The organism is Micromonospora desertarenae (assembly GCF_056150265.1).
The window spans coordinates 149,479-202,790 of the sequence record NZ_JAXCFQ010000013.1 but is presented as its reverse complement, the minus strand read 5'-3'; the positions used below and the strand labels follow the sequence as shown (position 1 = coordinate 202,790).

Annotated in this window: 44 protein-coding genes; 24 read left to right on the top strand and 20 right to left on the bottom strand. The window is 74.3% G+C overall.

Going from position 1 to position 53,312, the window contains the following annotated elements:
* Positions 1-242: 242 nt before the first annotated feature.
* Positions 243-3,977 carry a S8 family serine peptidase gene (locus SM577_RS24990; RefSeq protein ID WP_474588110.1) on the bottom strand — a complete coding sequence of 1,245 codons (3,735 nt, stop codon included), beginning with the start codon at positions 3,975-3,977 and terminating at the stop codon, positions 243-245.
* A 120-nt stretch (positions 3,978-4,097) separates the two neighbouring features.
* Here SM577_RS24990 and SM577_RS24985 point away from each other — a divergent pair, with 120 nt between their 5' ends.
* From SM577_RS24985 to SM577_RS24930, 12 genes are all read left to right on the top strand, one after another.
* Positions 4,098-5,066: a TrmB family transcriptional regulator gene (locus SM577_RS24985; protein ID WP_302920148.1), complete on the top strand. Its 969-nt coding sequence runs from the start codon at positions 4,098-4,100 to the stop codon at positions 5,064-5,066.
* Positions 5,067-5,190: 124 nt separating this feature from the next.
* On the top strand, positions 5,191-8,142 hold the full coding sequence (locus tag SM577_RS24980) for a helix-turn-helix transcriptional regulator (protein WP_474588109.1): 2,952 nt from the start codon (positions 5,191-5,193) through the stop codon (positions 8,140-8,142).
* 66 nt (positions 8,143-8,208) lie between these two features.
* Positions 8,209-8,355: a hypothetical protein gene (locus SM577_RS24975; RefSeq protein WP_474581303.1), complete on the top strand. Its 147-nt coding sequence runs from the start codon at positions 8,209-8,211 to the stop codon at positions 8,353-8,355.
* 47 nt (positions 8,356-8,402) lie between these two features.
* Positions 8,403-11,168, top strand: coding sequence for a S8 family serine peptidase (locus SM577_RS24970; RefSeq protein WP_474588108.1), 2,766 nt, complete (start codon positions 8,403-8,405; stop codon positions 11,166-11,168).
* Positions 11,169-11,223: 55 nt separating this feature from the next.
* Positions 11,224-14,109 (top strand): hypothetical protein, encoded by a 2,886-nt coding sequence (locus SM577_RS24965; RefSeq protein ID WP_474588107.1) that lies wholly within the window; start codon positions 11,224-11,226, stop codon positions 14,107-14,109.
* 314 nt (positions 14,110-14,423) lie between these two features.
* Positions 14,424-15,116: an ABC transporter ATP-binding protein gene (locus SM577_RS24960; protein WP_302920142.1), complete on the top strand. Its 693-nt coding sequence runs from the start codon at positions 14,424-14,426 to the stop codon at positions 15,114-15,116.
* A 104-nt stretch (positions 15,117-15,220) separates the two neighbouring features.
* On the top strand, positions 15,221-15,424 hold the full coding sequence (locus SM577_RS24955) for a hypothetical protein (RefSeq protein WP_146228167.1): 204 nt from the start codon (positions 15,221-15,223) through the stop codon (positions 15,422-15,424).
* 95 nt (positions 15,425-15,519) lie between these two features.
* The gene (locus tag SM577_RS24950; RefSeq protein ID WP_474588106.1) at positions 15,520-18,330 is read left to right on the top strand and encodes an FtsX-like permease family protein; all 2,811 of its coding nucleotides are present in this window, start codon (positions 15,520-15,522) and stop codon (positions 18,328-18,330) included.
* Between the two features lie 55 nt (positions 18,331-18,385).
* Positions 18,386-18,958, top strand: a complete 573-nt coding sequence (locus SM577_RS24945) for a TlpA family protein disulfide reductase (RefSeq protein ID WP_302920140.1) — start codon at positions 18,386-18,388, stop codon at positions 18,956-18,958.
* A gap of 2 nt (positions 18,959-18,960) precedes the next feature.
* Positions 18,961-20,847: an ABC transporter ATP-binding protein gene (locus SM577_RS24940; RefSeq protein WP_474588105.1), complete on the top strand. Its 1,887-nt coding sequence runs from the start codon at positions 18,961-18,963 to the stop codon at positions 20,845-20,847.
* Complete coding sequence (locus SM577_RS24935; protein ID WP_302920138.1) at positions 20,844-21,281, top strand: S26 family signal peptidase; 438 nt, start codon at positions 20,844-20,846, stop codon at positions 21,279-21,281. The genes SM577_RS24940 and SM577_RS24935 overlap by 4 nt, the downstream gene beginning before the upstream one ends.
* A gap of 65 nt (positions 21,282-21,346) precedes the next feature.
* Positions 21,347-21,943: a MauE/DoxX family redox-associated membrane protein gene (locus SM577_RS24930; RefSeq protein WP_302920137.1), complete on the top strand. Its 597-nt coding sequence runs from the start codon at positions 21,347-21,349 to the stop codon at positions 21,941-21,943.
* 37 nt (positions 21,944-21,980) lie between these two features.
* Here SM577_RS24930 and SM577_RS24925 read toward each other — a convergent pair whose 3' ends face one another.
* Complete coding sequence (locus SM577_RS24925; RefSeq protein WP_302920136.1) at positions 21,981-23,039, bottom strand: ArsR/SmtB family transcription factor; 1,059 nt, start codon at positions 23,037-23,039, stop codon at positions 21,981-21,983.
* 226 nt (positions 23,040-23,265) lie between these two features.
* Here SM577_RS24925 and SM577_RS24920 point away from each other — a divergent pair, with 226 nt between their 5' ends.
* Complete coding sequence (locus tag SM577_RS24920; RefSeq protein WP_302920135.1) at positions 23,266-23,889, top strand: dihydrofolate reductase family protein; 624 nt, start codon at positions 23,266-23,268, stop codon at positions 23,887-23,889.
* 28 nt (positions 23,890-23,917) lie between these two features.
* The gene (locus tag SM577_RS24915; protein ID WP_474581310.1) at positions 23,918-24,505 is read left to right on the top strand and encodes a dihydrofolate reductase family protein; all 588 of its coding nucleotides are present in this window, start codon (positions 23,918-23,920) and stop codon (positions 24,503-24,505) included.
* A gap of 67 nt (positions 24,506-24,572) precedes the next feature.
* On the opposite strand, the gene SM577_RS24910 is transcribed toward SM577_RS24915, so the two are convergent.
* The gene (locus tag SM577_RS24910) at positions 24,573-25,580 is read right to left on the bottom strand and encodes a GlxA family transcriptional regulator (RefSeq protein ID WP_474588104.1); all 1,008 of its coding nucleotides are present in this window, start codon (positions 25,578-25,580) and stop codon (positions 24,573-24,575) included.
* 123 nt (positions 25,581-25,703) lie between these two features.
* Here SM577_RS24910 and SM577_RS24905 point away from each other — a divergent pair, with 123 nt between their 5' ends.
* Both SM577_RS24905 and SM577_RS24900 read left to right on the top strand, forming a co-directional pair.
* Positions 25,704-26,126 (top strand): hypothetical protein, encoded by a 423-nt coding sequence (locus SM577_RS24905; protein ID WP_474581312.1) that lies wholly within the window; start codon positions 25,704-25,706, stop codon positions 26,124-26,126.
* A 59-nt stretch (positions 26,127-26,185) separates the two neighbouring features.
* Positions 26,186-27,520, top strand: a complete 1,335-nt coding sequence (locus SM577_RS24900) for a DJ-1/PfpI family protein (protein ID WP_474588103.1) — start codon at positions 26,186-26,188, stop codon at positions 27,518-27,520.
* Here the strand turns inward: SM577_RS24900 and SM577_RS24895 are convergent.
* The 6 genes from SM577_RS24895 to SM577_RS24870 all read right to left on the bottom strand — a co-directional run bounded on the left by SM577_RS24895 (position 27,490) and on the right by SM577_RS24870 (position 33,860).
* Entirely contained in the window at positions 27,490-27,990 is a 501-nt protein-coding gene (locus SM577_RS24895; protein WP_302920130.1) for a MauE/DoxX family redox-associated membrane protein, read from the bottom strand. The two genes, SM577_RS24900 and SM577_RS24895, sit on opposite strands and share 31 nt — an antisense overlap.
* A 3-nt stretch (positions 27,991-27,993) precedes the next feature.
* The gene (locus SM577_RS24890; RefSeq protein ID WP_474581314.1) at positions 27,994-28,305 is read right to left on the bottom strand and encodes a S24/S26 family peptidase; all 312 of its coding nucleotides are present in this window, start codon (positions 28,303-28,305) and stop codon (positions 27,994-27,996) included.
* Entirely contained in the window at positions 28,302-30,080 is a 1,779-nt protein-coding gene (locus tag SM577_RS24885; RefSeq protein ID WP_474588102.1) for an ABC transporter ATP-binding protein, read from the bottom strand. The genes SM577_RS24890 and SM577_RS24885 overlap by 4 nt, the downstream gene beginning before the upstream one ends.
* 3 nt (positions 30,081-30,083) lie before the next feature.
* A complete protein-coding gene (locus SM577_RS24880; protein ID WP_302920127.1) occupies positions 30,084-30,566 on the bottom strand; it encodes a thioredoxin domain-containing protein in 483 nt (160 codons plus the stop codon).
* 70 nt (positions 30,567-30,636) lie between these two features.
* A complete protein-coding gene (locus SM577_RS24875) occupies positions 30,637-30,873 on the bottom strand; it encodes a hypothetical protein (protein WP_302920126.1) in 237 nt (78 codons plus the stop codon).
* Positions 30,874-30,938: 65 nt separating this feature from the next.
* A complete protein-coding gene (locus SM577_RS24870) occupies positions 30,939-33,860 on the bottom strand; it encodes an AfsR/SARP family transcriptional regulator (RefSeq protein WP_474588101.1) in 2,922 nt (973 codons plus the stop codon).
* A 76-nt stretch (positions 33,861-33,936) separates the two neighbouring features.
* On the opposite strand from SM577_RS24870, the gene SM577_RS24865 reads away from it, so the two are divergent.
* A complete protein-coding gene (locus SM577_RS24865) occupies positions 33,937-34,164 on the top strand; it encodes a hypothetical protein (RefSeq protein ID WP_302920124.1) in 228 nt (75 codons plus the stop codon).
* A gap of 63 nt (positions 34,165-34,227) precedes the next feature.
* Here SM577_RS24865 and SM577_RS24860 read toward each other — a convergent pair whose 3' ends face one another.
* Positions 34,228-35,553 carry an aspartate aminotransferase family protein gene (locus SM577_RS24860; protein ID WP_474588100.1) on the bottom strand — a complete coding sequence of 442 codons (1,326 nt, stop codon included), beginning with the start codon at positions 35,551-35,553 and terminating at the stop codon, positions 34,228-34,230.
* 85 nt (positions 35,554-35,638) lie between these two features.
* Between SM577_RS24860 and SM577_RS24855 the strand changes: the two genes are divergently transcribed.
* Positions 35,639-36,652, top strand: a complete 1,014-nt coding sequence (locus SM577_RS24855; RefSeq protein ID WP_474588099.1) for a LysR family transcriptional regulator — start codon at positions 35,639-35,641, stop codon at positions 36,650-36,652.
* Here SM577_RS24855 and SM577_RS24850 read toward each other — a convergent pair.
* Positions 36,560-37,126 carry a CGNR zinc finger domain-containing protein gene (locus SM577_RS24850; protein WP_474588098.1) on the bottom strand — a complete coding sequence of 189 codons (567 nt, stop codon included), beginning with the start codon at positions 37,124-37,126 and terminating at the stop codon, positions 36,560-36,562. The genes SM577_RS24855 and SM577_RS24850 overlap by 93 nt on opposite strands.
* Before the next feature lie 86 nt (positions 37,127-37,212).
* Between SM577_RS24850 and SM577_RS24845 the strand changes: the two genes are divergently transcribed.
* Together SM577_RS24845 and SM577_RS24840 are read left to right on the top strand one after the other, a co-directional pair.
* Complete coding sequence (locus SM577_RS24845; RefSeq protein WP_474588097.1) at positions 37,213-38,133, top strand: ketopantoate reductase family protein; 921 nt, start codon at positions 37,213-37,215, stop codon at positions 38,131-38,133.
* A gap of 77 nt (positions 38,134-38,210) precedes the next feature.
* A complete protein-coding gene (locus SM577_RS24840) occupies positions 38,211-38,666 on the top strand; it encodes a pyridoxamine 5'-phosphate oxidase family protein (protein WP_474588096.1) in 456 nt (151 codons plus the stop codon).
* Between the two features lie 96 nt (positions 38,667-38,762).
* Here the strand turns inward: SM577_RS24840 and SM577_RS24835 are convergent, their stop codons facing one another.
* The 4 genes from SM577_RS24835 to sigJ form a co-directional block, all read right to left on the bottom strand.
* Complete coding sequence (locus SM577_RS24835; RefSeq protein WP_474588095.1) at positions 38,763-39,365, bottom strand: dihydrofolate reductase family protein; 603 nt, start codon at positions 39,363-39,365, stop codon at positions 38,763-38,765.
* Complete coding sequence (locus SM577_RS24830; protein ID WP_302920117.1) at positions 39,362-40,231, bottom strand: metalloregulator ArsR/SmtB family transcription factor; 870 nt, start codon at positions 40,229-40,231, stop codon at positions 39,362-39,364. The genes SM577_RS24835 and SM577_RS24830 overlap by 4 nt, the downstream gene beginning before the upstream one ends.
* A 115-nt stretch (positions 40,232-40,346) precedes the next feature.
* Positions 40,347-40,751, bottom strand: a complete 405-nt coding sequence (locus SM577_RS24825; protein ID WP_474588094.1) for a helix-turn-helix domain-containing protein — start codon at positions 40,749-40,751, stop codon at positions 40,347-40,349.
* A gap of 128 nt (positions 40,752-40,879) precedes the next feature.
* Complete coding sequence (gene sigJ / locus SM577_RS24820) at positions 40,880-41,812, bottom strand: RNA polymerase sigma factor SigJ (protein ID WP_474588093.1); 933 nt, start codon at positions 41,810-41,812, stop codon at positions 40,880-40,882.
* Positions 41,813-42,081: 269 nt separating this feature from the next.
* Between sigJ and wrbA the strand changes: the two genes are divergently transcribed.
* A complete protein-coding gene (gene wrbA, locus SM577_RS24815; protein ID WP_302920114.1) occupies positions 42,082-42,690 on the top strand; it encodes an NAD(P)H:quinone oxidoreductase in 609 nt (202 codons plus the stop codon).
* 169 nt (positions 42,691-42,859) lie between these two features.
* Here wrbA and SM577_RS24810 read toward each other — a convergent pair whose 3' ends face one another.
* Positions 42,860-43,294, bottom strand: coding sequence for a DUF6463 family protein (locus tag SM577_RS24810; RefSeq protein WP_474588092.1), 435 nt, complete (start codon positions 43,292-43,294; stop codon positions 42,860-42,862).
* A 388-nt stretch (positions 43,295-43,682) separates the two neighbouring features.
* On the opposite strand from SM577_RS24810, the gene SM577_RS24805 reads away from it, so the two are divergent.
* Positions 43,683-43,838 (top strand): hypothetical protein, encoded by a 156-nt coding sequence (locus tag SM577_RS24805; protein ID WP_302920112.1) that lies wholly within the window; start codon positions 43,683-43,685, stop codon positions 43,836-43,838.
* Positions 43,835-47,239, top strand: a complete 3,405-nt coding sequence (locus SM577_RS24800) for a hypothetical protein (RefSeq protein WP_474588091.1) — start codon at positions 43,835-43,837, stop codon at positions 47,237-47,239. Before SM577_RS24805 ends, SM577_RS24800 begins: the two co-directional genes overlap by 4 nt.
* Before the next feature lie 108 nt (positions 47,240-47,347).
* Here the strand turns inward: SM577_RS24800 and SM577_RS24795 are convergent, their stop codons facing one another.
* The 3 genes from SM577_RS24795 to SM577_RS24785 all read right to left on the bottom strand — a co-directional run bounded on the left by SM577_RS24795 (position 47,348) and on the right by SM577_RS24785 (position 52,108).
* Complete coding sequence (locus SM577_RS24795; RefSeq protein WP_474588090.1) at positions 47,348-48,133, bottom strand: SIR2 family NAD-dependent protein deacylase; 786 nt, start codon at positions 48,131-48,133, stop codon at positions 47,348-47,350.
* Between the two features lie 138 nt (positions 48,134-48,271).
* Entirely contained in the window at positions 48,272-51,274 is a 3,003-nt protein-coding gene (locus SM577_RS24790; RefSeq protein WP_474588089.1) for a 3-keto-alpha-glucoside-1,2-lyase-like domain-containing protein, read from the bottom strand.
* A gap of 243 nt (positions 51,275-51,517) precedes the next feature.
* On the bottom strand, positions 51,518-52,108 hold the full coding sequence (locus tag SM577_RS24785) for a MauE/DoxX family redox-associated membrane protein (RefSeq protein WP_474588088.1): 591 nt from the start codon (positions 52,106-52,108) through the stop codon (positions 51,518-51,520).
* A gap of 103 nt (positions 52,109-52,211) precedes the next feature.
* Here SM577_RS24785 and SM577_RS24780 point away from each other — a divergent pair, with 103 nt between their 5' ends.
* On the top strand, positions 52,212-52,667 hold the full coding sequence (locus SM577_RS24780) for a S26 family signal peptidase (protein WP_474588087.1): 456 nt from the start codon (positions 52,212-52,214) through the stop codon (positions 52,665-52,667).
* Here SM577_RS24780 and SM577_RS24775 read toward each other — a convergent pair.
* The gene (locus SM577_RS24775; RefSeq protein WP_302920106.1) at positions 52,620-53,207 is read right to left on the bottom strand and encodes a peroxiredoxin family protein; all 588 of its coding nucleotides are present in this window, start codon (positions 53,205-53,207) and stop codon (positions 52,620-52,622) included. The two genes, SM577_RS24780 and SM577_RS24775, sit on opposite strands and share 48 nt — an antisense overlap.
* Between the last annotated feature and the right edge of the window lie 105 nt (positions 53,208-53,312).

Genomic DNA, 53,312 nt, shown 5'->3' with positions numbered 1-53,312 from the left:
GAGGTGACCTACCAGCGAAACGGATCCGAGTCGACGGCAACCGTGACGCTCGCCGAAGCGTCCTAATCCGTACCGAAGCCTGCCTCCTCCCACGGGCGGGGGGGGGGGGGGGGGGGGGGGGGGGGGGGGGGGGCCCCCCCCCCCCCCCCGGCCGTGGACAGCGACCGGAGCAGCGCTGTCCACGGTGCCGGTCGGGCCGCGCACCGCCGCGGTGCCGCGGCCGGCCCGTCCGACGGGTGAGGTCAGCGCACCACCTTCCAGGCCCGGGTGATGGTCTGGTCGACGCGATTGCCGGCACGGTCGCTGGCGGTGACCCGGACCGTGGCGAACCGGGCGCCGGCCGGCGCCGCCGGCATGGTCGCCGTCACCGTTCCGGTGCCCCGGGCGGGCACCTTCCGCCAGTGGGCGCCGTCGTCGTACGACACCCACACGCCGACCTCGAACCGGCCGGGCCCGGTCGCGCCCGGCTGGTAGCCCGGGGTGAGCGACAGCGGGTACGGCCGGTCCGCGCGGACCGCGTTGGACAGGTCGGTCCGGATGTCGTAGCGGACCTGCGGCAGCGCGAGCACCTGCGGCTGCTCGCCCCGGGGCCGCCCGGAGCGGAACGTCCACGTGGTGGAGGTCGCGGTCGAGGTGGTCCACCAGACCCGCTCCGGGAACCGGTCCCGGGTGACGTCCAGGGTCAGCCGGTAGGTCCGGTTGCCCGGACCGACCGTGAACTGCTGCGACGACCCGGTGGTGGTGCCGACGACCCGGTCACCCTGGCGCAGCGTCATCCGGGCCCGGTCGGAGCCGCCGTCGATCCAGCCGTACGCCGTGACGGGGCCGTCGGCGTACTGCGGCACGGCCACCCGGATGGTGTCGTGCCACCGGTTGGCCGGTGTCCCGTACGGGTGGTCGGGCGCACCCGCCGGGACGGCGGGCCGGGTCAGGGCGGGGAACCACACCTCCCGGGTCCGCTCACCGGCCCGGTACCCCCGCAGCGGGCCGTACATGGTGCCCTGGGTTCCCTGCCGGTTCTCGCCCTCGGCGGTGGCCTCGGCGCGCCAGAGCACCCCGCGGGTGGTGACGTGGTCGGTTCGCCGCTGCCCGGCGGTCAGCGACCGGTTGAAGCCGAACGAGACGCTCACCCCGTCGGGGTAGCCGGCCCGCGAGTCCAGCGCCCGCATCTCCGGCGCGTGCTGGTGGAACTCGCTGTCCACGGTGGCCAGCGCCAGCTCCTTCGCGGTGTAGTGCAGGTCGGCCGGGATCCGGTCGGGCTCGGGCAGCAGCAGGTCGTAGTGGTAGGGGCTGCGCGCCGTGCCGGTCAGGTCGATGGTCGCCGGCCCGGCCGCCAACCGCTCGCGCAGCCGCTGACCGTCGGCGTACCCGATCTGGTAGGCCGGTACCGGTGAACCGTAGCCGCTCGCGTAGATCTTCCCGGGCTGGTCGGGGGCGAGGAGCACCACCACGGCACCGGCCGCGGCCGCGGCCCGCAACTGCTCCGCCATCGCCTCCTCGCCGACGTACCGCAGCAGCAGCGCCGCGCCGCGGGCGTCGCCCAGCCCGGCCGGCCCGCCGTCACCGCCGTCGACCAGCGGCAGCGTGCGCGTGCCGTCGAGCAGCGGTGCGTACTCCAGCGGCAGCGGACGGGTCAGCCGGAAGCCGCCGGCGCCGGTCACCTCGGCGGTCAGCTCGGGGGCGCTCAGATCCCACCGGCTGAAGAACTGGAAGGTGCCGGTGGAGACCGGCCGGGTCGGCACCGCGTAGACCCGCTGGACGTTGGCCGGGTTGAACGCCCAGCCGGACAGGTTCGACCGGCTCCCCGCGGTGCGCTGCCACGAGATGGCGCCCCGACTGATCACGGTCGGGTCCGCCACGTCCATCCGGATCTCGTTGCCGGCGCGCGCGTCGAGGCGCACGGTGCGGTCCGCGTCGACGCGCAGCTCCGGGTCGCCCGCCACGGTGAGGTCCTTCTCGGTCCCGCCGGCGTCCAGGCTGTGCACGAGCGCCATCAGCGAGTACCGGCCGGCGGGCAGCTCCACCGTCGCCCGGCCGTCGGCGAAGAACCCGTAGTGCTGCTCGCCCGTGTCCAGGTTCCACAGCTCCGCCCGGTCGGGGAATCCGGTGGCCGGCCGACCGTCGCGGTTGGTCGCCTCGATGGTGAGGGTGTGCGCCGGCGGCGTCACGCTGAGGCCGACCGGGGTGCGCAGCCGCACCCCGGCAGCGGTCGCGGTGAGCACCCCGGCGTACCGGTTCGGGTTGGTGGCCGCGGCGTCCAGCCGGACCGTGGCCGTGGCCCGCCCACCGGCGGGGACGGTCAGCCGGGCCGGCGTGACGGTCAGCGCGGCGGCCCGGCCGGTGGCGCCGGTGTCGGTGGCGGCCACGGCCAGGTCGAGGGTGACCGGCTTCCGGCCGGTGTTGCGGTACACCACCTCGGCGCCGCGCGGGGCGGACCCGGCCGGCACCTGCCCGAGTACGACGTTGGCGGTGTCGACCCGGACGGTCTGGGCCAGTGCCGCCGGGACGTCCATCCGGCCGACGCCCTGCGCCCAGACCGGCGCCGTGCCGACCGGCTCGGCGCTGCTGACCAGCGCGGCCTTGAGCTGTTCGGGCCGCCAGTCGGGATGGGCCTGGGCGAGCAGCGCGGCCGCGCCGGCCACGTGCGGGGCCGCCATGGAGGTGCCGGACATCGCGGTGTAGGACCGGTCGACGAGCTGGCCCAGCGAGGTGCCCGCCGCCCGGGCCGCCACGATCCCGACCCCCGGTGCGGTGATCTCGGGCTTGACCGCGCCGTCGTCGAGGCGCGGGCCCCGGCTGGAGAAGTCCGCGAGGGCGTCCTGCTTGGACACCGCGCCCACGGTCAGGGCGGCGGTGGCGATGCCGGGCGTGCCGACGGTCTGCGGCCCGGGGCCGGAGTTGCCGGAGCTGACCACGAAGAGGGTGTCCGAGCTGGCGCTCAGCGCGTCGACGGCCTCGCTGACCGGGTCCGAGCCGCCGTACGACGGCGCGCCGAGGCTGAGGTTGACCACCCGGGCGCCCTCGCGTACCGCCCACTCCATGCCCGCGATGATCCAGGACAGGTCACCGGAGCCGGAGTCGTCGAGCACCTTGCCGACCAGCAGCCGGGCGCCCGGAGCCACGCCCCGGCCACCGGCGCGGCCGGCCTTTCCGCTGCCGGCGACGGTCGCGGCGACGTGCGTGCCGTGCCCGAACCGGTCGACCGCCGCCCCACCCTCGGTGGTGAAGTCCGCGGTGGCGGCCACCCGGCCGGCGAGGTCCGGATGGGTGGGGTCGTAGCCGCTGTCGAGCACCGCCACGGTGACGCCCCGCCCGTCGTATCCGGCCCGCCACGCGGCCGGCGCGCCGATCTGGGGCACGCTGTCGACCAGGTCGGCGCGGACCCGCCGGTCCAGCCAGACCTTCCGCTCGCCGGCGGCGAGGGTACGCGGGCCGGTGGTCAGCGCCGTCCAGAGCTCCCGCGCCTGTGTCTTGCGGCCGGTGACGGCGACCGCGCCGATGCTGGGCAGCACCCGGGTCCGGGTGGCGCCGGGCGGGGTCTCCGGAACCGCCGCCCGGGCGCCGGCGGTGGCGGGCACCCCGGCCACGAGCAGCGGAAGGGTCGGGCTCGCCGCGTCGTGGTAGCCGTCGGCGACGAGGTCCGTGACGTTGAACAGCGCCTCGTCCAGCAGGCCGGCGGTGACGTACGGCACCGCCTCGTCCGGCACCACGTAGACGTCACCGTCGCGGTGGGACAGTCGGAAGCCGTGCCGGTCGGGCCCGCCCCGGTCGTCGATGGTCGCCTCCTGCCGGCCGTCGGCGAACCGGGTGAGCCGGACGACGTCACCGTTGATCAGCGTGACCGTGTAGACGGAGCCGGGAGCGGCGGTTGGCGCAACTGCGTCAGCGGCGAGGGCCATGGCGGCCGGTGGCGCCGCGGCGACCGCGGTGGCAGCGACCACCGCCGCCACGAGCACTTTCCGTAACGAGCTGAACACGAGGCCCCCTTCGACGTGCCGGCCCTACGGCAGGCAGCGTCACACCTCGTCAGCGGGACGGTAAAGGATCTAGAGTCAGCGCAGCTGTGACATGGCCCAGATGCGCCAGGGAGGACGATCGTGCTGGGACCGGCGGGGCTGAGCGCGGCGGAGGAGGCGGCCTACCTCGCGTTGGTCCGCCAGGGCGGCGCGACGCTGCCGCAGCTGACCGCCCGGACCGGGCTCACCCCCGCCCAGGTGCGCCGCGCGGTGCTCTCCCTGCACCGCAAGGGCTTCGTGCACCACACCCCGGCCCCCGAGGAGCGGGTCGTCCCGGTCCCTCCGGAGCTGGCGGTGGAACAGCAGGTCCGGCGCCGCCAGGAGGAGCTGGAGGGGGTACGGGCGGCCGCCCACCGCCTCGCGCAGGAGGCACGCAGCCGGGCCAGCAATCGGCGTACCGAGGAGTTGATCGAGATCGTGTCCGGCCGGGCGGCGGTCGCGCAGGCGTTCGATCGGCTGCAACGTACCGCCCGTGAGCAGATGCGGGTGCTGGTCGCACCGCCGTACGCGGTGCCGAAGGACGTCAACCGGCAGCAGCTCGAACGGCAGGCCGCCGGGATCACCTACCGGGCGGTGTACGACGTGGACGCCCTGACCGACCCCGCTTTCGTGCGGAGCGTCGTCGTCCATGTCCAGGAGGGCGAGCACGCGCGCCTGGCGCACGGCCTGCCGACCAAGCTCGCCGTCGCCGATCGGGAACTGGCCCTGCTGCCGCTGGCCTGGACGCAGGCGGCGCACGACGCGGCGTTGCTGGTGCATCCGTGCGGCCTGCTGGACGCGTTGATCGCGCTCTTCGAGACCGTCTGGAACCAGGCCACGCCGCTGTCCGTGGCCGACTCCGCCGACCTCGCCGCCGCCACGGCGGTCTCCGCCGCCGACCGGCACCTGCTGTCCCTGCTCGTCGCCGGGCTGACCGACGAGGCGGTGAGCGCGCGGCTGGGGGTGAGCCGCCGCACAGTGGTCCGCCGGGTGCAGCACCTCATGGAGCTGACCAACTCGCGGTCGCGGATGCAGCTGGGCTGGCAGGCCCGCGACCGCGGCTGGCTCTGAGCAGTCCGGTGCGCGGCGACGGCCGTCCCGCCGGCCGCGGGACAACGGTTGCTGCGGGCGACCACCTGGACGATGATCACTGGCAACTGTGGACGCGTGAGCGGGCGAGCTGTAGGGGGCGGTGGTGGTCGGCGAGGTCGCTTCCCACTCCGGTGCGGCCGCTCCGGACGTCGGTGGGGTGGCGGCGCCGCTGCTGATCGGCCGCGACGGGGACCTCGCCCGGCTGGGTCGGGTGCTCACCAACGCCTCGGCGCTGGTGCTGATCGAGGGCGAGGCCGGGGTCGGCAAGAGCCGCCTGCTGGACGAGTTCCTGTCGTCCCCGGCCGGCACCGCCCATGCCGTCCTGACGGCGGTCTGTCCGCCGCTGGGCGAGCCGTACACCCTGGGACCGATCGTCGAGGCGCTGCTGGCCACCGACGCCGACACGGTGGCGAACCTGCGCCTCAGTGGCCTGGCCGGCGCCCTGCGGCCGCTGTTCCCCGAGTGGGCCGAGCACCTGCCGCCGGCGCCCGAGCCGGCCGAGGACGCCAGCGCGGCGCGCCACCGGGTGCTCCGGGCCCTCGCCGAACTGCTCGACAAGCTGGGGGTCGACCTGCTCGTCGTGGACGACGCGCAGTGGTCCGACGACGCGACCCGGGAGTTCCTGCTGTTCCTGGCCGACCGGCCCGGCCCGGGGCCCGGCCTGGTGGTCGCCTACCGGCCGGAGGACCTGGTCGGCGACCCCTGGCTGCTGCGCCTGTCGGGACGCCTCCGGCCACACCGGGCCCGGCTTCGACTCGTCCTCAACCCGCTCGGCCGGTCCGAGACCGCGGCGCTCGCCTCCTCGATGCTGGCCAACCAGCGGGTCTCCGACGAGTTCGCCCAGCACCTGCACGCGCACACCGACGGGGTGCCTCTCGCCGTGGAGGAGTGCGTGCGACTGATGGCCCGGCGTGGCGATCTCGTCCGCCGTGACCAGGGCTGGAAGCGGCTGCCGCTGGACGAGATCGTGGTTCCGCCGACGGTGCGGGACACCGTGCTGGAGCACGCCAGCCGCCTCGGCGGCGCCACCCGGTCGGTGCTGCGGGCCGCCGCGGTCGTCGCCGACCCGATCACGGAACAGCTGCTGTCGCGGATCAGCGACCTGCCACCGGCCGAGTTCGCCGCCGGCCTGGCCGAAGCCGTCGCGCACCGCCTGCTGCACCACCGCGACCACGTCCGGGTGTCCTTCCGCCACGTGCTGGCCGGCCGGGCCATCTACGACGCCATCCCCGAGCGGGAGCGCCGCACGCTGCACGAGCGCGCCGGGCGGGTGCTGGAAACCGTGACCCCACGACCGCTGGCGCAGCTCGCGCGGCACTTCCGCCACGCCGGTGACGGCACGAGGTGGGCCAGGTACGCGGAACTCTCCGCGGACGTGGCGCTGGAGACCGGCGACGAGACGACCGCCGGCGCCCTGCTGCACGATGTGCTGACCAACGGCGACGTGCCGGCCGAGCAGATGTGCGTGCTGGTGGAGAAGGTGCCGTTCGGTTCCTTCACCGGTCCCGGCCGCCTGCGGGACCTCGCCGCCGCCGTACGCCGGGTGCTCGACCGGGGCACCCCGGATCCGGGCGTGGCGGCGAACCTGCGGTTCCAACTCGCCCGGATCCTCAACGACATGGAGGAGTTCGACGAGGCGCACGCCGAGTTGGAACGGGCGCTGCCGCACCTCGATCGTGGTCGGGCCTCACCCGCCGTCGCCATGATGCTGCTCGGCTGGCCGCGCGGCCGCTCACCGGCGGCCCGGCACCTGACCTGGCTGGACCGGGCGGCGGAGTTCGCGCGGGCGCTGGAGCCGTCGGACCGGCTCCGGGTCGCGGCCGGCCGGGCGGCCGCCCTGCTGCAACTCGGTGACCAGCGTGGTTGGGCGGAGGCCGGCCAGATCCCCGCCGCGGCCCGCACCGTCCGGGACCGCCGCATCATCACCGTGGGATACCTCAACATCGGCGACGGGGCCATGCGGTGGGGGCGGTACGCGGAGGCGGGCCGGTGGCTCGCCACCGGGCGTCGACTCGCGGTCGCGTACGAACAGGTCCGGATCACCGACCTCATCGACTCCACCCAACTGCACCTCGACTGGTTCACCGGCGCCTGGGACGGCCTCGCGGAGCGGGCGGCGGCGCTGGCGAACACGGACGACCTGCACCCGGTCAGCCGGGTCGAGCCGATCATGATCAGCGGCCTGCTGCGCATGGCGGCCGGTGACCTGGTCCAGGCCGCCCGGGAGATCGAGCGTGCGGTGGCCGGCGCCCGTGACGCCGGCGCCTGGGACACCGTCGCCGAGGCGGTGGCGACGCTGGTGCAGATCCGGCTGCGCGAGGGCCGGCCCGACGAGGCGTTGACGATCTCTCGTGACCCCTGCGAGGTCGTCGCGGAGAAAGGGGTCTGGCTCTGGGGCACCGACGTGGTGCCGGCCCGGGTCCGGGCGCTGCTCGCCGTCGGAGCGGTGTCGCCGGCCCGGGACCTGGTCGACGCGTTCGCCGAAGGGCTGCGGAACGGGCAGTTCCCGGCACCGCGGGCCGCCGTGCTGGACTGCCGGGGCCTGCTCGCCGAGGCCACCGGCGACCACACCTCGGCGGCGGCCCTGTTCGGGCGGGCGGCGGCGGCGTGGGCGGCGCTTCCCCGGCCGTACAGCGCGGCGCTCTGCCGGGAGCGGCAGGCCGGGTGCCTGATCCGGGCCGGTGCCGTCGCGGACGGGCTCGACCTGCTCACCGAGGTGTTGAGTGGACTGTCGGCCCTGCCGGCGAGCCTCGACGTGGACCGGGTCGCCCGTACCCTGCGCGCGCACGGACGCCCGGTGCCGCGGGTGTGGCGCGGCGGCCGGAAGGGCTACGGGTCCGAGCTGTCACCCCGTGAACTGGAGGTCGTCGCCCTGGCGGCCGAAGGGCGGACGAACCGGGAGATCGCCGACGCCCTGCACCGCTCACACCACACGGTGGCCAGCCAGATGAAGTCGGCGATGCGCAAGCTGGGGGTCTCCTCGCGCGCGGCGCTGTCGGCCCGGGCGATCGCTACCGGGCTGGTCCGCGAGCCCGGCCCGGCGACGGGGGACTGAGCCCCGAGGTTGTTTCCCTCACCTGAGGGATCGCAGCATCGTCGCGCGGTTGACCACGATGCTGGCATGCCGCATCGAGATGACCCTGACCAGGACGAGACGACATCGTCGGAGGCCGCCGGCGCGGCCGACGTACCCGTCGAGTCCCGTCCCGGGGCCGGACCGGGCGACGAGACCGACGCCGAGGACGACGACCGGTACCTGCCGCTGTGACCGGCCGCGGCCGGCGTCCTCGCCGTCCTCCCAGACGAGGAGCCCCTATGCGCCTTGCCCATCCGAGACGAAGAATCACGACAGTCGTGGTGGCCGCCGTGGCCACGGTGCTCGCCCTCAACGGTGCCGCCGCCGCCCTCCCGTCGGCCACGCCGGACCGGGAGACGGCGGCCGCGGCGCAGGCCAAGATCCGCCCGCAGTTGCAGACCCAGCTCGGTGCCGGGCAGGCGCCGGTCGACTTCTGGGTCTACTTCGGCGCGACGGCGGACCTGGCCGCGGCCAGCGCGATCACCGACTGGAACGCGCGCGGCACGGCGGTGACCAGCGCGCTCAAGCGGGCCGCCGACGAGAGCCAGCGGGCGGTACGCGAGGAACTGGCCGCCTCCGGCGTGACGTACCGGAGCTTCTGGGCGACGAACGCGATCAAGGTGACCGGCGGTGCGGACCTCGCCGCGCGGCTGGCCGCCAGGCGCGAGGTCAGCTCGCTGCTGCCGTCGTTCACGGTCAGCCCGCCGCCGGTCACCCGGGGCGTCGCCCGGAAGGCGGCCGACGCGGTCGAGTGGGGCGTCGCCGACATCAACGCCGACGACGTGTGGAGCCAGTTCGGCGTACGCGGCGAGGGCATCACCGTGGCCTCGATCGACACCGGAGCCCAGTTCGACCACCCGGCCCTGGTGCGCCAGTACCGCGGCAACAAGGGCGACGGCGTCTTCGACCACAACTACAACTGGTTCGACGCGGCCGGCACCTGCGGGGGCGCGCCCTGCGACAGTGACGGGCACGGTACCCACACGCTGGGCACCATGCTCGGCGACGACGGCGCCGGCAACCAGATCGGGGTGGCCCCGGGCGCCCGCTGGATCACGGCCAACGGCTGCTGCCCGGACGACGCCGCGCTGATCAGCTCCGGCCAGTGGCTGCTGGAGCCGACGGACCTGAACGGGCAGAACCCGGACGCCAGCAAGCGCCCGCACATCATCAACAACTCGTGGGGCACCACCACCCCGTCGGACGCCCCGTTCCTGGAGGACATCAGCCTGGCGTGGACCGCGTCCGGCATCTTCGGCGTGTGGGCCAACGGCAACAACGGACCGGGCTGCCGGACGAGTGGCGCCCCGGGCAGCCGGAAGATCAACTACTCGGTCGGCGCGTACGACTCCGGCCACACCATCGCCGGGTTCTCCTCGCGCGGGGCCGGCCAGGACGGCGAGATCAAACCGAACGTCGCCGCGCCGGGAGTGAACGTCCGGTCGAGCATGCCGGGAAACGCGTACGCCAACCTCAACGGCACCTCCATGGCGGCCCCGCACGCGGCGGGCACCATCGCCCTGGCCTGGTCGGCGGCCACGGCGATGGTGGGCGACGTCGCCGGCACCCGGTCCCTGCTGGACGGCACGGCCATCGACAACCCCGACAGCCAGTGTGGCGGCACCGACGACGACAACAACGCCTTCGGCGAGGGCCGACTGGACGCGCTCGCCCTGCTCAAGCAGGTACCGCGTGGCCCCACCGGCACGGTCGGCGGCACGGTCAGCGACGCCGCGACCTCGAAGCCGATTCCCGGCGCCACCGTCACGATCACCGGTCCGGTCAGTCGCGAGGTGACCACCGACGCCGACGGGGCCTACCAGTCCGGTGCCCTGCCGGTCGGCAGCTACGCGATCGGGGTGCGCAGGTACGGCTACGCCGCGGGCACGGTGCAGGCGCAGGTCCGCGAGGGCGCGACCACGACGGCCGACGTCAGGCTGGCCGCCCAGCCGATGAGCACGGTCAGCGGTACCGTCACCGACGGGTCGGGGCACGGCTGGCCGCTGTACGCCAAGATCGTCGTCGACGGCTATCCACTCGGGCCGGTCTTCACCGATCCGGTGACCGGCCGGTACAGCGTCACGCTGCCCCGGTCCGCGTCGTACACCATGCGGGTCACCGCCCAGTACCCCGGCTACCAGGCCGCCGAGCGGACGTTCGAGCTGGGTACGGCCGACCTGGTCCAGGACGTGGCGCTGACCGTCGACGAGTCGGCCTGCACCGCTCCGGGCTACCGGTGGAGCGGTGTCAGCGAGGACTTCGACGACTGGACCGACACCGGTACCCGCAACGGCTGGCAGCTCTCGGGCAAGCCGGGCTGGCGGTTCGACAACCCCGGCTACCGGCCGGTGCCGGACGGCGGTGACGGCAGGTTCGCCGTCGCCGACTCGGCGACCGGCGGCGGGAAGCGGTACGACACCTACCTGACCTCTCCGGTGATCGGCCTCTCCGGCGACGCCGCCCCGCAGCTCACCTTCCACACCTCCTACTACCCGGACGACGACAGCCAGCGGGCCGACGTCGAGCTGAGCACCGACGGCGGCCGGACCTGGAAGACCGTGTGGCGGCAGACCAGCAACCACGCGTTCGGGAAGGTCACCCTGCCGCTGCCGCAGGCGGCCGGCCGCGAGGACGTCCGGATCCGGTTCCACTACCAGGGCCGCAACGCCTGGTGGTGGGCGGTGGACAACGTATTCGTGGGCACCCGCGCGTGCCGACCGGTCGAGGGCGGGCTGGTCGTCGGCTTCGTCGACGACCGCGATACCGGGGCGCCGGTCTTCGCGACCGTGGCCCGGACCGGACACCCCTGGGAGGCCGGTACGGGCGTCACCACGCCGGTGGATCCGGCCGTCGGCGACGGCCTGTACTGGGTGTTCAGCTCCGCGGTCGGCCGTACCGGCTTCACCGCGAGCGCCACCGGCTACCAGAGCGCCACCGCGACGGTCCCGGTCCGCGCGGACGCGGTCGTGACCCAGGACTGGTCCCTCGTGCGGGCCGGCGGCTGACCTGCCGTACCACGCCGCGCACCGCCATCAGCTCACCTGCCGCAAGGAGACGTTCGTGAACACCTCACCCAGCAACCTCCGCCCGCGGAGGAGACATCGGATACGCCTGCTCGCCACCGCCACGGCGGTGCTCACCCTGCTCGGTACGGCCGGCGCCGCCGCCGCGCGCCCGGACGAGCCGACCGCTCCGGCACCGGCCGGAGCCGCCGCGGCAGCCGACGGGCTGCGGACCGTCGCGCTGCCCGGGCTGACCCGGGCGACCTACCGGATCACGTTGATCACCGGCGACGAGGTCACGCTGACCCGCGACGGCGGTCGCTACACCGTCACCGCCATCCCGTCGGCGCGGGCCGACGGCACCCGGCCGAGCATCGACGTCGAGGTCAGGACCGGACCGGGTGGAACGGACACCCGCCTGCACGCGCTGCCGAGGGACGTGCAGGCGTTGGTCACCGGCGGTGTCATCGACCGGAAGATCTTCGACGTGGCCTGGCTCGCCACCCAGGTGGAGCGCGATGAGAACACCCCGCTCGGCGTCACCGTCAAGTACGGTGACCGGCTGGACGCCGCGGCGCTGGACAAGCGGGTGTCGGGCCTGCCCGGCGTGACGACGGCCGCGAAGCACCCGGAATCCGGCACTGTCGACCTGCGCGTAGAACCGGGCCAGGCCGCCGCGTTCTGGGCCCGCTTCAAGGGCGACACCCGGGTCGGCGAGCTGAGCGACTACCTGTTCGACCGGGTCACCCCGAAGCTCAGCGGCGACGCGGTGGCGCTCTGGCCCACCGGGCTCCGCTCGACCGAGGCCGAGCCGCAGACCGACACCGGGCAACCGACGTACCGGGTCACCCAGACCTACACGAGGAAGAACGGTGACGCCTTCTACTGCGGCGACCGCCTCATGACCATCTGCCCGCTGTTCGGCTTCCTGCTGGCGCAGGTCGCCGGGAACGCGGTCGGGTCCGGATACGAATCCGTCAGCGCGCGTTGCCTGGACAGCGATCCGTGCACCACCTTCGAGGCGACGTTCGAGGTGCCGCCGGGCACCTATGAGGCCGGCGGCCACGCGCTCTTCCGGCTCGACGGCCGGGACCAGCAGCTCAACCTGGAACTGCCGGAGCTCACCGTCACCGGCGACACCACCCTCACCCGCGACGGCGACGCCGCCCGCCAGTTGACGGTCGGCACCCCCCGCCCCACCGAAACGTTCGTCGCCTCCCGGACCACCTTCCGCACCTTCAGCAACGGCCAGGGCGGCGGCACCCTGAGCTTCACCGGGTACGGCAACTCCACTTTCTGGGCCATCCCCAGCCCTCCGGTGACGGTCGGCACCTTCCACCTCGGGACCAACTGGGTGCTCGGCAAGCCGATGGTGACCATGGCGGTCACCACCCCCAAGCGGGTCGCCCTGAAGCCCATGCTGCCGACCGACTGGTACCGCGGCCCCGGCTTCGAGGTGGTCCGGTTCAGCGGCCGGCAGACTCGCCAACTGGTCGACGGCGGGCTCGGGCGGGCCGCGGACTACGAGCGGATCTCGGCCAAGGGGAAGATCGTCCTGCTGCGGATCGACGCCGACAAGCCCGCCGGCGGGCAGTGCAACGTCGGACCGGCGCAGCTGATGCGAGCGCGGGCCGCGGGTGCCGTCGCGGTACTCGTCGACGCAACCTCGACCGGCGGGCCGTGGCCCACCACGACCTGCCCCCTGCCGGTCCCGCCGGACTGGTGGTTTTACCCGCAGGAGGTGGCCGACATCCCGTACGCCGCCGTCTCGGCGGGCGAGGCCGAGAACCTGCGCGGCCTGCTGCGCCACGGCCCGGTGAAGATCGACGTCTCGGGCTACGACTCGGTCAGCCCGTACGTCTACACCCTGCACATCTACCAGGAGGGGCGGATCCCGGCCTCGCTGCACACCGAGGTCACCGACAAGCAACTCGCCACGGTGGACACCTCGCTGCACGGCACCCGGGCGCAGCCGGCCAGCCTGATCTACTCGGCCTTCCGACCGAACGAGACAGCCGTGGCCGGGGTGCCGTACAGCTACCTCACCGACAGCGTCCGGTTCACCACCTACCGCGGCCCGGTCTCGCCCGACCTGGTTCGGCTCCAGTTCTACGAGCCCTCCGGGGGGCAGCCGGGTGCCCGCACCATCGACGTCGTGGACCGGGCGGGACCGGACACCGCGCGATGGACGGCCCGGCCGCTGGTGCCCGGCGCGCCCGAACTGTCCCCCCAGGTCTTCCGCACCCAGCCCGGCAAGTGGGAGGGCGCCTGGTCCACCGAAATCTGTGCCTTCTGCCGGCAGGGCAACACGTTCTACCCGATCACCAACCTGGTGTCCGGGGCGGCGCCGAACCACATCATGGGCTCGTACGTCTTCGAGCCGCAGAACGTGCGCATGTACGCCGACGGCCGGGAACTACCCCAGGCCAGTTCTCTCGTGTGGGGTCCCACCTACGAGCTCCCCGCCGAAGCCCGGAGATACCGGCTGACGGCCGAGACCGGCAGGACCACGACGACGTGGAACTTCACGTCCGCCGCGCCGACCCGGTACGAGCCGCCGAAGGGGTTCACCTGCGCCGAGGGGACGAGCACCCCCTGCCACGCCGACCCGCTGCTGTTCCTGCGGTACGACGCTGGCGCGGACCTCGGCGACGCGGTCACCGCTCCCGGCCGCCACCAGCTCCGGGTCAGCGCGTACCACCAGGTACCGGGGGCGCCGGCGGTGAAGAGCCTCGCGCTGTCCATCAGCACCGATGGCGGGGTCACCTGGAAACAGCTCTCGACGACCGCCAAGGGCGGCGGCGACTACACCGCGGGCTACCAGGTCCCAAGGCTGACCGACACCACGGGCACGGTCAGCATCAGGGCCAGCGCGCGGGACGCGGCCGGCAACACCGTCGAGCAGACCGTCCTCGACGCCTTCCGCCTCACCGGCCGGCGCTGACGTCACTCCCGGGTCTGCCGGGCACGTCACCGACGTGCCCGGCGGCTGGGGGAGTGCCACCCGTGGCCGCCGCGCCGACGGGAATGTGCTCGCCGTCCGCCGCCGCCCTCGACGTGGGGGTGCCGGACGCCGCCGGATCACGCAGTGGATTGATGAATTGACGTTCGGTCATGTAGTTTCCTGTTTCGTGCCGAGCAATACGGGGGCTGGGCGATGAGACTTCCATTTCGGGGTTCGCGGCGTCCGCACGCTCCGACAGCCATGACCTCCGCCAGACCCGGGCCGATCACCGCCCGGCCGCTGCCCGGTGCCCGATGAGCGCCGGCGGCGGCCCGGCCGGGCGGGGCGCGGGGATCCGGGTCACCGGCCTGGTCAAGCGGTTCCGCTCGGGTGACGCGACGATCGTCGGCGCGGACCGGATCAGCCTCGCGGTGCCGGCCGGCGCCACCGTCGCGGTGACCGGCCCGAGCGGTTCGGGCAAGTCCACCCTGCTGCACCTGATCGGTGCCATCGAGCGCGCCGACGAGGGGCGCATCGACGTCGACGACGTGGAGGTGACCGGCCTGTCCGGCCGGCGGCTCGCCCGCTACCGCCGGGGGGTCGGCTTCGTCTTCCAACGCTTCCACCTGCTCCCCGCGCTGTCCGCGGTGGACAACGTCCTCGCGCCGCTGCTGCCGTACCGGACCAGCTTCGACAAGGTCGAGCGGGCCCGGAGCCTGCTCGCCGAGGTGGGGCTGGCCGGCCGGGAACGGGCCCAGCCCGCCCAGCTCTCCGGCGGCCAGCAGCAGCGGGTGGCGATCGCGCGGGCCCTGGTCGGCCGGCCCCGGCTGCTGCTGGCCGACGAACCGACCGGCAACCTGGACTCGGCCACCGGCGAAGAGATCATCAACCTGCTCTGGCGGCTCCGCGACGAGCACGGCATGACCCTGCTCATGGCGACCCACGAGGCGGCGCTGGCGGACCGCTGCGACCGGACCGTCCGGATCCACGACGGACGGATCGTCTAGCGCCGGCGAACCGGCGCGGAAACGGGGGTGAGGCGATCGGGAATCGGACGCGACACGGAAATCGTCCATCGACGTCATCGACAGTCCGATCAGAAGGAGTGGAAATGGTACGAATGCTCGAAGCGGCGGCGGACCGGGTGCTCAGGATGTTCGTTCCGGAGGTGACCGCGCAGGCCGCCGCGTGCACCTGCTGGACCGAGTACTGCGGGTGCAGCGGCGGACTGCGCCGGGTGCGGGACTGCTGCCGGGGCTGCGACAGCATCGGCACGACCTGCGGCTACTGCCGCACCACCTCGACACGCTGCTGACCCGACCACGACCGCACCGATGACGGCGTCCGGCCGGCCCGATCCGGCCGGACGACCACCCTGCCCGAGCGGAGACGACCCCACCCATGTTGCGGATGGTCTGGTCACAGCTGCGGAACACCCCCGGCCGGAGCCTGGCGGTGTTCGCCGCCGTGCTGGTCGCGACCACCGGGTTCACCGTGCTCACCGGCGCCGCCAGCACCTCCCGGCTGGTCGCCCGCGGTTCCGTCGACGGGCAGTTCCGGCCGTCCTACGACATCCTGGTCCATCCGTCGGCGCCGGCCGCCGGCCTGCTCGACCAGACCCGGCCCACCGCTGCCTACGGCGGCATCGGCCTGGACCAGTGGCGGCGGATCGAGCGGATCCCCGGCGTCGAGGTGGCCGCCCCGCTGGCGGTCCTCGGGATCGCCGACATCCGTCCGGGCCTGCGGGTGGACGTGACCGACCAGGTCGACCCGTCGGCCGAGCGGCAGGTCGTCGAGATCGCCGCCCGGATCAGCGGGGACCGGGGGCTGAGCACGCTGACCGCCGCACCGACCTACGTGTACGTGTCCCGGCGGCCCCTGGTGCCGCTCGCCGACCAGAGCGGGCGGGTGTACGTCTACGCCGACGGCACCCGGATCAGCCAGTCCACCTCCGCCGCCGAGTGCCCGGGCACGGGTGGCGGCGGCACGCTGGAGGTGCAGCCCGACGGCCGCCGCCGGCAGGTGTGCCAGACCGCGGTGAGCAGCTTCGACCCCGACGCCCGGCGGACCAGGGTCAGCGACGTGCTGGCGTACCAGTTGCTCGCGGACGGCACCTTCCGGCTGGCCTCCGTGTTCACCAGCGGCCGTCCCGCGTCGGCCGTTCCCGCCACCGCGCGGCTGGAGGTCCGGCTGCCGGCGGTGGTGCCGGTGCTGGTCGCCGGGATCGATCCGGCCGCCGAGGCGCGTCTGGTCGGCCTGGACCGGGCGGTCCGCCAGGGGCGCTACCTGACCGGCACCGATGCCGTCGCCCCGGCCCCTCCGTTCACCCAGCTCTCTCCGCTGCCCACCGCCGGTCCGGCCGGCCGGACCCTGCCGGTGCTGGCCGCCGACGACCTCGCCCTGGACGAACGGATCGACCTCACCGTGTCCCGGCTGACCGGCTCCACCGCCGAGCGGGTGCCCGGCACCGCGACGGAGGCGCTCTGGCCCTTGCTGCGCGACGCGGCGAGGACACCGCCGCGGGCGGTCCGGCACGACCTGGCGCAGCTCTACCGCGCCCGGCTCGACACCGCCCTGGCCGGGCAGGCCCCGCTCTCCGGCATCCTGGCCCTGCTCCGGCCCGGACCGGTGGCCTACACACAGCAGCCCGACGGGGTCGCCCGGGTGCTGCCCCGATCAGGATCGGACTCGACCGACCCGACGATCGAGGACGTGTGGCGGGACTCCTGGCTCGGTGCGGGCGACGTCGGGACGGCGGACCCGGTGAGCCTGCTCGGGCAGTCGGAGTGGACGGTCACTCCGGTGGGCAGCTTCGCGCCGGGCGCGGTCGACGCCCGGGCCGCGCAACAGGCCCTCGACCTCTACCGGCCGGCCCCGCCGGCGGGCGCCGACGCGCGCTCGCGGGGCCTGCTCGGCGACCGCCCGCTGCTGCCCGGGGACGACCCGCTCGGTTACCCGCACCGTCCACCGGGCCTGCTGACCACCCTGACCGCGGCCGGTGAGCTGTACGCGAGCCTCGGGTCCCCGACGAGTGCCGCGCCGCTGAGCTCGGTGCGGGTCCGGGTCGCCGGGATCGACCGGTTCGACGAGGTGGCCCGGGAACGGGTCCGGATGGTGGCCGACGAGATCGTCCGGCAGACCGGGCTGACCGTCGAGATCGTGCTGGGCGGCTCGACGGTGCGCACCCCGGTCCTGCTGCCCGCCGGCCAGCTCGGCCGCCCCGACCTCACCCTCTCGGAGCCGCGCACCCGCAAGGGCGTGGCGGCCGAGATCGTCACCGCCGTCGACCGCAAGAACGTCCTGCTGCTCGGACTGCTGCTGGTGGTCTGCGCGCTGCTGGTCGGTAACGCGGTGTCCACCGCGGTCCGCGCCCGGCGCCGCGAGCTGGCCATCCTGGCCTGCGTCGGCTGGCCCGGCTGGCGACTGAGCCTGCTGATCCTCGCCGAGACCACGGCGCTGGGGCTGACCGCCGGGCTGCTCGGCGCCGCGCTGTCGGGCCCGCTCGCCCGACTGGCCGACGTGCGGGTCTCCGGCACGGTGACCCTGCTGTGCGTGCCGATCGCGGTGTTGCTGACCGCTGCGGCCAGCGCCCTGCCCGCACTGCGGGCCGCTCGTACCCGCTCGGCCGAGGCGCTCCAGGCGACCGCGGCGCCGGCCCGGCGGGCCGCGGCGCGGACCGTCGCCGGGCTGGCGGCGGCCAACCTGGTCCGGACGCCGGCGCGCACCGTCGCCGGCGCGGTGAGCCTCGCGGCCGGCGTCGGCGCGGTGACCCTGATCGCCGCCGCGCTCTGGGCGTTCAACGACGGCATGGTCGGCTCGCTGCTCGGCCAGGCGGTCTCCGTGCAGGTGCGCGGGGTGGATCTGGTGGCGGTCGGCGGCGTGCTGCTGTTCGGCGTGCTGGGCGTGGCCGACGTGCTCTACCTCAACGTGCGGGAACGGTCGGCCGAGCTCGCCACGCTCCGGGCGGTCGGCTGGCCGGATTCCGCGCTCAACCGGTTGCTGATCTACGAGGCGCTCGGCGTCGGGGCGCTCGGCTGCGTCCTCGGGGTCGCCGCCGGCCTGGGCTCGGCCGCCCTGCTGGTGGGCCGGGTGGACGGCCGGCTGGCGGCGCTGGCGCTGGCCGTGACCGGGGCGGCGTTGCTGCTGACCGTGCTCGCCGCACTGGTCCCGGCGATCCTGATCCGGCGGCTGCCGACCGCCGCGCTGCTCACCGATGAATGAGGACGCTCGACCGGATGACCGGCCGAGGGCCGGATCGACCTACGGGGGAGGAACGATGTCGTACCTGGTGGCCGCGGTGGTCGTGCTGGCGGTGCTGTGCGTGTTCAACCTGCTGCTGTCGTTCGGCGCGATCCGCCGGCTGCGCCAGCACACCGAACTGCTCAACCGGCCCCGGCACGAGCCCGGGGAGCGGGACCTGGTCCGCCCGGTCGGGTCGACGGTGGGGGAGTTCGTCGCCACGACCGTCGACGGGGACCGGGTGTCCCGGGAATCGGTCGGTGCCGCGGCCCTGATCGCCTTCTTCTCCGTGCACTGCCCGGCCTGCCGGGAACGCAAGCCGGACTTCCTGGCCGGCGCGCCCGCGTACGCCGCGGCCGGCTGGACCGTGCTGGCCGTGGTCGTCGGCGATCCGGCCGAGTCGGCCGCCCTGGTCAGCGAGTTGCGACCCAGCGGCGCGGTGCTGGTGGAGGATGTCGGCGGGCCGGTGGGCGAGGCGTTCTCGCTGACCGGCTACCCGGCGTTCGTCCTGGTGCGGGAGAGCCGGATCGTCGCCAGCTCGTTCGATCTCCGTCAACTGCCACCCGCCGAGGCGCCGGCGGGGTCGGTCAGCGGACCGGTCGCCTCCTGACCGTGGCCCGGCTGACTTTCCGCCGTCGCCGCGACGACGCCGGCAAGCCGGCGGCCGGAGCGCTGTGGCGCGCCGGTGTCACCGCCGCGGCGCTCGCCGCCCGCTCCTCGCCGCCCGTGCTGGCGACGGTGCTGGTGCTCACCCTGGTCTCCGGCGGCCTGCCGATCGCCATCGCCTGGTTGACCAAGCTGATCCTCGACCGGATCGTGGACCAGCGGCCCGGAACGGGGGACCTGGTCGGCCTGGCGCTGGGACTGGCCGCCGCCAGCCTGGTCGTCGGGGTGACCCCGCACCTGCTCCGATACCTGCACACCGAGTTGGGACGGCGGATCGCCCGCACCGCGCAGGACCGGCTGTACCGCGCGGTGAACGGCTTCGCCGGACTGGCCCGGTTCGAGGACCCGCGCTTCCTCGACCGGCTCCAACTCGCCCAGCAGGCCGGCGCGAGCACCCCGGAACAACTCGTCGGAGGCGCGGCCAACCTGCTGCGCGGCGTCGCCGTGGTGGCCGGCTTCCTCGGCTCCGTCCTGACGATCAGCCCGGCCATGGCGGTGGCGGTCACCCTCGGTGCGGTGCCGGTGCTGCTGGCCGAGCTGTGGTTGTCCCGGCGTCGCGCCGAGACCGAACTGCGGGTGAGCCCGTACGACCGGCGCGAGTTCTTCTACCGCACCCTGCTGGCCAGCCTCCAGGCGGCGAAGGAGATCCGGATCTTCGGCATCGGCGACTTCCTCCGGGAGCGGATGCTGACCGAGCGGAGCCGCTCCGATCGGGCCCGCCGGCGGATGGACCGGCGGGAGGCGCAGGTACAAACCGTGCTGGGCCTGCTGAGCGCGGGTATCGCCGGGGCGGGGCTGGTCTGGGTGGTGCAGGCGGCCGGCAGCGGCCGGTTGACCATCGGCGACGTGCCGATGTTCGTGGCGGCGCTCGCGGCCGTCCAGGGTGGCCTGGCCGGCCTGGTCGCCGACGTCACCGCCACCCACCACAACCTGCTGCTGTTCACCCACTACCAGGCGGTGGTCCGGGCCGCGCCCGACCTGCCGGTCCCGGACCGGGCGGCCGCGCTGCCGCCGTTGCGCACCGGCATCGAGTTCGACGACGTCTGGTTCCGGTACGGCGACGACCATCCCTGGGTGCTGCGCGGGGTGACCCTGCGGATCCGGTCCGGCGAGGCGCTCGCCGTGGTCGGCGCGAACGGCGCCGGCAAGAGCACGCTGGTCAAGTTGCTCTGCCGGTTCTACGACCCGACCCGGGGGACGATCCGGTGGGACGGCGTGGACCTGCGGGACGTGCCGGTGGCGGAGCTGCGCCGGCGGATCGGGGTGACGTTCCAGGACTACATGCACTACGACCTGACCGGGGCGGAGAACATCGGCCTCGGCGATCTGGACAGCCTGCCGGACCGGTCGCGGATCGAGGCCGCGGCCCGGCTGGCCGGGGTGCACGACACCCTGAGCGCGCTGCCGCACGGCTACGACACGCTGCTCAGCCGGACCTTCATGAGCGGTGCGGAGAACAACACGGTACGGGTGGGCGTGACGCTGTCCGGCGGGCAGTGGCAGCGGCTCGCGCTGGCCCGGGCGTTCCTGCGGGACCGGTGCGACCTGCTGATCCTGGACGAACCCAGTGCCGGCCTGGACCCGGACGCCGAGGCGGAGATCCACCAGGCGATGCGGGCGCACCGGGCCGGCCGGACCACCCTGCTGATCACCCACCGGCTCGGCGCGGTCCGGGACGCCGACCTGATCGTCGTGCTGCGCGACGGCCGGGTGGCGGAGTCCGGCCGGCACCACGAGCTGCTGGCCGCCGACACCCAGTACGCCCGGATGTTCGTCAGACAGGCCAGCGGCTACCGCGGGCCCGATCCCGCGCTGCACCGGGGGGCGGAGTGATCCTGGCGTGCGGCGGGGCGGCGACGCTGCTGGCCGTCGTGCTGGTCGGCCGGTGGCTCCGGCGGCGGTTCCTGGTGGTCACCGTGGAGGGCCGCAGCATGGAACCCGGCCACCGGGACGGCGACCGGGTCCTGGTCGACCGGCTGCGGTCGGCCACCGTCCGGGTCGGCGACGTCGTGGTGGTCGATCGGGACGGCGTCCCGGACCGGCCCGACCGACCGATGATCAAACGTGTCGCGGCGCTGCCCGGCGAACCGGTTCCGGTCGAGGTGTGCGCCTTCCAGCACTGGCCGATCCGGACCCGGGTGCCTCCCGGGCAACTGGTGCTGCTGGGCGACAATCCGGCCGGCAGCCTCGACTCCCGCCAGCGCGGATTCTTCCCCGCCGACCGGCTGCTGGGGGTCGTCGTTCGACAGCTGCGCCGGGACCGGTGAACCGCCCGGCGCTGGTGGAGGTGTCACGCCGCGCGAGCCCGCGCCGGGTGCTGGAGGAGGAGCTCATGTCGTACGTGTCGGTCGGTCTGCTGGCGGTCCTGTGGTGGGTGTTCGCGGCGTCGAGTTGGAGCAAGGCGCGCAGCCGGACGGCCCTGCGCGCGTTCGCCGACTCGCTGCGACCGCTGCCGCTGCTGCCCGCCCGGCTGGTGGATCCGGTGGCCGTCCTGGTCACGATCGCCGAGCTGGGGCTCGTGCTCGGCATCGGCTGGTCGGTGCTGGCGGTGGCGACCGGCTGGCCGGCCGCGCGGCCGGGCGCGACGCTGGTGCTCGTCCTGACCCTGCTGCTGCTGGCGGTGCTCACGACCGGCGTGGTACTCGCGGTGCGCCGCGACACCGGGGCCCGCTGCGCCTGTTTCGGGGCCACCCAGCAGCCGCTCGGTCGGCGGCACGTCGTGCGCAACGCACTCCTGCTGGCGGTGACCGGGGCTGCCCTGGTGACGGTCCTGGTCGCGCGGACGCATCCGCTGGCGGCGGCCGGTGTGCTGGTCGGCGTGGCAACCGGATCGGTCGGTGCGCTGATCCTGATCCGCCTGGACGACCTGCTGGAGCTGTTCCTGCCCACGCCGTCGACCTCGCTGGCCCCGGCCCGCCGCCGACGCTAGCGATCATCGGTGCGCGGAGCCGCACACCCGGAGCCCGTCAGCGCCGGGCGACGTTGGCCTCCTTCGGCGCGGCGAGCAGCGCCGATCCGAGGGGTGTGCGCTGGTACAGGACCCGGCGTCCGCGCCGGTTGCGGTCCACCAGTCCGGCGGCCAGGAGAACCCGCAGGTGATACGACACGGTGGGCTCCGTCCAGTGCAGTTCCCGGCTGAGCTCTCCGGTCGACCTCGGCTCGGTCAGGGCGGTGAGCAGCGCCGCCCGGGTGCCGCCGATCAGGTCCGCCACGGCACGTGCCGGGTCGTCGCGGCGCCGGGCCCACAACCGGGCGATGTCGTCGGCTCGGTACACCAGCATCGGCGTCAGCGGGCGCTCGGCCGCGATCCGCACCGGGCCGACGTGTGCGGTGGTCGGTACCAGCAGCAGCCCGTCGTGCGCCCAGTCGATGGTGCCGTCGTAGCGCCGGTCGAGCGAGATGCCGGATTCCTGCCAGGACAGCCCGGGCCCCAGCGACTCGAGCATCGCCACCGCACCGCGGGCGGCCGACAGGTCGCCACGGCGCCGGATGTCCGCGTCGAGCACGCCGCGGACCGCTGGCCAGTCCTCCCGCACGGCGACGTCGAAGAAGGTCCCGATCGCTTCGGCGGCCACCGCCGCCACCACCCGGGGACCGCGCCGCACCAGGTCGTCCAGCACCGCCGGGGCGGGCCGTCGCCACTGCTCGTACTCGGTGCGGGTGGCGAAGAGTCCCGCCACGTCGGCGCGGACGGGCCGGCCGCGTAGTCCGATGTCGAGGTGGTGCTCGACCACCTCGGGGGGCGTGCTCGCGATCTGCTCGACCATCGCCTCGACAGGTGCCCCGCGCGTCGGCACCGGGCTCAGGAAGTCCGGGCTGTAGTCGTGGTCGATCGGCACGAGCGCTTCGAGGACCTCCCGGAGCCGCCCGGGCATCCGCTCCCGTGCGCGGCGGTACCAGGTGCGGGCATGGGGCGCCGGGTGGTGCTCGCGCAGCCGTACGGTGTCGATCACCTCGTGCACCGGGGAGGCCGCGAACCTCGACCGGCCCAGGGTGTCGGCGGTCATCGCAATGCGCAGCACCACCCGGCCAGTCTGCCTCAGCGGCGGGCCGGCGTGCGGCGTCGAGCGCCACGTCGCGCGGCCGGGCGTGAACCGCCGTCGCGGGCCGGCACCACCGTGACAATTACAGGGACCTCGAATCAATGGCTCCGTGCCGCGCGCTGACCCAAGCTCGACGAGGCGGGCCGGGGGCCAGCGCTCGGCCGTCCCCGGCACGCCCGACATCTCCGACATCACCAGAGGAGGAACCATGAGCACCACCGAGCGGCGAGGCCCGGTGAAGGCCGCCATCACGGTGTCCCTGGACGGCTACGTCACCGGTCCCGACGATCGTGCGGGCCAGGGGCTCGGCGTCGGCGGCGAGCGGCTGCACTACTGGGTCATGGGCGGCCCGTGGACCTACGAGACGGAGCGCGAGCCCGGCGCCGGGATGACCGACGCGGACCGTGCCTACTACGACGCGCTGCTCGAGGGGACGAGCGCCGGCCTGTGCGGCCGGGGCATGTACGACAGCGCCGGCGCCTGGGGCGGCCGGAACCCGTTCGGCGGCACCATGGTCGTGCTCACCCACCGCACCGCCGACCAGCCCGACCCGAGCACCGGTTTCGTCATGGTCGACGGGTTCGAGGAGGCGCTGGCGGAGGCCCGGCGAGCGGCGGGTGAGGGCGGCGTCGCCATCGGCGGGGGCGCCGACATCATCCGCCAGGCGCTCGGGGCGGGGGTGGTCGACGAACTCGGCATCACCACCGCTCCGGTCGTCCTCGGCCGCGGGAAGCGGCTCTTCGAGGGCTTCGACCGCGACATCGATCTCCAGATCCTCTCGGTGCACAACTCGCCGTACGCCGTCCACGTGCGGTACGGCGTCGTGCGCTGATCCCGTTGTGTCGCGAAGGGAGACCGACGTGTCAGACCTGATGGTCGACTTCATCACCTCACTGGACGGTTACGGCGCCGCCGAGGGCTGGCCGGGGTTCTGGGGCCTCGAAGGGCCCGAGTACCTCGAATGGCTCGGTCGGGAGGCCGACGCGGAGTACACCGTCCTGATGGGGGCGAACACCTACCGGCTGATGTCCGGGTTCGCCGCCGGCTCCGACGACGCCGGCCTCGCGGACCTGACCGCCAGACCCAAGGTCGTGTTCTCGTCGACGTTGCGGGCGCCGCTGTCGTGGGCCAACTCGCGGGTGGTCGACACCGACCCGGTCGAGACCGTGCGGTCGATGAAGGCGGACGGCGCGACCCCGATGCGCACCATCGGCAGCCTCACCCTGTGCCGGTCGCTGATCGGGGCCGGGCTGGTCGACCGCTTCCGGGTGGTCGTCTTTCCGGTGGTCACCGGCAACTCCGGTCGGGACCGGATCTACGACGGATGGCCCGACGTGGCCCTCGAGACGGTCGCCACCCGGACGTTCGACGGCCGGCTCCAGCTGCTGGAGTACGTCCCCACGGTGCTCGCGGGCCCGCCCGGGACGGCGGCACCGACGCACGAGTGACCCGGGAGCGCGACCCCGGCGTGGCGGGCCGGGGCGCGCCCGCCCCGGCCGCGGCACGGACGACGTCCTACGGGGACGCCGGACCCGACGTCGCGGTGTCCGTGCGGTCGGTGGACGTGGACTGGGTGGCGCGGTAGTGCGACGGTGAGACGCCGTAGGCGCCGACGAACGCCTGGCGCAGCGCCTCGACGGTCCCGAAACCGCAGCGGCCCGCTATCGCCTCCACCGTCAGGTCGGTACCGGTGAGCAGGTGCGCGGCCGCCTCCACCCGGGCCCGCCGCACGAACCGGCCCGGTGTCAGCCCGATCTCCCGGTGGAACAGCCGGGCGAGGTGCCGCTCACTGACCCCGGCGCGCCGGGCCAACGTGGCCGCGGAGAGGTCCTCGTGCAGGTGCGACGAGATGTGCGAGACGGTCTCCCGCACCAGCGAGTGCCGGACCGCCGGCGGTGCCGTGAACATGCTCATCTGCGCCTGGTTGCCGGGCCGTTGCAGGTAGGTCACCAGGTGACGCGACACGTCCCTGGCCAGCGCCGGGCCCTCGTCGGCCTCGATGAACGCCAGAGTGAGGTCCAGCGCCGCGGTCACCCCCGCCGAGGTGCACACGTCGCCCTCGGCGATGAAGATCGGATCGCTGTCGAACTCCACGTGCGGAAACCGCCGCTGGAGGTACGCCGCGTGGTGCCAGTGCGTCGCCACCCGCCGTCCGTCGAGCAGACCGGCGGCGGCCAGCACGCCGGCGCCGGTGCAGACCGACGCGACCCGGCGCGCCTCCCGACCGAGGCGACGGACGTGGGCGACGAGGCGCTCGTCCCGCATCGCGTCCACGTAGCCGATCCCGCCGGAGACGACGAGCGTGTCCAACGGCCCCCGAGCCCGCTCGAGCGCGATCTCGGCGTTCAGCACCAGCCCGGCCGCGGTGCGGATCGGCGCGCCGCCGGGCGAGGCCAGCCGGAGCCCGTAGATCGCACGTCGCCGCAGGTAGTTGGCCATCTGCAGGGACGCCGTCACGCAGGCGATGTCGAGCAGTTCGGCCGCGGGATAGCCGACGACCAGGACGCGACGTGTGGTCCCCACGGTGCCACGCTACGGGCCGCGCCGCCCGCAGGCGACATGTCCGTAGGACAGCCAGCCCAAGTATTCGGACCAACCGCCGGCCGGTTGTCGCCGCGACGGCGGCCCGCCGCGCACGGTGGCCTCATGGCAACCACCGACCCCGCCCGGCCGGCGCACCGCCGCCTCGGATCCGCGCGCGTCGTACGCCCGCTGGTCCGCCACTACGTCGAGATGGTCGTCGCGATGACCGTCGGCATGACGGTGCTCGGCGTCCTCCGCTCGTCCGTCGGACTCACCGTCGCGTTCGCCGAGCGTCCCGGCGCCGCGTACCTGTTGATGGCGACCGACATGGCGATCGGCATGGCCGTCTGGATGCGCGTGCGCCGCCACCCCTGGCCGGCGACGCTCGAGATGTGCGCGGCCATGTACCTGCCCGTCGCGCTGGTGCCGCTCGTGTGGGCCGGGGTCGTCGGATCGATGACGTTCATGATCGCCGTCCACGTCCTCATGCTGGCCGCCATGCTGGTCGTGCTCCTGCGCCATCGCCACCACCTCGTCCGCTGCTGACCCCGGGCGGCCCCGGCCGGCCGCACCCACACCAGACCGTCCAGCGAGGAGCTGTGGCCATGCGGAGAAGGATCGTCCGGATCCTGGTCGTCGCGGTGGCGGCGCTCGTCGTGCCCGCCGCCGTCGGGGCGCTGGGCGTCCGGCGGGCGACCGACGAGGTCTACCCCGACCGCGTCTCCGGCGTCGCCCCGCCCGCGTGGTCGGCACCCGTGCTGGATCCGGGCCGGCCCACGGTGGCCATCGTGCTCGGCTCGGCGGGCGCCAACGTCGCCGACACCCTCGCCCCGTACGAGGTGTTCGCGGCGACCGGCCGGTTCAACGTGGTGACCGTGGCGCCGACGCCCGACCCGGTCACCCTGACCGGCGGCCTCGACCTCGTGCCCGACCTGAGCTTCGCCCAACTGGCCGCCCGGATGGCCGGGCCGCCCGACGTCATCGTCGTGCCGCAGCTGCACGGCCCCACGTCCGACGTGGTGCGGTGGCTGCGTGCGCAGCGCCGGCAGGGCGCCCCGCTCCTGCTGAGCGTGTGCGTGGGCGCCGAGGTGCTCGCCGACGCCGGGCTCCTCGACGGCCGGCCGGCCACCTCGCACTGGCTCAAGCTGATCGGGCTACGCCGCAGCCACCGGGACGTGCGGTGGACCGAGGGTGTCCGGTTCGTCGACGACGGCGACGTCGTCAGCACCGCCGGGGTGCTCTCCGGCATCGACGGCGCGCTCCGCGTCGTGGAGCGCCTCGTCGGTGCGGCGGAGGCCGAGCGGGTGTCCCGGGAGCTGCGCTGGTCCGGTTACCGACCCGGCGAGCCGGTCGCCATCGCCGGTGCGCGTCCGGCGCCGCGCGACCTGGTGGCGCTGTTGAGCGCCGCCTACCGGTGGAACCGGCCGACGACCGGCGTGCTGCTGGCCGACGGCGTGGGCGAGATCGAACTGGCCGCCGCCTTCCGTCCCTACACCGAGCTGTCCTACCTGGCCCGCCTCGAGGCGTTCAGCGTCGACGGTCGGGCCGTCCGTTCCCGGCACGGCCTGACGTTCCTGCCCCGCTCCGGCTGGAACCCGGCGGAGCCCGGCTTCGACCGGGTGCTGGTGCCCACCGGCGGCCCCGCCGGCCTCGGCGACACGTCGATCCCCGTGCACCCGCTGCACCGTGCCGACGAGTTCCCCGTCGACGGGGCACTGCGCGACATCGCCGACACCTACGACGTCGCCACCGCCCGCTGGGTCGCCAAGTCCCTCCAGTACCCGGTGCCGGACCAGGGGCTGGGCGGCCCTCGGTGGCCGTGGCGTCTCACCGCGGCGCCGCTGCTGCTGGCCGGCGTCGGCGCGGCCGCGGTGATCCTGCTCGGCCGGGTCCGACGACGACTCGGCGGTCACGTTCGGCTGGGCGCGCCGAACAGGTAGCGGACCTCGTCCATCATGACGACCAGCGCGGCGGCGACCAGCGCGCCGGCGACGGCCAGGCCCGCCCCGGCCGGGCTCACCGGCCCGGCCGGGGCGAGCGCGCCGACCACGGCGGAGCCGATGAGGAAAGCGTTGCGCCACACGTGCTGGCGGCCCAGCGGCGTGGCGGTGCGGCCGAAGCAGCGGCAGGTGCCGCCACCCCGCCGCAGGTTCGCCGCGATGGCGACGGTGAAGGCGAGCAGCAGGGCGGCACCGGAGAGGAAGCCGGCCAGCGGGAACACCGCCAGCAGGGCGACGGTGCCGAACTCGGCGGCGACCACGGCCGCGGCGAGCGGGCCGGCCGGCCGGTAGCCCAGGTCGCGCACCGAGCGCGCGAACTCGCGGAAGGCGGCCCGCCCGGAGACCTTGCCGACCGCCGCCGCCAGCAGGACCGCGCCGAGCAGCACCCGGCACCCGATCTCGACGTACACCTGTCATCGCCTCCCTCTGGCCACGCCGAGGATCGCCTCGCGTGGCACCGCCCCGAAGTGCCGCGAGTCCTGGCTGTGGGGGTTGTCGCCGCGCACCGTCACGGCGCCGTCCGGATCGACCCGGTGGACGCGTTTGACCATCCACGTCAGGTCCGAGGTGGGGACGACGTCGCGGGCCCGGAAGACGACGAGGTCACCGGCGGCCGGTGTCCGCCCGACGCGCACCACGAGCCGGTCGCCGTCGCGCAGCGTCGGCGCCATGCTCTGCCCGTGTACCACCACCAGGCGCCAGCGGCGGCGCAGCCAGCCGGTCATGACGCCGCCAGTTGGTAGCCGTCGGCCTGGAGGCGGAACAGCCGGGCGTACTCGCCGTCGGCCGCCATCAGCTCGGCGTGCCCGCCCGACTCGACGACGCGTCCGGCGTCCAGCACGACGATGCGCTGCGCGTCGCGCAGGGTGCTCAGCCGGTGGGAGATCAGCAGCCCGGTGCGGCCCTGGCGGATCCGGGCCAGCGACGCGTGCACGCGGGCCTCGGCGTCGGCGTCCAGCCCGGAACTGGGCTCGTCCAGGATGAGCAGGTCGGCGTCGGCGCGCATCAGCGACCGGGCGAGCGCGACCCGCTGCCACTGCCCGCCGGAGAGCGTCACGCCGGGCTCGCCGTCCTGGTCGGCGAAGGTACGGCTGAGCAACGTGGCGTAGCCGTGAGGGAGGGCCCGCAGGCGGTCGTGGATCTCGGCGCGGGCGGCGGCCTCCTCGACCTGCCCGGTCGTGTGCGGCAGCCGGCCGATGCCGACGTTCTCCTCGGCGGTGAGGTCGTAGCACATGAAGTCCTGGAACACCGCGCCCATCCGCTGGCGCAGCGTCTCCACCCGCAGCTCGCGCAGGTCCACCCCGTCCCAGGTGATCCGGCCGCGGTCCGGGTCGTAGAACCGGCAGAGCAGCTTGACGAGGGTGCTCTTGCCGGCGCCGTTGAGGCCGACGAGCCCGACCGCCTCACCGGCGGTGATCGTCAGGTCGACGCCCCGCAGGATCCAGGGACCGCCCTCGTCGTAGCGGAACCACACGTCCTCGAACCTGATGGCGGTGCGCAGCGGCGGTGCCGGCCGGGTCCCGTCGACCAGGTCGGCGGGACTGTCGAGAACGGCGACGTAGTGCCGGAACAGCCGGGTGGCCGTGCCGGCCTCGCCGAGCTGAGCGGCGATGCCGGCCAGGCCGCTGTGCGCCGCGGCGAACGCGGCCAGCAGCAGGGTGAGGTCGCCGAGGCTGAGCCGGCCGCGGACCGCGGCGTTCACCGCGACCACGGTGGCGGTGAGGGTCACCGCGGCGCCGGCCAGCGCCCAGCAGGTCTGCACCACCGTGGCGTGCCGCGCGGCGGCCAGCTCGATCCGGGCGGCGGCCCGCACCGCGCCGGTGAGCCGGTCGTGGAAGAACCGGCCGAGCTGGTAGAGGCGCACCTCCCGGGCGGCGCGCAGGTCGGTCAGCACGTTCTGGAACAGGAACCGGGCCCGGAACAGGCTGGCGCTGTCCTCCACGGCCCGCGCCGCCCGCCGGGACAGCCGCAGTTGGATGAGGAAGTCGGGCACCGCCACGGCGAGCAGGAGCAGCCCGGCCGGCGGCCAGAGGGAGGTCAGGATCACGGCGAAGCCGCCGATGGTGACGACGTTCTGGGCCACGTCGACAGCGAACATGACGACCACGTACGGCGCCTGGGTGGCGGCCTGCTGGGCCAGCGCCAGCCGGTCGCGCAGGGCCGGCTGCTCGAACGGGCCCAGCCCGACGAAGGTGTTCAGTTTCCGGTACAGCCGCACGTCGGCGGCGATCGTGATCGCGTTCTGCAGGGCCGTGGTGAAGTAACCGGACACCCGGCTGGCGATCGCCGCCAGCGCGCCCAGGACGGCGATCGCCACGGCGTACCAGGTGGCGGTCGCCGGGTCGGCCGAGCGGCCCCTGCCGACCTCGTCGAAGAGCAGCTTCGTGAACCACGCGACGCCGATCGGGGGCGCCGCGCCGATGACGACGAGGGCGACCGTGGCGGCGAGCGCCCCGCGGTCCGCGCAGCCCAGTCGCAGGGCGGCTCGCAGCGTGGCCACGGCTCAGGCCAGGACCGGGAGCTGGTGGCTGGAGTTGACGACGACGCCGTCGACGACCGACAGCACGGCGGGGAAGCCCTTGACCCCGAACTCCTTCTCGGCCTGGTCCTCGTTGATGGTCGCCGTGTCGAAGTCGGCCAGGCGGGGCGCCATCTCCACCGTGTCCTCCGGCATGCCGATCATGAACACGAAGGTGTCGTGGCGGTAGCGCCGGGCGTCGGCGGTGAGGGTGTCCAGGAGCGTCTGGCACGGTGGACAGGTGGGGGTCAGCATGACCACCGTGCGCCGGCCGGCGGTCAGGTCGACGTGCGGGAAGCCGGTGACCTCCAGGCCCGGGGCGGGCAGCACCTCGGGGGCGGCCCCGCCGTCGTGGGCGGTGGCGGTCTGCGTCTCCCGGAGCCGCCGGGCGAGGGCCAGGGTCAGGACGAGGTTGAGCACGGCGACCGCCCCGATCACGGCGATGGCGGCGTAGGCGAAACCCGGCATGGGAACTCCTCAGCGAGTCGGCGGGGGGTGGGGGTCGCGCCGACGGCGCGACCCCCGGGGAAGAGCCAGGTCAGCAGACGCCGACCTTCCTGGTGTAGCAGATCGGCGACGACGTCGTGACCGAGCACACGCCGGTGCAGGACAGGGTGCTCCGCCGGTAGTAGCGGAAGTACGAACCGCCCGAGCAGTAGCCGTTGGAGACCGCGCAGCACGACTGGCCGTGCTCCGGCACGCAGGCGCCGGCCACCTCGCGGCCGAGCACCTTGCTGAGCATCGCGTCGCCGACGCGGTTGATGAGCTTGGTCATGGCAGACCTCCTTGGTGGGTGACTGCCATCACTGTGCCGGGTGCCGCTGCGCGCGCCCTGCGCTCCTACTGCGCGCCGGCTGCGCTCCGCCAACGCGTCAGCGATTCGCGCAGGTCGTCGACGTACGCGGAGTCGAAGTGCTCGAAGATCCGCAGCGCCTCCTCGCCCAGCGCGACGGCCCGGTCGTGCCTGCCGAGGGTGGCCTGCGCCCGCGCGAGCAGGTGCAGCGAGTTCGCCAGCGGGAACGGCTGCCCGACGCCGCGCAGCATCGCCACCGAACGCTCCAGCTCCACCACCGCCCGGCCCGCGTCGCCCTCCTCGAGGTGCGCCTTGCCGAGCAGCCGCCGGGAGATCGCCTCGCCCCACTCGTGGCGCAGCTCGTGGAACGCCAGCACCGTACGCCGCAGCAGCCGCCGTGCCGCCTCGCCGTCGCCGGCCGCGAGGTGCGTCGCGGCCAGCGCCTGCTCGGCCGTGGTCACGCTCATCCGGTCGCCGAGCCGGCGCGCGGCGGCCACCGCCTGCCGGAGCTGCTCCACGGCCGGCGGCCACTGCTCGGCGTGCCGGTGCAGCAGCCCGATGGTCTCCCGCGCGAGCGCCTCGCCCCACAGGTCGCCGTCGTCGACGAAGACCCGCAGGGCCGCGGCGCAGGCGTCGAGGGCGAACGGGGAGGTGAGCCGGTACTGCCCGTGCTGCATGCCGAGAGCCAACAGCACGTGCCCGCCGACGCGGCCGACCGGCCAGTGCGCGGCGCACAGCCGCACCATCACCAGCAGCGCGGCGTCCGCCTCCCGCAACCTGCCGAGGTGGCGGCAGCACAGCGAGTAGCCCTGCAGGGCGACGAGGCGGTGCGCCACCCACCGCCCGCGACCGGCCCGCTGCGCGGCGCGCAGCAGCGGCACGGCTTCGGCGTGCCGGTTCAGCGACCGGTACGCCGTGCCCAGGTGCAGCCGCAGCGACATCCGGGTCGCCGACGGCAGCTCGGCGTGGCGGTCGAGCACGGCGCGCAGACAGTCGACCAGCTCGGGCAGGTGTTGGCTGCGCATCATCGCGAAGTTGCCCATCGTGCAGGCCAACCGCCCCGCCAGGTCGACCGCGTCCAGGCCCAGCAGGTCCCGCACCGCCGCGACCAGGTTCTCCCGCTCCGCCTCGAACCAGTCGACGGCGTCCCAGGCGTCCATCGGGGACACCGTGTCGGCGACCGGCAGGGCCTTGCAGGGCAGCGACGCGTCGGCGCGTTCGGCGTACGCGTGCAGCCGCTCGTACCAGGCGACCACCTGGTCGACGGCGACGTCGGTGCGCTCCCGGGCGTGCAGCCGGACCAGGTCGTGCATGCGTACCCGGCCGGTGGGGTCGGCGGTCAGCAGGTGGGCCCGGCACAGCTGCTCCAGCAGCGGCTCGGTGGTCTCGTCCCACATGCCGAAGCTGCCCAGCGACGTCCGGCTGAGCACCCCGAGCAGCCGCGCGGCGGGCGGCGGCAACCGCTCGAACCCGACGGTGAAGCTGCTGCGCACGTCGAGCCCGTCGAGCGACAGTTCGTCGAGGCGGCGCCGCTCGTCGCGGAGCCGGTCGCGCAGCCGCGCCACGGGCATCGCCTCCCGTTCGGCCAGCCGTACGCCGGCGATGCGCAACGCCAGCGGCAGGCGACCGCACAGCTCCACCACGTCGGCGGCCGCCGCGGCCTCCCGGTTGATCCGCTCCACGCCGGCGAGCCCGGCCAGCAGGTCCAGGCCGTCGTCGATCGGCAGGACGTCGAGCGGGACGACCTCGGTGCCCGGCAGCCCGGGCAAAGCCGACGTGCTGGTGATGAGGGCGGTGCTGCCACCGGGCGGCAGCAGCGGGCGCACCTGCGCCGCGTCCGCCGCGCTGTCCAGCATCACCAGCATCGGCTGGTCGGCGAGCACCGACCGGTACAGCGCCGCCCGTTCCTCGGCCGCCACCGGGATGGCCTCGCCGGCCACCCCGAGGGCGCGCAGGAAGGCGCCGAGCACGGTGTCGGGCCGCGCCGGGTCCGGGGTGTTGCCGCGCAGGTCCGCGTAGAGGCACCCGGCCGGGAAGCGATGGCGGCTCTCGTGCGCCGCGCGCAGCGCCAGGGTGGTCTTGCCGGTTCCCGCGAGCCCGGTCACCACGACGACCTGAGCGGCCCCGGCGGCCGGTGGAGTACGCCCCAGCAACGACAGCAGCAGCCCGAGCTCCTTGTCCCGCCCGACGAAGTCGCCGGTGACCCCCGGGAGCTGGTTGGGCCGCACCCACGCGCGCGGGGACGCCTCCTGCTCGCTGCCGAGGATCTCCCGGTGCAGCTGCCGCAGCTGCGGCCCCGGGTCGATGCCGTGCTCCTCGGCGAGCACCCGGGCCCCGGCCCGGTACACGGCGAGCGCCTCCGCCTGCCGCCCGCTGCGGTGCAGGGCCACCATGAGCTGGCCGCGCAGCCGCTCCCGCAGCGGCCGGTCCCGCACCATCGTGGTCAGTTCCGGCACGAGTTCCTGGTGCAGGCCGAGCGACAGCAGCGCCTCGACGCGCAGCTCGACCGCGTGCTCGCGCAGCTCGTGCAGGCGGTCGCGCTCGACGTCGACCAGCCTCGCGTCGACGTCGACGAACGCGTCGTCGCGCCAGCGCGCCAGCGCCCGGTCGAGCAGCTCCACGGCGCAGCGGGCGTCGGTGGCGGCCGCGGCGGCCTGCACGTCGGCGGCGAACTCCGCCGCGTCCACGACCACCGCGGCGGGCAACTGGTAGCCCGGTGACCGGGTGAGGATCAGCTCCGGGGTCGCACGGCGGCGCACGGCGGCGACGATCGCCTGGACCCGGTTGCGCGCTCCCGCGGGTGGGTGGTTCGGCCAGAGGCCGTCGACCAGGCGGTCGACGGAGACGATGCGTCCCTGGTGGGCCGCCAGGCTCGCGACGAACGCCCGCTCCAGCGGGGCGAGGGACACCGTAATCCCGTTGACGCTCAACTCGATCCGTCCGAGGATGCCGATCCGATACCCACGCACCGCGCAAAGCTAGCGCGCTGTCCGCCGGTTCTGCTCGGGCCGGGAGGACGGCTCCGCGGCGAGGAGGGTGGTCCCGATGGCTCTGATGCGCATCCAGCTGGACACCGACCGGGCGACCGCTCGGCGGGTCCTGGCGCTGCATCAGGCCGGCAGGATCCATCGCGAGTCGCGGGACGCCGCTCGGGACGAGGTCTGGCGGCGCGGTCGCACCCCGGCCGGTGAGCCGGTCTTCGTCGGCCTCACCAACGGCCACCCCGTTCGGCTGATCTACGACGTGGAGGTCTACCCGGAAACGACTCCCTGAGCGGCGCGATCGGGTTGGCACCCGGCGGGCCGCGACCGACCGGAGTTGCCGCGGACGATCGGGTCAGGTGGCCGGTGTCGCCTCGCCGATCGCCTGGTCCAGGATCTCCAGGCCGAGGGCCAGTTCCTCGCAGGTGGCGGTGAGCGGCGGCGCGATCCGGAAGGTGCCGCCCATGCCGGGCAGTTGCACCACGTTCATGTGCAGCCCGAGTTCGAGGCAGCGGCGGGTGACCCGGGCGCCGAGCGCGTCCGAGCCCTGCCGCGACTCCCGGTCGTCGACGAGTTCGACCCCCTGCATCAGCCCGCGCCCGCGGACGTCGCCCACGACGTGGTGCCGGTCCCGGATCTCGAGCAGGCCGGCGCGGAGGAAGTCGCCGAGTTCCCGGGCCCGGACCTCCATCCGCTCCCGCTCCAGCACGTCGAGCACGGTGTTGCCGACGGCGGCGACCAGGGGGTCCGACACGTGGGTGGTGTAGAAGAGGTAGCCCCGCTCGTGTGCCCTTCGTTCTATCTCCTCGGTGGTGACCACGGCGGCCAGTGGTAGACCGGCACCCAGCGTCTTGGAGAGCGTGACGATGTCGGGCACGATCCCGTCGCGCTGGAAGGCGTACCAGGTGCCGGTGCGGCACAGCCCGGTCTGCGCCTCGTCGACGATCAGCAGCATGCCGCGCTCGCGGCACCGGCGGGCCAGCGCGGCGAAGTAGCCCGGTGGCGGCTCGATGACGCCGCCGGAGCTGAGGATCGGCTCGACGATGCACGCCGCGAGGCTCCCCGACGACTGGGCGTCGACGAGGGCGAAGCCGTAGTCGAGCTGGCGCTGCCAGTCGAACTCGCCGCCGGGGGTGGTGAAGTCGGGGCGGTAGGGGTTGGGCGCGGGGATCGCGAAGTTCCCCGGCGGGGTGGGCCCGTACCCCTGGTGGCCGGCGCTGTACGTCGCGGCGGCCGCGGCGTGCGTCATGCCGTGCCAGGATCGGGCGAAGGCGACGATCTCGTGCTTGCCCGTCACGAGCTTGGCCATCCGGATGGCCGCCTCGTTCGACTCGGCGCCGGTCGTCAGCAGCAGCGCCTTCTCCAGTGGCTCGGGAAGGGACTCGGCGAGCCGGCGCGCGAGGTCGACGACCGGGCGGGACAGCATCCCGCTGAACAGGTGGTCCAGGCTCGCGATCTGCCGCCGCACCGTCTCCACGATGGCGGGATGACTGTGGCCGAGGATGGCGCTCATCTGACCCGAGGTGAAGTCCAGGATCTGCCGGCCGTCGGCGGTGTAGACGAAGCTCCCGGCCGCCCGCTCGATGATCTCGGGCGTGAACGGGGCGCCGTATCGCACCAGGTGCCGGTCGACGTCGGACCAGAAGTTCGCGGCGGCGGTCCGGTCAGCGGTCAGCGTCATGGGCCTCACGATAGGGCCGGGCGTTGTGCGCGAATAGCTGAAGTTTCTGGCTACGCTGTGCGGAAATCTCGCACAGGGGGATCGGATGCGGCTGAACACGGCACGCCTGGAGATGCTCAGCCTGCTGGACAGCCTCGGCACCGTGCGGGCCGTCGCGGCGGCCCTGCACCTGAGTCCGTCGGCGGTGTCGGCGCAGCTGGCGGTCCTGGAGAAGGAGACCCGCGCCGAACTCCTGCGGCGCTCCGGCCGCCGCGTCCAGCTGACCACCGCCGGGCGCACGCTCGCCCGGCACGCCCGCGTCATCCTCGACCAGCTCAAGGCCGCCGAGGCCGACCTGGCGGGCAGCACCGGGCAACCCGCCGGACCGGTACGCCTCGCGGCCTTCTCCAGCGCCGTCCGCACCATGGTCATCCCCCTCGCCGCGCGGCTGCGGCAGGCGTACCCGCGGATCGACCTGGACGTCACCGAACTCGATCCGCAGGCCAGCCATCCGGCGCTGCGCCGGGGCGACCACGACATCGTCGTGACCGCGGACTTCATCGACGGATCCATGCCGCTGCACCCGGACGTGCGGACCATCCCTCTGCTCACCGACGCCATCGTGCTCGTGGTGCCCCGGTCGCAGGCCTGGGACGCCCCGGCGGAGGTGGCCGACTTCGCCGAGGCCGCCTGGTCCACCGACATGCCCGGTACGTACCTGTCGAGCCTGGTGACGAGCACCTGCCGCAAGGCCGGCTTCGAACCGGTCGTGGCGGGCCGCTTCGCCAGCTACGAACTGCTGCTGGCGCACGTCGAGGCGGGCCTGTCCGTGTCGCTCCTGCCCGAGCTGGCCGTGGACCGCCGCTACCACGTCGCCACCCGGCCGCTGCGCCGGCCGTTGACCCGCCACGTCTACGCGGCCGTGCGCAGCCGGTCGACGCTCACCGCGGCGGGTCAGATCGTCCTGGACGAGCTGCGCGAGCTGGCCAGGAGCACGGCCGTGCCGGCCGCCGGGAGGACGCCGGCGTCAGCGCCCGGCGGCGCGCCGGCGGTAGCGGGTCATCTTGTCGCGGCTGCCGCAGACCGCCATGGCGCACCACCGACGGCTGCCCGCCCGTGAGGTGTCCAGGTAGAGCAGCGTGCACGTGTCGCTGGAGCATTCGCGCAGCCGGCCGGCGTGGGAGCCGCCGAGCAGGTCGACGCCGTCGCGCGCCACGAGCGCCAACAGCGCGCCGGCGGTGGGTTCCACCAGACGCGTCGCCGCGCCGTCGGCCGTGAGCCTTATCGCCGGTGGCGCCTTGGCCGCCCAGCGGTTCACCACATCCACGGCTCGGCGATCCGGCGGTTCCCCGAACACCCGGCCTCGCATCAGCCGGTAGAGGGCCTCGCGCAGTTCCCGGGCACCGCGCAGGGTCGGGGTGGAGACCGGCACGGTGGTGTCGGTCAGACCCGACTCGGTGAACCACCGCGCCAGATCGGCCGGAGCGGGGATGCGTTCGACGCCGGGGTCGCGCCAGCGCAGGCCGTAGGTCGCGGTGAAGTCCACCGAGACCCGCCCGCCGACGAACGGGAAGGCCGCCGCGTTGTGAGACACCGCTTGATGATACCGGCTGAACCGGTAACCCAGATCACTCCACCGGCGCTGTTGCGTTACCTGCTCGATCAGTAACGTCTCGACGCATGAGGATCCTCGTCGTCGGGGCGGGCGCGACCGGAGGCTATTTCGGCGCCCAACTCCAGCAGGCCGGCCGGAACGTCACCTTCCTCGTCCGGCCCGGGCGGGCCGGCGTGCTCCGCGAGCGCGGGCTGCGGATCACCGGCCTGGGGGAGCAGACCGTGCTCACGCCCCGGCTGCTCACCGCCGCCGAGATCGACGGGCACTACGACCTGGTTCTCGTCTCGGTGAAGGCCACCGCGCTGCCGGCGGCGATCGACGACGTCGCCGCCGCGGTCGGCCCGCGTACCACGGTGGTCCCGTTCCTGAACGGCATGGCCCACCTGGACGCGTTGAACGAGCGGTTCGGCGTGGACGCGGTGCTCGGCGGCGTGGTCCGGGTGCTCACCACACTCGACGCCGAGGGGGACATCGTCCGGCTGGGCACCCTGGCCGAGATCGTCGTCGGCGCCCAGCGGGGTGGCCCGTCGCAGCGCGTCGAGCAGGTCGCCGAGGTGCTCTCCGGCGCGGGCTTCGACTGTGCCGTCTCGCCGGACATCCACCGCGCCATGTGGCACAAGTGGGTCTTCATCAGCACCCTCGGCGCCCTCAACACCCTGGTACGCGGCTCGGTGGGCGATGCCGTGGCGGTTGCCGAAGGCGACCGGCTCGGCCCGCAGATCGCGGCCGAGGCGGCGGCCGTCGCCGCGGCGGCCGGCCATCCGCTGCCGAAGCAGGCCCTCGACAGCGTCCGGGCCTTCGTCACCCGGCCCGGCTCGCCCGACACCGCCTCGCTCTACCGGGACCTGGTCGGCGGGCAGCCCACCGAGGCCGAGCAGATCTTCGGCGACCTCACGGCGCGGGCCCGCGCGCTCGGCGTGCCCACGCCGCTGCTGGACGCCACGACGGTGGCCCTGCGCCTGCACGAGCAGCGCCTCCGCGACTAGGGTCACTGTCGCGATCGGCCGGCCCGGAAGACGGATCGACGGCCTCGCGGGCTCTTCACGACGGAACTGGAGGAAGCATGACGGACGCGCCGCCGCGCGGGCTCGAGGAGAGACTGCGGGATACCCGCGCCAAACTGGCGGGCGAGGTCGATCTCTGGGTCGCGACAGCGAGCTCCTCGGGCGGCGTCCACCTCATCCCACTGTCGTACCTCTGGGACGGAGCCACCTTCCTCATCTCCACGCCACGGGCGTCGATCACGGGCCGCAACCTGCTGGCCGACTCCCGGGTGCGGCTCAGCCTCGGGCCGACGCGCGACGTCGTCATCGTCGACGGCACCGCCGAGCCGGTGGACATCGCCGACCTCGGCCCGGAGACGGGCGACGCCTTCGCCACCCGGACCGGCTTCGACCCGCGCCAGCTCGACGAGCCCTACCAGTACTTCCGGATCCGGCCGCGGCGCATCCAGGCCTGGCGGGAGGCGAACGAGCTGGCCGGGCGCGTCCTCATGCGCGACGGCCGCTGGCTCGGCTGACCACCGTCGCGCCGGCACCACCCCCGATCGGGGCGGGTGGTGCCGGCGCGACCGGGGACGGCGCGCCCGTGCCGGCGAGGGCGCTGGTCGGCCCGCTCAGCGGACCCGGTCGTAGACCAGGGCCAGGGTGCCGTGCTCGCCCGCGGCCTGGCTGGCGAGCGTCCACCGCCCGGCGGGTAGGCCGTCGTCGAAGAGGCGCGGCCCGCCGCCGAGGAAGACCGGGAAGACCGTCATCGCCAGCCGGTCGACCATGTCGGCCGCCAGCAGCGCCTTGATGACGCTCGCGCTGGACAGCACGAGGATGTCCCCACCTTCGGTTGCCTTGAGGTCGGCGACCGCCTCGGCGGTCGGCTTGTCGACGACCGTCGTCCGCTCCCACGGCGCCGCGCCAAGGGTGGCGGAGAGGACCACCTTGTCGGTGTCGACGAGCCACTTCGCGAAGCCCTCGTCGCGCGGGTCCGCACCGGCCATGCCGATGACGGTGGGCCAGAAACCGAGGAAGCCCTCGGCGTTGACCCGTCCGAGCAGGGCGGTCGTCGCCGACTCCCAGAGGCTGGTCAGGTGGTCGCGGGCGACGTCGGTGTGGGCGTACGGCATCACCCAGCTCATGTCCTGAGGGTCCCGCGGCCCGGCGTAGTGGCCGTCGAGGGAGAGGGCGATGTTGGTGACGACCCGGCGGCCGACGGTCTGCTCTGTCACTTCGTGCTCCTTGGGTCGGTGCCGATGCCGTCGACGGCGTCGGCGTCGTGCGGGTCCGCGGCGAGTGCCGCCGCGAGCTTGTCGAGGCTCTGGCCGAAGCCGATCTCGATACCGGCGATGAAGTCGGCCGAGTCGACGGTGCTGTCCGTGATTCGCCAGTGGACGTCGAGGTCGGTGCCGGTGTCGGTGGGCTGGAGGCGGAGGTCGACGTGGGCGGTGAAGGCGACGCCGCCGCCGGGAAGCAGGGGGGAGAGCCGGTAGGTGAGGCGCTCACCGGGGCGTACGTCGTCGACGACCCCCTCCGCCCGCCCGGCGACCAGGTCGGCGCCGGCGACGTCCTCGACGTCGCGGTACTCGTGGACGATCCGTCCACCGGGCCGGGCGTCGAAGACGAGCTCGGAGACGCGCAGGTCCTCGGGCGTCCACCAGCGAGCCAGCAGGCCGGCCTCGGTCAGGTGGCGCCAGACCCGCCCGGGGGACGCCGGCAGTGACCGGAGGAACCGGAACGAACGGCCGTCGGCCCAGCCCGACTCCTTCGCGGCGAGCCGCTCCGCCGCCAGGCTCATGCCGTAGCGGTCGTAGGTCGCGAGCGGGCCGCCCGCCCGGTCCGCGCTGTCGGCGAGCCGGCCGAGCGCAGCCGCCACATCTCGCAGCGCACCGGGCCGGAGCGCGTAGATGCGGCGCTGACCGGTGCGCTGCGAGGTGACGACCCCGGCCCGCTCGAGGGTCTGCAGGTGCTTGGTCGTCTGCGGCTGACGTGCCCCGGCGAGCTGGGCGAGGACGCCGACCGGGCGGGGCCGCTCGGCCAGCAGGGTCACGAGCCGCCAGCGGGCCGGGTCGGCCAACGCGGTGAGGAGTGCTTCCACGACAGTGACTATTCCTTGTAAGGAATATTCCTGTCAAGGAATAATTGGGGTGGCCTGCTCCGGCGGAGCCGGCGGCTCGACCGGGCGCCGCCGCCACGCGTGCGGAGCGGAGGGCTCAGGCGAGCACCTCTCGGGCCCGCCTCAGCACCTCGTTGAGCACCCGGGTCGCCGCGGCCACGTCGTCCGGGGGCAGGTCCGCCCAGATCGGGGCGGCACGCTCGGTGGTCTGGGCCTGGATCTCCGAGACGAGCCTCCTGCCGTTGTCGGTCAGCCGTCCGTGGTCGAGCCACCCGGCGGCGGTGAGGCCCCGCACGAGTTCGTCGGCGTCGCGGAAGCGCGCTCGGTCGGCGACCTCCCGGGCCAGCTCGTCGCCACTGGTGATCTGCTGCTCCAGCAGGTGCGCGAGTCGGAGGGTCACCCACTGCGGTTCGGTGAGCCGGTCGCCGAGGATGGCGTTGAGGATGGCGTTGAGGTTCTTCTCGGTCTGTCCGATCAGTTGCGGGCCGAAGGGGGTGTGCATGGTGACCTCCCGGGTAATTTGTTGGTGCGGCCAACGATACAGGACGTTGGCCCGACCAACAATCCCGGTCGTGTGGCCATCGCGAGGTCGACGAGCCGCGCCGCCGCGTACCCCGGTCGGGCGGGCCCTCAGCCGGCCGTCCAGGGGCGGAGCTTGTCGGGATTGAGTACCGCCCAGATGTGCGTGATCCGGTCGCCGGCGACCCGGAACGCGTAGACCGTCACGGTCGTGCCGTCCACCCGGGCCACGAGGCCGGGCTGGCCGTTGACGGTGCGTTCCACGATCGCCATGCGGGGCGGGGGAGCGGCCCGGTCGACGAAGAAGCGGGCGATCTGCTCGGCTCCTTCCACCGGGCGGGGTTCGGCCCGGACGAGTCCGCCGCCGTCCCCGGTAGCGGTGGCGTCCGGGGCCAGCAGGTCGATGAGGCCCGCGATGTCCTTGGCCTCCCAGGCCCGCTTGAAGGCGCGGACGATCTCGGCCTGCCGGGCTGGCGGAGTCGTAGGGGCCCGCGACGCGCGGACGCGCCGGCGGGCCGACGAGGCCAGCTGGCGGCACGCCGCCGGCGTACGGCCGACGATCTCGGCCACTTCCGCGAAGGAGTAGCGGAAGACGTCGTGCAGGATGAACGCGACGCGCTCGGCCGGGGTCATCGACTCGAGCACGACGAGGAAGGCCATGTTGATCGACTCGTCGAGGGTGACCCGGTCGGCCGGGTCGACCCCGGCGTCACCGGGCCGGTCGATCCACTGCGGGTGGTCGGGCAGCGGTTCCGGAAGCCACTGACCCACGTACTGCTCCCGCCGGGCGCGCGCCGAGCCGAGCACGTCGAGGCAGACCCGGCCGGCGACCCTCGTCAGCCAGGCGCCCGGGGACCCGATGGCCTCCCGCTGCCGGGGGGACAGGGCGTACCAGCGGGCGTACGTCTCCTGCACCGCGTCCTCGGCTTCGGCCAGCGACCCGAGGAGCCGGTACGCGAGGCTGATCAGGTGCCGCCGCTCGCGCATGATCGCGGTCAGGCCCGGATCGGACCCGCCCTGTCCCGGCCCGGATGGGGTGGTCATGGTGCTGCCGGCTCCCTCGGTCGCGCTGCCCTCACCGGTACGACGAGACAGCCCACCGAAGTGTCAGGTGGGGCCGCGCCTGACATTCCGCGGGGCTCGGTCGTCGTACCGGTGAACCCGACGCCGTCCCGGAGAGAACCTCTCACGCACCTCGCCTCACCGGCACATCGCGGACCCGGCCGTTCCGGTGGCGTCGAGCCGCCCCGGTCCGTCGCCGGCCAACCCGGCACGGCCGCCGACCAGCCCCGTCTGACCTGGAGAAACCGATCATGGAACCCGTGAACGTCGCCGTCATCTACTACAGCGCCACCGGCACCGTGCACGCCCTGGCCCGCGCCGCCGCCGAGGGCGCGGAGAAGGCCGGTGCCCGGGTACGGCTGCGCAAGGTCGCCGAACTGGCCCCGCCGGAGGCGATCAACGCCAGGCCGGAGTGGGTTCGGCACCGCCAGGACACCGCCGACGTCGCGGAGGCCGGTCTCGACGACCTGGCCTGGGCCGACGTGGTGCTGTTCGGCACCCCCACCCGCTTCGGCAACCTGGCCAGCCAGCTGAAGGCGTTCATCGACACCGCCGGTCCGCTGTGGATGCGGGGCGGCCTCGCCGACAAGGTGTACTCGGCCTTCACCGCCTCGAACACGGCGCACGGCGGACAGGAGTCGACCCTGCTGGCGTTGGGGAACGTCTTCTACCACTGGGGCGGCATCATCGTGCCGCCCGGCTACACCGACCCCATCCAGTTCCGGTCCGGCAATCCCTACGGCACCTCCCACGTGGCCGGCGACGGCCCGCCCGGTGAGGTGGCCCTGGAGGCGGCCCGCCACCAGGCCCGCCGCGCCGTCGACACCGCGGCCGCACTCAAGGCCGGCCGCACCGGCTGAGTCCCCCGGAACGAAGCGGGGCAGACCCGGGTACGCGGGCGCCCGCCGGTGCGACCTGTCCGGCGCCGGCGGCGCGCCCACCACCGCCGCCTGCGCCGGGCCGCCGGTGCCACGGGCCCCGCCCGCGACCCTCGCCGGCCCCGGTCGGCGACCGGAGTACCGGCGGCGTTCAGCCCCGTTGCCGCGCCGGTTCCTCCCGCCCGATCGCCGGCTCCGCCACCTCCCGCCCGCCGCCCCGGCGGCGTGCCAACAGGTCTTCGGCGATGAGCAGTCCGGCCGGGACGAAGCCCAGCAGGAAACCGCTCGGACCGATGAGCAGCGCGCACCCGGCGGCCCAGCCGCCCAGCGCCCAGCCGACGTGGGCGGGTGCGCGCTCGCCCCGCCGTCCCAGTCGCGCCAGCAGCAGACCGAGCAGGACCAGGGGGACGACGCTCCCGGGCAGCGCCCAGAACACGGACAGCGACGCGTCACCGCCCTCGCCCGAGCGCAGCCCGCCGGTGAGCCACTGCTCCCAGTAGGGGTGGGGCAGGAAGACCGCGGCGTGCAGGACGCCGATGCCCGCCAACGTCCATCCGGCGGCGACCGTCAACCGTTGCTTGATCATGCACCCAGCCTGGTCTCCTGCCCGCGGTCCGGCCTCCCCCGGGAGAGCGGCCCGCCTCCCTCGCGGGAGGGAACAGGCGACCCCGGCGCAGGGTGGGCGCGGCTCGGCACCCGGGCCGCGCCCGCCGGCCGCGACGTCAGGCACCCGACGGCGGGCGGGGCGAGCGTCCACGCCGGGCACGGGGCGCGGGGCCCACCAGGCTCACGTTCCGGTTGACCGACGCGTCTACCGTTTAGCTCCCCATTCGTGGACATCGCTACGGGTCGTCGGCTGATCTCCCCGCTGGGAGCCCTCGCGCGGACCGTAGGCCGGACCGGGCTTGCCCCCGGCCGGACGCCGGCGGGAACCCGACCGGGATGAGCGACAGCGTCGGAAGGAGCGACCATTGTTGACCGAGGCCCTGACGGCACTGGCGGCCAACGCCGGGGCGGCCCTGGTCGGGGGCAACCTCGTCTACCACGAGTCCCCCTCCGCCGCGGCCGGCCGACAACACCCCGCACCGCGGCCGGGCCCGGCGGACGACAGCCCCCACGACCCGCGGTGACCGCCGTGGACGGCACCGTCGGCCAACTGGGGCGGATATCGAGCGCGCAGCAGCAGGTGTTCGTCGAGAACGGCTTCGGCTACGGGGTGATCGGCGGGGACCTGCACGTCTTCGGCGACGGCAGACCGGTGTACCTGCTCGGCGAAGCCGGTGGGCGGGCGGGCCTGACCCTGGCGGTGGACGGGCACGGGCTGCCGGCCCAGCCGAGCCACCTGCTCAACGCCCGCCACGCGGTCGTGGACTTCACCGGCCGGCACGGTGAGGTCGGCGACCTGACCGCCTGGCGCGACCGCGCCGCCGCCCGAGCCGTGCGCTGGTTGCACGCCCCGGGCGGCCAGGGCAAGACCCGCCTGGCCAGCCACCTCGCCGGGCTGGCCGCCCGCGACGGGTGGAAGGTGATCGTCGCCGAACACGCGCCGGCCCGGGTGGTCGACGCCGGCGAGCCGACCAGCCACGACCTGCGCGTCGGGGCCGCCCGAGGGTTGCTGGTGGTGGTCGACTACGCCGACCGTTGGCCGCTGGCCCACCTGACGTGGCTCTTCAGCAACACGGTGTTCCACCAGCAGGTGCCGGTGCGGGTGCTGCTCCTCGCGCGCAACGAACACGTCTGGCCCGCCCTGCGCCACGCCCTCGTCCAGGGCGGCTGGCCGTCCGAGGACTGCACCAGCCAGGCGTTGGGCGCGCTGCCGAGCGCCCGCGACGCCCGCGGCACGATGTTCGTCGCCGCCCGGGACTGCTTCGCCCGCCGCTACGGGCTGCCGGACGCGGCGGCGATCGGCGTACCCGACTGGCTGGACCGGGACGAGTTCGGCCTCACCCTCGCCGTGCACATGGCGGCGCTGGTCGCCGTCGACCGCCACGCCCGCCACGCCTACCGGCCGGCGGCGCCGCGTGAGGGCATCACCGCCCTGACCGCCTACCTGCTGGAACGCGAGTACCTGCACTGGCACGCCCTGCACGGCAGCGGTGACCCGTTGACGGGTGGGCGTTCGACGTTCAGCACCACCCCGACCCGGATGCGTCGGACCGTGTTCACCGCCAACCTCACCGGTCCGCTGGGCTACCGGGACGCCAGGGCGGCGCTGGACCGGGTCGGCGTCGGCGGCGACGCCGACCAGGTGCTCACCGACCACACGTTCTGCTACCCGCCGGTCGACCCCCGGACCGTCCTGGAGCCCCTCTATCCCGACCGGCTCGCCGAGGACTTCCTGGCCCTGTGCCTGCCCGGGCACGACACGCCCGGCCACGAGCCGGACGCCTGGACCCAGGACGTCCCCGAGGTGCTGCTCGCCCCACCGGCCGGCGATGGCCACCTGCCGCCGTACGCCGCCCGCGCGATCACGTTCCTCACCGCCGCCAGCGAGCGCTGGCCTCATTTGATCGCCACCCTGGAAGGGCTGGAGCGGCTCCTGCCGGACGATCCGCACGACGCGGCCGGCGACCTGACCGTCGCCGCGGCCGACCTCGCGGACCGTCTCGCGCGGCACCGTCTGCCGACGGTCACCGACCCCGCCGAGCGCGCCGAGCTGCACGACGTCCTGGGTCGCTGGCTGGACCGGGCCAACCGGGAGGAGGCGGCGGCCGAAGCGCTCCGGGAGGCCGTACGGCTGTACCGCTCGGTGGCCGCGACCGATCCGCGCTCCTTCGAGCCCAAGCTGGCCTGGGCGGCGCTGAACCTCGCCCAGGTGCTGGTCAGTCTGAATCTCGTACCCGAGCCGGGCGCCTTCCGGCGCCTGTCGGTCGGCGGTGACGCGCTCCGGCCCGGCCCGGCCCGCCGGGAGGAGGCGCTGGCGGCGCTCCGCGAGGCGGTCGAGATCCTCCGGCGGTTGGCCCGGGACAATCCCGCCGAGCACGAGAAGCACCTCGCCGCGGCGCTCTCGGCGGTCGGCGTCTTCGGGCCGCATCTCGGTGCGGTCGAGGAATCACGGGCCGTCGCCCGCGAGTGCGTCGAGATCGTCAGCCGGCTGGCACGTGACGACCCGGACGAGTACGCGGACGCCGTGCCGCTCATGCTGGCGAACCTCGCGGGCAACCTGGCGACCTCGGAGCCGGAGCAGGCGGCGACGCTCGCCGCCGAGGCGGTCGAGGGCGCCCGCCGGCTGGTGGGCGACCAGCCCGCGGATCCCGAACGGCAGGAGGCGTACCGGTTCGCGCTGCACTTCAGCCTGGTGGTCCAGGCTGGAGTGCTGTTGCGGCTGAGCCGGGCCGAGCCGGCCCTCGCCGTCCTCGACGAGGCGGTCCGAGTCGCCCCGACTCAGCGGGGGGACGACCCGGACGGCAGCGATGCCTGGGCCGAGACGGTCTCCCTGACGCTCGGCCTGCTGTGGGTGCAGGGATCCGAGGACGACGCGGGGGCCGGCCTGGAGGGGGTCATGCACCTGCTCCGCCGCCAGGCGCGCGCCAACCCCACCGCTCACCGGCTGGCGTTGTTCCACGCCTCTCTGGTGCTCGACTACATGCTGCGGCAGTTGGAGCGATGGGACCTCGTCCTGGCCGGGCAGCGCGACCTCATCGATTTCCTCAAGGCCGCGGACGACGCCCTCCGATACGACGTCATCGGCGTGCTGTCCGCCAACGGCGCCGTCCTGGTGATGCTGGGGCGGTGGGACGAGGCGCTGGACGCGATCGGCGAGATCGCTGAGGAACTCCGGCGGGAGGGCACCGCCGCCGGGTTGGAGTACGGTCTGGCCGGAGCGCTGCTGGCGGTGGCCACCAACGGGGCGGGTGTGGCGCCGGACGAGTGGCCCGACAACGCCGGCTACGAGCGGGTGGCCCAGGACGAGACCGTCGCCACGCTGCACCGGATAGCGGCGGCGTACCGGCAGCGGGCCGGCGGCGACCCGCGCGACGCCCATGGCCTCGCCGCCACGCTGAAGATGCTGGCCGAAGCGCTGTGGATCCTGGACCGGCCGTGGGAGTCCCTGGCCGCCGGCAGGGAGGCGGTCGCGGTCCGCCGCCACCTGGCGCGCGACGGATCTCCCGAGCACCACGAGCACCTCGCGCTGGCGTTGCAACGCCACGTCCGGAGGTTGGAGCGGGTCGGGCAGCACTCGGAGGCGGTGGTCGCGGCGGAGGAGGCGGTCGACCTATACGAGCGGCTCGCGCGCGTCGACGCCGCCGCGCACGAGCCGGCTCTCGCCGCGACGCTGCATCTCCTGGCGGTCAACCGCTGGCGGTCGCGCCCGGCGGAGGCTCTGGAACCGGCCCGACGAGCCGTCGAGATCGTCGAGCGGCTGGCGCGGCGCGAACCGGGCGGGCACGAACCGAACCTCGTCAACGCGCTGGGCACGCTCGCCGGGATCCTGCGCGGACTGGGCCGCGAGGAGCAGGCGGACGCCGCGGAGAGCCGGGCGGCCGAGGTACGCGGTCGACTCCCCGCCGGCAGCGACGCGGCCGGCTGAGCCGCAGGAACGACGACCGGACGCCGGCTGCACCCGCTGGCCCCGTGCGGCGGACGCGACGGGTGCCGCTGCCGGTGGCCGCGGTCCCCAGCCGGGTGCCCGCCGCCGTCAGCCGTCCCGGGCCACCTCCCAGGCGGCCCCGACCAGGGACGGGAGGACCTCCGCCGCGGCGCCGCGCAGGTTGACCGCGCAGACCCGGTCGAGCGGGGTCGGCTCCGGGTTGACCTGGACCACGGCCGCGCCCGAGCCGGCCGCGATCCGGGGGATCTCGGCGGCCGGATACACCAGCCCGGAGGTGCCGACCGCCAGCAGCACGTCGCACGCGGCAGCGGCCTCGACCGCGGCGGTCAACGCCGCCTCCGGCAGTGCCTCGCCGAACCACACCACGCCCGGGCGGACGAGCGCCCCGCAGGACGCGCACCGCGGCGGCGGGATCCGGCCGCCGTCGGGCGACGGCGCGGGCCCGCCGTCCGGGGTGCTCCGGAAGGGGTGTCCGGCGGCCGCCACGCAGCGGGGCGCGAAGAGGCTGCCGTGCAGGTGGATCGCGGCCCGGCTGCCGGCCCGTTCGTGCAGGTCGTCGACGTTCTGGGTGACGACGGTGGTGCCGGGGATCCGGGCCTCGATGGTGGCGATGGCCCGATGCCCCGGGTTGGGTTCGGCCTGCCGCACCCGGGTGCGGCGCCATTCGTACCAGCCCCAGACCAGGTCCGGATCGGCGTGGAACGCCGTCGCGGTGGCGAGCCTGCGGGCATCGAACCGCGCCCACAGCCCGGTGAGATCGTCACGGAAGGTGGGCACGCCGCTCTCGGCCGAGATCCCGGCACCGGTGAAGACCACGACCCGGCGGGCGTCCCGGAGGAGCTGGGCTGCGCGGCGCGGCAGAACCTCGTCCATACGCGGAGATCCTGCCAGCAGCGCACGGCGGCCGGCCGGCAGCCCGCGGCGACCGGCCGGCAGCGCACGGCGGCCGGCGGCAGCGCACGGCGACCGGGGGACGGCCGGGCCGGCGAACCGGTCCCGGCCGTCCGCGTCCTACCCGTCGAGCGGCTCGATCCAGATGTTGCGGTACTGGACCGGGTTGCCGTGGTCCTGCAGCCGGATGGCGCCCGTCGCCGGGCCTTCGGGGCGGCTGCCGCCGGTCGGACCGAGGATCTCGACGTCGTCGTGCACCGTGACGCCGTTCCACACCACGGTGACGCGCGGGTTCTCCACCTTGTTGCCGGCCGCGTCGTAGCGGGCCTGCTGGTAGACGATGTCGTACGTCTGCCAGGTCTGCGGCGGCAGCGCCGCGTTCACGTCGGGGGCCTTCTGGGTGTAGATGGCCGCCGCGTCGTTGGTCTTCGGCGGGTCGACGCCGAACGAGTCCAGCACCTGGATCTCGTAGCGGTCCTGCAGGTACACGCCGCTGTTGGCGCGGGCCTGGCCGGTCACGTCCGGCGGGTACAGCGGCAGGTTGAACTCCACGTGCAGGCGGAAGTCGCCGAATGCCTGCACGGTACGCAGGTCGCCGCCGCGCACGGTCATGGCGCCGCCGGCGAGCGTCCACTCGGGTTCGCGGCCGTCGCTGTGCTGCCACTCGGTGAGGTCGCCGCCGTCGAACAGCGTGATGCGCTGCCCGTGCGGGCGGACGGCGAGCACGTCGAGGTTCACGTGCCCGGAGTCGGCGGCCTCCTTGCGGTACTCGACCAGGTTGCGCCCCTTCGCCAGGGGCACCGTGGTGGTGACGGTGGCCCACTCCTTCCAGGTCACCGTGGAGGGGAAGACCGTCTGCTCGACCCGTTTCCCGTTGACGTACAGACTCAGCTGCTTCTCGCCGGAGTACGGGTTCGGTCCGTTGCTGTACCGCATCGCCAGGTCGTACGTGCCGCTCTCGCGCACGTCGACGGAGATGCGGGTCGAGGAACCGTCCTGGGCGAAACCGGCGGCGAAGCCGGCGCCGGAATAGCCGGCGTGGTCGGTGTCCATACCGACTCCGACCGTGCGGCCTTCCTCGGCCTCGAAGAACGTCTGCGGCTGCACCACGCGGCCCGGGATCTCGTTGAGCGTGTACCAGGCCTCAGTGTTCCACAGCTCCTCCCCGTCGGCGGACGAGAACGGGCGCGGCGAGCGCACGTGCACCACGCGGTTCTCCTTCAGGCCCGGGATCCGGAGCTTCACGGTGCGACCGTCCGCCGACAGCTCGGCCTTGGCCACGTCGAGCGTCTCCAGGTCGAGCTTCGGACCGCCGTACTGGCTGGTCGCGCCGTAGCGCCACTGCGTCACCTGGTACGCGTCGGCGAGCTGCCGCGCCGTCTCGGCCGACAGCGGCTCGGTGTACTCCAGCTCGAACCCGACGTGCGACGCCCGCATCCGCTTGACCTCGAAGACCGAGGTGCCGTTGGGGGTGAGCTTCTGCAGGCCGTAGCTGAGCTTGCCCTCCTGGCCCCAGTTGCCGCCGGCGCCGAGGCCGCCCACGTAGAGCGCGCCGTCCGGGCCGAGCGTCACCTCGTTGACGCCGGCCTCCAGGCCCTGCGTGTGCCGGAACACCGCGCCCTGGTACTGGCCCTCGACCCGCTCCAGGAAGACGCGTTGCAGGCCCCCGTAGGTGACGTCGCCGACGACCAGTTGGCCCGCGTACGGCCCCTGCTCGAGCAGCACCGGCGTGGACGGCGAGTTACCGATCTCGTTCTGCGGGAGCCAGACGATGGGGCGCGTCACCGGCTCGTCGTCGAACGGGCCGGCGGGCGTCGTGTAGTGGTTGTAGAAGGCGCCCGGCCGGATCTGGACCAGCTTCGACGCGGGCAGCCAGCCGCCCTGGTTGTCGGTGACGAGGACCTCGCCGCCCGGCCCCCATCCGATGCCGTTGGGCGTGCGCAGCCCACCGGCGACGTAGGTGATCTCGCCGGTCCGGGCGTTCACCTTGATCGCGGTGCCGCGGTTGGGCGCGGGCTGGGGCACCGTGGTGGCGCCACCGTAGTTGATGGCGACGGAGAGATTGAGGTGGAAGTACCCGTCCCGGTAGAGCAGGCCGAACGCGAACTCGTGGAAGTTGCGGCCCCACGGCCAGGTGGCCACGGTCCGGTGGTCGTCCGCCTCGCCGTCGCCGTCGGTGTCGCGCAGGGCGGTCAGCTCGTGCTTCTGGCTGACGTAGACGGTGCCGTCGACCACCGCCACCCCCTGGGGTTCCCGCAGACCCTGGGCGAACCTGCGGTAGGTCACCTCCTCGGGCCCGGTCGTCCCGGTGGCGCCCTCGACCACGTAGATCTCGCCGGTGGCGTTGTCGGTGCCGCCCCAGGTGGAGACGACCAGGTCGCCGTCGGGCCGGAAGGCCATCCCGGTGACCTGTGGCTGGAAGCCGTCGGGGCGCAGGTCGGTGAGGGTGTAGCCCGGGTGCACCCGGTCGAGCGGCAGGCCGTCGCCGGCCGAGTCGGTGGCACCCTCGCAGTACTTCCAGCCGGGCGCGGTGACCCGGACGACGCCGGCGTCGGTGCTCAGCGCGGTGGTCGGCACCAGCTGGAAGCCGTCGGCGCCGGGTGCCCGCCATTCCAGCCGCAGCACCTGGCCGCCGCCGTTCTCGAAGAACTCGACGAACAACGGGTGCAGGCCGGCGCTGAGGGTGACCGACCCCTCCTTCGAGCTCTCGCCGTGCAGGCCGTCGTGGTCCACGACGAGGTGGTCGCCGATCGTCAGGCGGGATCCGTCGTCGCTGGTCAGCCGGAAGGTGTAGACGCCGTCGGCGGGTACGGCGAGGTTGGCGGTGACGTGGCTGATGAAGCGGTCGGAGAGGCCGAACTCGTCGGTGGTGGTCCAGTTGATCTGCGGCATGAGCTTGTCGACGTTCGGGGTCTGCGCGGACTTGAGGGTGCACAGCGCCGACAGCGGGATGCCCATGTCGTACGAGCGCAGGGTGACGCCGGGCTCCTGCGGCGGGACGTCCGCGGCGGCGGGTGCGGCCGTGGCCGGGGTGGGGAGTGCGGCGAGCAGGGTCGCCAGGGCGGCACCCGCGGCTGCCAGCACGGGTCGACGGCGGCGTCGCCGCCGGTTCGGTGCGGTCATGGTTCCTCCTGAGGGAAGGGGTTCCGGCAGGGAAGGAGCCGTGCCACTTTCTCCCCATGACCGGTGGTGCGATCCAGCGGAGCGAAAGATCGATCGCTGACGCTATCACTTTCCATCGATCAAAGGAAACTTTTAAATCTCTGAGTGAAAGTCCGTCCGCAATGGTCCTGAATTGGCGGTTGCGGTCGGCACTGCGGCGCGGGTCGGGGGAGCGGGGACCCCGGATCGGTCGTGGGGGTGTGGTCAGCGACCCGGCCGGCCGCCCCGGAGGGCGGTACTCCGCCGGCCCGCGTCACCCGCCGGGGTGACCGGCCGGAACAGGGCGGCGAGATCGTCGAGGCGGACCACGACGAGCGCGCCCACCACGCCCAGCGGTCCGGCCAGCACCAGGGTCCGGACCGTCACCCCGGGATCGCCGAGCGAGGCGTACGCGCCGACCCCGGCCGCCACGGTGAGCACCAGGTTGCGGGCGAGATGGCGCCGGCCGAACGGGGCCGCCGCGGCTTCACCGAAGCACCGGCAGGACACCTGCCCGCCACGGTGGAGGACCACCGCGACGACCACCGTGAACGCCGCCGACAGCGCCGTCGCCACGGTGAACCCGGCAGTGGTCAGCGCGGCGTCGGGCAGCGGCACCAGCAGCAGGGGCACCATCGCCTCGGCCGCCGCCACCGCCGCCGCGACCGGGACCACCACCGGCGCCGGCAGCAGGTCCATGGCCCGCAGCGAGTCGGCGAACGCCCGGAACGCGCGCCGCCCGCGGAGCTTGCTGGCGGCCGACGCCAGGAAGACCGGCGCGAGCAGGCACCAGCTGAACACCAACAGGTACGACATGCGCTCCCGCTTCCTCTCCGGTGGCTCGTGGGCGGCGTCGGCGGCAGCAGGCGGCACCCGCCGGCGGCCGCTTCCCCCGCGGCCGCTCCGCTACCGTGGTGCGGTGGATCGATCCATTCTGCTGATCACCGCCGGATCGTTCGTGGTGCTCGCGGTCGCCGTGCTGCTGGCGGCGCGCGCCCTGCTCCAGGTGGTCGGGGTCAACGGCGACAGCATGACCCCGACCTACCGGGAGGGCGACCAGCTCCTCGTGCTCCGGCGGGGATTCCGGCGGCGGCTGCGGGTCGGTGCCGTCGTCGTCTGCCTGCCACCGCCCGGCATCAGGATCAAGGCGGGTGACGTCGACGCCGCCACCCAGCTGATGGTCAAGCGGGTGGCGGCGCTGCCGGCAGGGCAGGTCTACGTCCTCGGTGACGCGCCGCGGCACAGTCTCGACTCGCGGGCCTTCGGCGCGCTCCCGGCGGAGCTGGTGCGGGGGGTGGTCATTCGACGGCTGCGGGCCGCGCTGGGGTCATCGCGCGGCGGGCACGACGTCGCGCCCCGCGGACAGGTCGGGTAGCTGGCTGGCGTTGTTGCTCACCCCGGCCACCCGGCCGTCGGTGTCGACCAGGTAGAAGGCGGGGAACGCGGCGACCTGGAAGGCCGACTGGAGCGCCCCGTCGAGCGGCTCGTGGACGACGGCCACCCGGGTGCCCCGCAAACCCAACGCCGCCACGAGTTCGGCGCGCTCGCGGTCGTCGCGCTCCGGCGCCGGGCTCAGCCGGGTGAGGACGACGAGCACGGCCATCGGGGTGGCGAGCGCTTCGGCGAGCGTCGACCGCACCGAGGGAAGCTGCTCCTGGCAGCCGGAACAATCGGGGGCGAGGAAGGCCACCAGGCCGCCGGCGGCGCGCAGCGAGGCGACGGACACCACGTCCCCGCCGGTGGTCGGGGCGGTGAAGTCCGGCACCTGCGCGCCGACCGAGAGGGTCACCGGTGGGCGGGCGCGGGCCAGCTCCTGGGTGTGCTCGCGCAGTTTGCGGATGACGCCGAAGGTGAGCAGCAGGTTCAGCAGCGCGAGGACGGCGAGGACGACGAGGGCGGCGACGACGATGGGCATGGGTTCGCTCCTGAGGGGGATGGGGACCAGCGCGTCGGGGGGGGGGGGCGGGCCCGCCCCCGCCGGGGGCGGGGGGGGGGGGGGCCCGGGGGCGCCCCCCCCCCC

Coding starts and splice junctions, on each gene's coding strand:
- SM577_RS24810 (WP_474588092.1), bottom strand. CDS start 43,294: ATGATCAAGCAACGGTTGACGGTCGCCGCCGGATGGACGTTGGCGGGC.
- SM577_RS24970 (WP_474588108.1), top strand. CDS start 8,403: ATGCGCCTTGCCCATCCGAGACGAAGAATCACGACAGTCGTGGTGGCC.
- SM577_RS24860 (WP_474588100.1), bottom strand. CDS start 35,553: ATGACGCTGACCGCTGACCGGACCGCCGCCGCGAACTTCTGGTCCGAC.
- SM577_RS24950 (WP_474588106.1), top strand. CDS start 15,520: ATGGTCTGGTCACAGCTGCGGAACACCCCCGGCCGGAGCCTGGCGGTG.
- SM577_RS24840 (WP_474588096.1), top strand. CDS start 38,211: ATGACGGACGCGCCGCCGCGCGGGCTCGAGGAGAGACTGCGGGATACC.
- SM577_RS24795 (WP_474588090.1), bottom strand. CDS start 48,133: ATGGACGAGGTTCTGCCGCGCCGCGCAGCCCAGCTCCTCCGGGACGCC.
- SM577_RS24865 (WP_302920124.1), top strand. CDS start 33,937: ATGGCTCTGATGCGCATCCAGCTGGACACCGACCGGGCGACCGCTCGG.
- SM577_RS24900 (WP_474588103.1), top strand. CDS start 26,186: ATGCGGAGAAGGATCGTCCGGATCCTGGTCGTCGCGGTGGCGGCGCTC.
- SM577_RS24930 (WP_302920137.1), top strand. CDS start 21,347: ATGTCGTACGTGTCGGTCGGTCTGCTGGCGGTCCTGTGGTGGGTGTTC.
- SM577_RS24905 (WP_474581312.1), top strand. CDS start 25,704: ATGGCAACCACCGACCCCGCCCGGCCGGCGCACCGCCGCCTCGGATCC.
- SM577_RS24955 (WP_146228167.1), top strand. CDS start 15,221: ATGGTACGAATGCTCGAAGCGGCGGCGGACCGGGTGCTCAGGATGTTC.
- SM577_RS24960 (WP_302920142.1), top strand. CDS start 14,424: ATGAGCGCCGGCGGCGGCCCGGCCGGGCGGGGCGCGGGGATCCGGGTC.
- SM577_RS24775 (WP_302920106.1), bottom strand. CDS start 53,207: ATGCCCATCGTCGTCGCCGCCCTCGTCGTCCTCGCCGTCCTCGCGCTG.
- SM577_RS24825 (WP_474588094.1), bottom strand. CDS start 40,751: ATGCACACCCCCTTCGGCCCGCAACTGATCGGACAGACCGAGAAGAAC.
- sigJ (WP_474588093.1), bottom strand. CDS start 41,812: ATGACCACCCCATCCGGGCCGGGACAGGGCGGGTCCGATCCGGGCCTG.
- wrbA (WP_302920114.1), top strand. CDS start 42,082: ATGGAACCCGTGAACGTCGCCGTCATCTACTACAGCGCCACCGGCACC.
- SM577_RS24875 (WP_302920126.1), bottom strand. CDS start 30,873: ATGACCAAGCTCATCAACCGCGTCGGCGACGCGATGCTCAGCAAGGTG.
- SM577_RS24920 (WP_302920135.1), top strand. CDS start 23,266: ATGAGCACCACCGAGCGGCGAGGCCCGGTGAAGGCCGCCATCACGGTG.
- SM577_RS24855 (WP_474588099.1), top strand. CDS start 35,639: ATGCGGCTGAACACGGCACGCCTGGAGATGCTCAGCCTGCTGGACAGC.
- SM577_RS24890 (WP_474581314.1), bottom strand. CDS start 28,305: ATGACCGGCTGGCTGCGCCGCCGCTGGCGCCTGGTGGTGGTACACGGG.
- SM577_RS24945 (WP_302920140.1), top strand. CDS start 18,386: ATGTCGTACCTGGTGGCCGCGGTGGTCGTGCTGGCGGTGCTGTGCGTG.
- SM577_RS24790 (WP_474588089.1), bottom strand. CDS start 51,274: ATGACCGCACCGAACCGGCGGCGACGCCGCCGTCGACCCGTGCTGGCA.
- SM577_RS24975 (WP_474581303.1), top strand. CDS start 8,209: ATGCCGCATCGAGATGACCCTGACCAGGACGAGACGACATCGTCGGAG.
- SM577_RS24880 (WP_302920127.1), bottom strand. CDS start 30,566: ATGCCGGGTTTCGCCTACGCCGCCATCGCCGTGATCGGGGCGGTCGCC.
- SM577_RS24845 (WP_474588097.1), top strand. CDS start 37,213: ATGAGGATCCTCGTCGTCGGGGCGGGCGCGACCGGAGGCTATTTCGGC.
- SM577_RS24785 (WP_474588088.1), bottom strand. CDS start 52,108: ATGTCGTACCTGTTGGTGTTCAGCTGGTGCCTGCTCGCGCCGGTCTTC.